Origin of the sequence: Sediminicoccus rosea (genome assembly GCF_033547095.1) — a bacterium.
Taxonomy (GTDB): Bacteria; Pseudomonadota; Alphaproteobacteria; order Acetobacterales; family Acetobacteraceae; genus Roseococcus; species Roseococcus rosea.
Window position 1 is genome coordinate 662,174 of the sequence record NZ_CP137852.1, and the last position, 54,059, is coordinate 716,232.

The following is a 54,059-nucleotide window of genomic DNA, read 5'->3' on the forward strand; positions in this document are numbered from 1 at the left end:
AGCTCCGCCGCTCGGGCGCCACGCTCTGGCCGCCCTTGGAGGCGATCTCCTGCCGCTTCTTCTCATCCATCGCCGCGAAGCCACGCGCGCTGCGGCCCTGCTTCGGCTTGTCCGACATGTGCCCGGTTCCCTGATGATTGGGTCGCTCGCCCCACCATGATGGTCGCGAGCCCATGGAACCGCGCCGCAAAGCCAAGGTTACTTGGATGGACTGCTTAATTCGAAGTCACGGGCCACGGCCATTCTTGCCGCATGTAACCTTTCCCTGGCCTGGGGGTTGTTTTCCCGCATCAGGCAGGAGAGCGATGATGGCGAAATCCCCCAGGCAGCCCCCGGGCCCGGCGCCGGACGCGCCCGCCGCGCCACCGGGCCCGCACCCCTTGCACCGGCCCGACGAGCGCAAGGAGGGCGGCCCCGATTTCGGGAAGGCGGAAGGCCAGGCCGAGGCGCAGGAGCGTGCCGCGCGGGATGCGGCCCGCGGCGCCCATCCGAGGCTGCGCCGCAAGCCGGCGCGCGCGCCGTGACGCCGCCCGGCCGCTACTCCTCGAGCATGTGCCCGAAGCGCTCGGCCTTGGTGGCGAGGTAGCGGTCATTCACGCCATTGCCGGCGAAGGCGTGCTGCTCGCGCGTCACCACCTCGATCCCGCAGGCGGCGAGGCCGGCGAGCTTGTCCGGGTTGTTCGTCAGCAGCCGCACGCGCGGTGCGTCGAGCAGGCGCAGCATGGTGGCGGCGACCAGGAAGTTGCGCTCATCCGCGCCATAGCCCAGGGCGCGATTGGCATCGAGCGTGTCGAGCCCCTGGTCCTGCAGCGTATAGGCGCGCAGCTTGTTGACGAGGCCGATGCCCCGCCCCTCCTGCGCCAGGTAGAGCAGGATGCCCGCGCCATCGGCGGCCATGCGGCGCAGCGCGCCCTTGAGCTGCGGCCCGCAATCGCAGCGCAGCGAACCCAGCAGGTCCCCCGTGAAGCATTCGGAATGCAGCCGGACCAGCGGCGCGCCGCCTTGCGCCAGCACCGCCTCCGGCTCGCCCACCAGCATGGCCAGGTGCTCGATGCCGCCATCGGCGGCGCGGAAGGCGATGATGCGGGTCTCGGGCGCATCCTCCAGCGGCACCCGCGCCTCGCCCACACGGCGCAGCGAGGTCGCGACGGAGGCCGGATAGGCCTGCACCTCGGCGGCGGAGACGCGCAGCAGCCCGGGCGCCTCGGCGGCGGCCGGCGCCGGGCTGGCCACCAGCGCGGGCAGGAGGCGGCCGAGCTTGGCCAGCGCCAGCGCCGGCGCGGCCAGCGCGGGCAGGGTGGCGCGCTCCAGCGCCTGGCCATCGCCCAGCAACAGCTCGGCCGTCGGGTCGGCGAAGGCGCGCAGGCGCTCGGGCGCGGTCAGCCCGGCCGGCAGGCGCAGCGCCACCGCGCCCTCATCCGGGGCGTTGAGCGGCACCGGCCGCTGCAGCACGGCCGAGGCCCGGACCGGGGAGAGCAGCAGCACCGGGGCGGCGCCGGAGAGCGCGGCCATCTCGGTCAGGCCCTGGGCGCCGACGGTTTCCGCCGCGGCCACCAGCAGCGCGGCCCCGTCGCCCTCGATGAGGACGGGCGTGCCGCGCCGCAGCTCGGACACCGCGCGGTGCACGGCGCGCAGCGCGAGCGTCTCGGCCGAGGGCGGCCGCGGGGCCGCAAGGCCGGAAGGGAGAAAGGCGGTGTTTCGCATTCAGCGGATATCCTGCATCGCGCAAAGTCTACGCTGGAATGTGGCGATTGGATGCCGGCTGGCAGGGGGGCGCCACGAAACTTTCTTAACCCTCCCACCCGGCCTAAGGTTGCGTGGAGCATTTCCCCCACCGGACCGGAGGTGCTACTCTGTTCAGGAACCGTTCAAGTGATGGCCCCGCCATGCCTGGCAACCGCCGGATCCTTCTGCTGACCGAGGACGCCACGCTGGCCGCCTTGCTGCCGCAGCGGCTCGAGCAGGAATCCGCCGCCGGCCGCCGTTTCGAGGTGGAAGCCAGCGCGCCGGAGCCGGGCCTCGCCCAGCTGGCCGAGGCCGCGGGCCGCATTGACGCCACCCTCCTGGACGCCGCGGCCAGCCCCGGCCCCGCCCATTGGGGGCGCCTGCTGCGCGAGGCCGGGGGCGGCCGCCCCGTGCTTCTGCTGGGCGGCGAGGCCGAGCCCCTGCCCGAGGGCATCACCGAGCGCATCGCCAAGCCGGTCCGTACGCCCGAGCTTCTGGCCCGGCTGCACGCCGTGCTCGCGGTCTTCGAGGCCTCGCCCGAGGCGGCCATCCCGCTCGCCGGCTATGCCTTCCACCCCGCCTCGAAGCTGCTGGAGGGCAAGGGCGGCGCCCGCATCCGGCTGACCGAGAAGGAGGCCGCGATCCTGCTCTACCTGCACCGGGCGGGCGGCCGGCCGGTGCCGCGCGCCGAATTGCTGGGCGAGGTCTGGGGCTATTCCAGCGCCGTCACCACCCACACGCTGGAGACGCATGTCTATCGCCTGCGCCGCAAGATCGAGCCCGACCCCCAGCAGGCCCGCCTGCTGCTGACCGATGAGGGCGGCTACCGGCTCGGCACGTGAGGCGCCCGCTCAATCCGGCCCGCGATAGGATTCCGTCGCAAGCCGCCCCGGCAGTTCGAGGCGCGCCGCCAGCCCACCCAGCCGGGCGGAACGGTCCAGGGTGATGTGCCCGTCATAGAGCGCGGCGAGGTCCGCGACGATGGCGAGGCCGAGGCCCGAGCCGGGCTTCGCCTCGTCCAGCCGCACCCCGCGCAGCAGCGCCGCCCCGTCCTCGCCTTCCGGCAGGCCGGGCCCGTCATCCGCCACCTCGATCGCGATGCGGCCAGGGCTGGCGGGCGCCACCCGCACCGTCACCTGGCTGTTCCCGTATTTGCAGGCATTCTCCATCAGGTTGCCCAGCATCTCGGTCAGGTCCTGGCTGTCGGCGCGGATCCGGGCATCGGCGTCGCCCGTCACGCGGATGACGATGCCGCGCGCCGCCGTCAGCCGGCGCAGCGCCGTCGCCAGCGCCTCGGCCAGGGCCAGCGGCATGCATTCGGCACCCGCACTGCCGGCGAGCGCCCCCGCGCGGGCGCGGCGCAGGTGATGCTGCACGAGGCGCTCCAGCGTGGCCGACTGCGCCCGCGCCCCCGGAAGATCTCCGGATTCCAACGCATTTCGCAGCACCGCGATCGGCGTCTTCAGCGCATGGGCCAGGTTGCCGACATGGTTCCGGGCGCGGTCCACCGTCGCGCGGTTCTGCTCGATCAGCGCCTCGATCTCGGCCACCAGCGGCGCGATCTCGGCGGGTGCCACCACGTCCATGTGCTGGCGCCGCCCCTCGCGCACCTCGGCCAGTTCCTGTTGCGTGCGGCGCAGCGGGCGCAGGCCCCAGAGCACCAGCAGCGCCACCACCGCGACCAGGCCGGTGCCGAGCAGCGCGAAGGCGAGGATCACGTTCTGCCGGAGCGAGGCGATCTCCTCATCCGTGCCCTCGCGCGCGACGGCGACCTGCACGGTGATGGGCACCAGGCCGAAGCGGCCCTCCAGCTGCACATCCCGCTCCAGCAGCCGCAGCCGTTCGGAGCGCGGGCCCTCCACGTCGCGCGCGCGCACGCCCTCCGGCTCGCGCAGCGGTGGCAGCAGGCGGGAATCCCAGAGCGAGCGGGAGGTGGCCTGGCTGCCGCCCGGGCCGGTGATCTGCCAGTAATGGCCCGAGAGCGGGCGTTCGAACTCGGGATCGGCCAGGGGGCGGGTCAGGATCGGGCCGGCCGAGGGGTCGAAGGCGGTGGCGGCCACCACCGCGTCGAGCAGGCTGCCCAGCCGCGCATCGGCCGCCGTCTCGATCTGGCGTTCATCGGTGCGGATCACGAACCAGCCCATCAGGCCGAGGCCCAGCGCGACCCAGAGGGTGGTGAGCAGCAGCAGCCTTTGGGTGAGGGACTTCAACCTGCGCCGGCACCGGCGGTCGAGGCCGGGATCAGCCGATAGCCCTGGCCGCGCACCGTCTCGATCAGCTGGTCCCCGAGCTTGCGCCGCAGGCGGGCCACGATGACTTCCAGCGTGTTGGAATCGCGGTCGAAATCCTGGGCGTAGAGGTGCTCGGTCAGCTCGGTCTTGGAGATCGGCCGGCCGGCATGCAGCGCGAGATAGGCCAGCATGCCGTATTCCAGCGCCGTCAGCCGCACCGCCTGCCCATTGCGCGAGACGGCGCGGGCGGCGGTGTCGAGCCGCACCTCGCCGAAGACCAGCTCGGTCTTGGCGACGCCGTTGGAGCGGCGGATCAGCGCGTTCAGCCGCGCCACCAGCTCGGCCATGGCGAAGGGTTTGGCAAGATAGTCGTCGGCGCCGGCATTCAGCCCCTCGACCTTCTCGGTCCAGGAATCGCGGGCGGTGAGGATGAGGACGGGCATGGCGCGCTCGGCCGCGCGCCAGCGGCGCAGCACGGTGAGCCCATCCACCCGCGGCAGGCCGAGATCGAGCACCACGGCGTCATAGGGCTCAGTCTCGCCGAGGTAGAGGGCTTCCTCGCCATCCATCGCCCCATCCACCGCGAAGCCGGCCTCGGTGAGGCCCGTGCGCAGTTGCTGGTGCAGTTCGGGGCTGTCTTCGACGATCAGGAGGCGCATGGGGCGGAAGATGCGCGGCGGTGAGGCCGGCGTCCAGCCTTGTTCCGGCAGCGTGTCAGCGCAGGGGCTGGCGGGGCTGGGCCTCGCCCGGCACGCGCTCCTGCACCGGCCCGCGGGAGCGCACGAGCGCGCCGGTGGAGGCGTCCAGCTCGACGACGAAGATCCGCCCGTTCGGCGGCAGGATCTTCAGCTCATAAAGCCATTGCGTGTCGTCCCGCTCCAGGTCGGCCTCGATCACGCGGCCGCGGAAGCGGCGCTCCACCTCGGCCAGGAGATCAGAGAGCGGGCGGATCTGGCCCGCCTCAAGCGCCGCGCGGGCGCGGTCATGATCGCGCCGCTCCTGCGCCGCCGACTGGACCGGGACCGCGAGGAGCAACGGTGCCAGGGCACACAGAAAGACAGGAAGGCGAAGCCGCATGCCCACCCTTGGAATGCAGTGGCTGAACGATGGCTGAATCATGGCATCAGGAGAGGTTCAGGATGAGGGCGGTATAGAATCTCTACCTTGGGTTGTCGCGGCACCCCGCAAAGCCACCGGAAGACGGTCAGTCTGGCGTTGTCCCGGTCGGCGTGGCCCCGACGGCATTCGCGGGGCGGACGGGACGGGATTGGAGTCGGTCATGATGTTCAGCAGCTTCGCACATGTCTCGCCGCACCTGCTGGGCCTCTTCATGCTCGCCCTGGCCTGCGTGCCCCTGGTCTTCGTGGTGCAGGATCGCAAGCGGCGGGCGGCGGAGCAGAAGCGGATGACGCAGCTGCGGCGCGAGGCCCGCGTGGCGGCCGAGCTGCAGGGCCGTGGGCCGCAGCAGCCTCTGGTGGATGGCTGGGTGAGCCAGGCGCCGCGCTGAGGCGCCCGGCTCCGCAGTCAGGCGTCAGAGAATCCGGCAGGCCTCGTCGAATTCCAGGCGCGGGCCGCGCTCAAAGATCCCGGCCGGGTCGCCATGGCCAAGATTGACCAGGAAGTTCGACTTCCATCCGGTATCGGCGAAGAACAGGTCATCCACCTTCATGTTGTCGAAGCCGCTCATCGGCCCGACATCGAGGCCGAGCGAGCGCGCCGCCAGCATCAGGTAGGCGCCCTGCAGCGTGCCGTTGCGCATCGCCGTCGTATCCGCCAGCGACCAGTTGCCGGCGAACCAGCTCCGCGCATCCGCATGCGGAAAGAGCTTGGGCAGCTGGTCGTAGAATTTCGGGTCATGCGCGACGATGACCGTGACCGGCGCCGTCATCGTCTTCTCGATGTTGCCGGGGGAGAGCGCCTCCTTGAGCTTCGCCTTCGCCGCATCGCTCGTCAGGAAGGCGAAGCGCGCGGGTGAGGCGTTGGCGCTGGTCGGCCCCCATTTCAGCAGGTCATACAGCGCGCGGAGCGTCTCCTCCGCCACCGGCTTGTCCTGCCACTTGTTCTGCGTGCGGGCCGTGCGGAAGAGCTGGTCCAGCGCGGCGGCGTCGAGGGCGCCCGTCATTTACGCCTCGACCTGCTCGACGCCCATCACCTCGGGCACGTAGTGGCGCAGCATGTTCTCCACGCCATGCTTCAGCGTGGCGCGCGAGGAGGGGCAGCCCGAGCAGGCGCCTTGCATCTTCAGCTTCACGATGCCGTCGCGGAAGCCGCGGAACACGATGTCCCCGCCATCGCCGGCCACGGCCGGGCGGACGCGCTGGTCCAGCAGCTCCTTGATCTGAGCGACCGCCTCGGCATCGGCCGGGTCGAAATCCTCGGCCGCATCCTCGCCCACGCCCTCGATCACCGGCAGCTCGGCCAGGAAATGCTCCATCACCGCGCCCAGCACCTGCGGCCGCAGCGCCTGCCACTCCGTCGTGTCGAACTTCGTGACCGTGATGAAATCGGCGCCGAAGAACACGCGCGCCACACCCTCCAGCGCCAGCAGACGCGTCGCCAGCGGCGAGCGGGAGGCGTCGTCGCCCACCACGAAATCGGCGGTGCCGGCCTGGCCCATCACGTCGCGGCCGGGCAGGAATTTCAGCGTGGCGGGGTTGGGCGTGCTTTCGGTCTCGATGAACATGGCGTGTTCCTGGCGGGGAAATTTTTGACAGGACCTATGTGGTCCTGTTTGCAGGCCCGTGCAAGCTGGAGCGTGTGGCACGCGCCTTGCGCTGCCTGCCGGGCCGACCGGCAGAGCCGCCCTGGGAGCCCGCGATGCAAGACCCGATCCGCCTGGCCTTCCGCCCCACCGGAAGCCTCAGCGTCCCGCCCCCGCCCGACCGCGGGCCCGAACTCGGCCCTGAGGAGGCCATCCCGATCCCGGGGGAGATGACCTTCGACGAAATCGTGGAAGGCCTGAACCCCCTGCACCATCTGCCGGGGGTGGGCATGATCTACCGGGCCGTGACCGGCACCGAGATCCATCCCACCATGCGGGCGCTGGGCGCCGGCCTTACCGGCGGCGCCCTCGGCATGGCACTCGCCGGCGTCATGTCCGCCATCGAGATGACCCAGCCGTTCGAACGCATCCGCGCCGCCTGGAACAACGAACCCGATCCGCTCAACCTGGCCCGCCAGCCGGCCAACCCCATGGACGTCGCTCAGGCCTACCAACGCTGGAGCACCCTCGCGAACCCCACCCAACTCGCCGCCGCCACCGCCGCCGCCACCGCCGCCGCGCGCGCGACGGGGTGAGGCGCCGCCCCTACCCGCGTGCGCCGAAGATGGCGGAGCCGACGCGGACATGGGTGGCGCCGTGGCGGATGGCGATCTCGAAATCGCCGCTCATGCCCATCGAGAGGGTCTTGAGGCCGTGGCGGGCGGCGATCTGCGCGAGAAGATCGAAATGGGGGGCGGGGTCCTCCGCCGCCGGGGGGATGCACATGAGCCCGAGGATGGGCAGGGCGTGAGTGGCGCGGCAGAGGGTGATGAACGCATCGGCCTCGTCCGGCAGGATGCCGGCCTTCTGCGGCTCGGCGCCGGTATTGACCTGGATGAGCAGGTCCGGCCGGCGGCCTTCCTTCTGCATGGCCTCGGCGAGGGCGAGGGCGAGCTTCGGGCGGTCCAGGGTTTCGATGACGTCGGCCAGGCGCACGGCGTCGCGCGCCTTGTTGGTCTGCAGCGGGCCGATGATGTGCAGGCGCAGGTCCGGGTGGGCGGCACGCAGCTGCGGGAATTTCGCGGCGGCCTCCTGCACGCGGTTCTCACCGAAGACACGTTGCCCGGCGGCGAGCGCGGCCTCGACCGCCTCCACCGGATTGGTCTTGGAGACGGCGACGAGCTGCGCGGCGCCCGGCGGGCGCCCCGCGGCGGCGGCGGCGGCCTCGATTCGGGCGCGGATTCGGGTCAGGTTGGCGGCGATGTCATCGAACATGCGTCTTAGAATAAGGAGAGGCGGCGCCAGCGCCATCCTGTCCCCTTGCCAGCGCCCTTCTTGCCCGGCGGTCTGGCTGTTGAGCGACCCGGGGCGCCTGGCGGACCCCTCGCCTCTGCTGCGCGGCTTGCCGCGGGGCGCGGCGGTGCTGCTGCGCGGGGCGCCGCCGGAGGTGGCGGAGCGGGTGGCCCGGCTGTGCCGGCGCCGGGGGCTCGTGCCGCTGGTCTCGGGTGAGGGGCGGCTTGCGCTGCGAATCGGCGCAGGGCTGCACGTGCCCGACCGGGCGCCGACGCGCGGCCTGCTGCCCTTCCTGCTGAATCGGCGCGGCGCCTTGCTTTCGGCGGCGGTGCATGGCCGGGCGGGGCTGGCGCGGGCGCGGCGGCTCGGGGCCGATGCGGTGCTGGTTTCGCCGGTCTTTCCGACGGCGAGCCATCCGGGCGCGCCCGCCTTGGGTCCCTTGCGCTGGGCGGCGCTGGCGCGTGCGGCCGGCCGGCCGGCGGTGGCGCTGGGGGGCATGTCGGCGCGGGCGATGCGACGGCTGCCAAGGGGGCTGGCGGCCGGCTGGGCCGGAATTGGCGTCTGGAAGGATTGTGTCCTGCGGGACACAGTGTCTCAGGGAAGTCGCGTTCCGGCGTCAAAGCCGGTTGCCCGGCCGCAATCCACCAACGCATAGTCCGCCCCGGACCCAGTGATCATTGGGTTGTGGAGTGTTTCCGGCTTGGCCCGGTTCCTTTGCAACCCGGAGGGTTACGGCCTCTTCCAGAGATGGAGGGGGAGGGTCAGGGGAACCAGCCGGCTCCGGCCGGCACGTGAGGAGAGTATAACATGCGCAAGATTTTGCTGGGCACGACGGCAGTCGTCTCGGCGGTCGTGGGCGCTGCCGTTATGGCACCCCAGGCCTCCGCTCAGGAAGCGCCGACCGTTCGTCTCGGTGGCTTCTTCCGGGCCTACTATGGCTATGTGAACCAGACCAGCCAGCAGTCGCAGGTCACGACCGGCCAGCTGAACAACGGTTCGTCCTCGGGCCTGCCGACCAACGTCGGCTCCGGCACGCAGAACGTTCCGCCCGATGGCGTGAACAACGCCCGCATCGGCAAGAACGACATCTCGACCGACGCCGGCATCGACGTGATCGTGAACGGCAAGCTGGCCAACGGCCTGACCTACGGCGCGCAGATCTCGCTGAACAGCAGCGGTCTCGAGGGTCGTCAGGTGCTCGGTGGCCGTTCGTCCGCCGGCAAGACGACCGTCCAGGTCGACGAGATGTACGCCTTCATCGCCCACCCGCGCTTCGGTCAGGTTCGCTTCGGTGACGAAGACGGCGTCATGGGCGGCCTGATGAACTCGGGCTGGGTGCAGGGCTTCGGCACGGGTGGCGTGCACGGTTCCTGGGAGTCCTTCGTGACCCGCCAGGCCGGTGGCCGCACGACGACCGCCCCGGGTGGTCTGGGTGACAACTCCAAGATCATCTACATGACGCCGCAGTGGGCCGGTTTCGACTTCGGTGCGTCGTACGCCCCGAACGCGAACATCGGTGAGGACGTCGGCTGCCCGAACAACGCCAACTCCGGCTACTGCGACCGCGCCTATGCCTTCACCGGCGCCCGCAACTTCGGCATCTACGCCGCCGGCCCCGAGCAGGCTGCCCGCCGCAACGAGTTCCAGGTTGCCGCCCGTTGGCGTGGTAACGTGGGTGGCGTCGGCATCGCCGGCACCGTTGGCTACATCAACGCCAGCGCCGCTCGCGACATGACCACGATGGGTCAGCAGTACCGCGTGTTCAACAACATGAACATCTGGCAGGCGGGCCTCCAGGCCAGCTACGCCGGCTTCACGGTTGGTGCGAACTACACCTACGGTGACTACAACTTCTTCTGGGGCAACACCCTGCGTGGTGACCGTCCCGCGGAGCAGCTGGTCATCGGTGGTCAGTACGTGGTCGGCCCCGTCACCGTGGGTGCGAACTTCGTGACCGGCCTCTTCGAGGGTGGCACGCGCAACACGATCACGGAAGTGAACGGCGGCACGGCCTTCGCGTTCGGCACGAACGCCAACCCGGCGAACGTGAACACCAGCACCAACGCCGCGACCATGCGTCGCTGGGGTCTGGGCGCCGGTGCGAACTATCGCCTGGCCCCCGGCATGGATCTGATCGCCGAGTACGTCTACTACTCGGTGCGTGAGCAGGGCCGTGACCTCGACCCGAACCGCCAGGGCATCCAGAGCCGCGCGTTCAGCAATGTGTTCCTGACGGGCGTGCGCCTGGCCTTCTGAGCCAGACTCACCGCGTCACAGAACGTGACCTGGGAGGGGGCGACGGGACATCCCGTCGCCCCTTTTCTTTTGGGTTCCGCTCCAGTAAGTCATCCGGCCATGATCCAGATCGCACGCCCGATTCTCCCGCTCTGCCTCGGTCTCGCGCTGCTGGCCGGCTGTTCCGGCGGACGCCAGGTTGGCAATGAGGAATATGGCACGGACAACCGGCGCGAACTCGCGCTGCGCCAGACCGGCGCCGCGACCGATTCCGGCCTCGTCGTCTTCGGCGTGGATCGCTCGCGTCAGGCGCGGGAAGCCGCGGCCGGCGCCGGTGCCGGCATGACGGTGAACGCCTTCCTCTGGCGTGCCACGCTCGACACGCTGTCCTTCATGCCGCTCGCCAGCGCCGACCCCTTCGGCGGCGTGATCATCACCGACTGGTATTCGCCGCCCCAGGCCGAGGGCGAGCGTTTCAAGGCGACGGCCTATGTGATCGGCCGCCAGCTCCGTTCGGACGGCGTGCGCGTGCAGGTGTTCCGCCAGGTGCAGCGCGGCAACCAGTGGGTGGACGCCCCGGCCTCGACGGCCACGAATTCGGAAATGGAAGACCGGGTGCTGGCCCGTGCGCGTGAGCTGCGCAGCCAGTCGGCCGGGCGCTAGACCCTCGCCGGGCCCTGACCGGGCTCGACTGCTGCCGCCTGGGCGGCTCCGGCCCCTTAGCCGGAATGGGAAGCGAAAACCGCCGCGGTGGGCCCACCGCGGCGGTTCGCATTTGCGGCTGCTGCGCTCAGAGCGCGGCCAGGACCGTCTCGGCCTTGCTCACCTCGAAGGCGCCCGGCTCTTCGACCGCGACATGCGTCACCACGCCGTTCTTCGCGACCAGCACGAAGCGCTGGCAGCGGATGCCGAGGCCGCGGGCGCTCAGGTCGAACTCGAGGCCCAGCGCCTGGGTGAAGGCGGCGCTGCCATCGGCCAGCATGGCGACGGTGCCGATCGCGTTCTGGTCCTTGCCCCAGGCGCCCATCACGAAGACGTCGTTCACCGCCATGCAGGCGATCGCGTCCACGCCCTTCGCCTTGAAATCGGCCGCGTGGTTCACGAAGCCGGGCAGGTGCTTGGCCGAGCAGGTCGGCGTGAAGGCGCCGGGCACGCCGAAGAGAACGACGGTCTTGCCGCCGAAGAACTCCTCGGTCGTCACCTCCTGCGGGCCATCGGCCGTGGCCTGCATGAGCTTGGCCGAGGGAATCTTGTCACCGACCTTGATCGTCATAGGGGGTTGCCTCCAAAGGGGTTTTGCGCGGGAAGGTTTAGGCGGTTCCGGCGGGGGTGTCACGCTTGCGATGGCGGAGGCCTGGCCCCACATCCACACCATGTCCCCACGTGAAACCACATCGGGGCGGCCGGGGGGCGCGCAAGGTGGCGCACCGAAGGCCAGCCCTCTCGCCGGGCAGCTGCTCATCGCGATGCCCCATATGCAGGATCCGAATTTCGCCGGAAGCCTGGTCCTGCTCTGTGCCCATTCGCCGGATGGCGCGATGGGCCTGATCCTCAACCAGCCCATCCCCAAGCTCAGCTTCGAGGGGCTGCTGCGCCAGATCGGCGTGGAGCCCTTGCCGCCCGCGCGCAGCATCCGCCTGGTGAATGGCGGCCCGGTGGAGGAGGGGCGCGGCTTCGTGCTGCACAGCGCCGATTGGCGCGCCCAGGGCTCGATGGAAGTCACCGGCGAGGTGGCGCTGACCGCGAGCCTCGACGTGCTGCAGGCCATCGCGAGTGGCGGCGGGCCGCGCCAGGGCCTGCTCGCGCTCGGCTATGCCGGCTGGGGCGCCGGGCAGCTCGAGCGCGAGATCGCCCGCAATGACTGGCTCCATGTGGACCCTGACGAGGACCTGATCTTCGCCGGCCCGGATGAGACGCGTTGGCGCCGGGCGCTGGCCAAGCTGAAGGTGGACCCGCTGCTGCTCTCGGGCGCGGCCGGCCGGGCCTGACGCCTCACCGGTAGAAGCGCGCCAGCCGCTCCGGCGAGACGCCGGCGAAGTAGAGACCGAGCGTCGTCAGGTTGCGGGCCGAGCGCCGCCACCAGCCATCCCGCTGCCAGCGCGCGGCGGAGGTGATGGCGCAAACCGGCAGATCCGCGAGCCGGGCGCGGCCGAGGCGGCGGACCAGCTCCACATCCTCCATCAGGGGGATCGGCTGGTAGCCGCCCACGGCGTCGTACAGGGTGCGGGAGATCAGCAGCCCCTGGTCGCCATAGGGCAGGGCAAGCCACCGGCAGCGCCAGGCGACCGCCGCCTCCAGCCGCCGCGCCTGGGGCGAGGCATCGTCCAGCGCGAAGCGGAAGTGGTGCGCGGCGCCGGGCTGGTCCGAGGCGGCTGCCACCGCCGCCTCCCATCCTGACTCCAGCCGCGTATCGGCATGCAGGAAGAGCAGCCATTCACCTTGCGCGGCGGCCGCCCCGGCGGCGAGCTGCGAACCCCTGCCGCGCGGCGCCGTGACGAGGCGCACCCCCGGCAGTTCCGCCACGCCATCCGTGCTGCCGCCATCGGCCAGGATCACCTCGCCCAGCGCGCCGAGCTGGCCGAGCAGGGGGGGCAGGAGGTGCGCCGCGTTCAGCGTGGGGATGACCGCCGAAATCCTCACGAGTTTCCCTTTTTGTTCTTGACACCTCTCCGGCATTTCCGCACCTTCCGCCGTGAACATTAGGGGAACTTGGCCATGCCCGATGGTGGCGGACATTCCTTGATCCATAAAGGCCTGGCCCCGCAGCGCGGCCGGGCGGCGCTGTCCAACCACACCCCGCGCTTCGAGCGCCAGGTGGTGGAGGCCTTCGACGATGGCTGGGGCAGCCTCACCGAGGACATGCCGAGCCTGCGGACCAGCCTGACGCGGGAGGCCGCGAAATCGGCGCTGACCTACAATGACAGCCCCGATCTCGGCTTCGACCGCTCGATCAACCCCTATCGCGGCTGCGAGCATGGCTGCGTCTATTGCTACGCCCGGCCGAGCCACGCCTATCTCGGCCTCTCGCCCGGCCTGGATTTCGAGACGCGGCTCCTCTTCAAGCCCGACCTGCCGGAGATCCTGGAGCGCGAGCTTTCCCGCCCCGGCTATGTGCCGCGCCCCGTGGCGCTCGGCGCCAACACGGACCCCTACCAGCCGGTGGAGCGCGAGCAGGGCCTGACGCGCCGTGTGCTGGAGGTGCTGGAGCGCTTCGGCCATCCGGTGACGATCGTCACCAAATCGGCCGGCGTGCTGCGCGATGCCGACATCCTGGCGCGCATGGCGAAGCGCAACCTGGCGCAGGTCTGCATCTCCATCACCACGCTGGACGCCAAGCTGGCCCGCGCCATGGAACCGCGCGCGGCCAGCCCGCTGCGCCGGCTGGAGGCGGTGCGCGCGCTGGCGGCGCAGGGCATTCCGGTGGCGGTGCTGGCGGCCCCCATGATTCCCGGCATCAACGATGCCGAGCTGGAGCGCATCCTGGAGGCCAGCGCCCGCGCCGGCGCCACCAGCGCCGGCTATGTGCTGCTGCGCCTGCCGTTGGAGCTGCGCCAGATCTTCGAGGAATGGCTGAACGCCCATTATCCCGAGCGCGCGGCCCGTGTGCTGGCCCTGGTGCGCCAGACCCGCGGCGGCAAGCTCTATGACGCCCGCTTCGGCCAGCGCCAGACCGGCGAGGGCGCCTATGCCGAGCTGCTGGCCCGCCGCTTCGACGTGGCGCTCCGCCGCCTGGGCCTGGACCGGCGGGAGGGCGGAACGGGCCGGCTCGATTGCACGCAGTTCAACCCGCATGCGGCGTCACGGCAGCTGGCGCTGCTGTGAGCGCGATGCGCGGCCCGGCACCCGTCTGCGGCCGGGCGGCGGGCCGGTTGCCGGGGAGGGGCGCACCCTCCCCAGCCTCGCCCGTGGCAGGGCGTGTCGCGGTCAGCCCTGGGGGCTGGCGGGCATCACCCAGGTCACGGTGCGGTCATCCTCACCGCCGAGCATGACCGGCACGCGCCCATCCTTGCGGGTCTGGGCGAAGCCGGCATTGTCATGCGTGACCGAGAGGCGGCCCTCCTCCTCGACGGTGATCCGCACCCCGCCGCCACCCAGCACATTGTTGACCGGGCCCGAGCCGTAATCCACGCGGTAGTCATCCGCGCTGCCGACGATCCGGGGGTAGCTGTCCTGGGCGAAGGCGGGGGTCGCCAGGGCGGCCAGCAGGACGGCGGACAGGATGGCGTTGAGCGAAGTCTTCACGGTTTCTTCTCTTTCGATGACTGGCGTAGGCCCCTATGGCCTCCGCTTGCCGGACGCAGATGTGTGCGGGTGGGGCCCGGGAGGATTCCGGAAGCTTGTTCAGGGGGCATGCATCCATGCATGTCTTGAACATCGGATCTGGCCACCCAAGCATGGACGCATGCCCGAAACCGACCGCCAGCCCGACTGGGCCCAGCTGCGCGCGCTTGTCGCGGTGATGCGCCATGGCAGCCTGTCCGCCGCCGCCCGCCAGCTCGGCCAGACCCAACCCACGCTGGGTCGCCAGATCCGCGCCCTGGAACGCCGTGTGGGCGAGGCGCTGTTCGACCGGCTGCCGAGTGGCCTGCGCCCCAACCAGCGCGCCCTCGCCCTCTATGAGCCCGCCGCCGCGCTGGATGACGCGGCGGCACAGCTCGCCGTCGCCCTGGCCCGGCCGACCGATTCCGCTGCCGGCACGGTGCGCATCACCGCCTCGGAAGGCTTCGCCGCCCGGGTTCTGGCCCCCATCCTCACTGGCTTGGCCGAGGCCCATCCCGGCATCGAGATCGAGCTCTCCGCCACCAATGAGGTCGAGAACCTCGTCCGGCGGGATGCCGACATCGCGGTGCGGCACACCCGGCCGGACCAGGAGGAGCTGATCGCGCAGCGGCTCGGCATGGTGGAGGTGGGGCTCTTCGACGCACGCGGCTATGTCGTCCGGCACGGCCTGCCGCGCGACGTGCGGGCCCTGGCCGGGCACCGGCTGATCGGCCCCGACAAGGACCCGGTGGGACTGCGCCTGGCCGAGCGCTGGGGCCTGCCGATGGACTCCCTCCGCTTCGCCCTCCGTACCGACAGCCGCACCGCGCAGGAGGCGGCGGTGCGCGCGGGCTTCGGCATCGGCGTGATGAGCATGGCCGAGGTCGAGCCCGGCGGGGATCTGCTGCGCGTCTTCCCCGAGACCGCCACGGCGGCCTTTCCCCTCTGGCTGGCCGCGCATGCGGATATGCGGCAATCGCCCCGGCTCAGGATCGTCTATGACGCCCTTGCCGGCGCGCTGCGGGCGCGTTTCGGCTGACCGCCCCGCCCCGTGTGGGGCGCGGGTGCTTCCGCGTCTGGGCGATTCCGCCCCGGCGCATCATGCTCTAGGATGTGCCGATGTCCGCCACCCCCCAGGAAGAAGCCCGCGCCGCGCTCGACGCCGCCGGCCAATTGCCCGATGCCGAGCTCGACCTCGCATCCGTCGCGCTGCAATTCGCGCGGATTGACGCGCCCGCGGCCGATTGGCGGGCGGCGCAGGCGCTGCTGACGCAGATCGCCCGCCGCGCGGTGGAACTGGCCGCCGCCGACCCCGCGGCCGATGGGGGCGATTCCGAGCGCCGCCGCGCCCTGCTGGCCGGGCTGATCCATGGGGAATTCGGCTTCGCCGGTGACGCCGAGACCTATGACGACATGGCGAATGCCAACCTCATCCAGGTGCTGGACCGCCGGCGCGGCCTGCCGGTGGCGCTGGGCGTGCTCTGGCTGCACGCGGCCGAGGCGGCGGGCTGGAGCGCGCATGGGCTGAACGCGCCCGGCCATTTCCTGCTGGCGCTGCCGCATGCGCGCGGGCAGATCGTGCTCGACGTCTTCGCCGGCGGGGACCAGCTGCTGGCGCCCGAGCTGCGCGCGCTCATCAAGCGCGTGGCGGGCGAGAATGCCGAGCTGAAGCCCGGCATGCTGGCACCGATGACCAAGCGCGACGTGCTGCTGCGCCTGCAGAACAACATCAAGCTGCGCCGCCTCCAGGCCAATGACCTGGAGGGGGGCCTGGCCGCCACGCGCGACATGCTGCGCCTCGCCCCCGACCATGCCGGGCTCTGGCGCGAGATGGGGTTGATCGAGCATCGGCTGGAGCGCATCGGCGCGGCCCTGGCGAGCCTGGACCGCGCGCTGGAGATCGAGCCGCGCGGCGAGGCGGCGGCGCGCATCCGCGGCCTGGTGGAAGAGCTGCGCAACCGGCTGAACTGAGCGGGATCACCCCGCCAGCGCGCGCCTGGCGGTCATTTTCCCAACGCGCGTCCCGCGCGATGCCGCCCCATCAGCCAGACCCCCAGCCCGACGCTGAGCGCCAGCAGCACGCCCGAAAGCCCGAGCTGCCAGAACCCATCCACGCGCACGCCCTTGCCGAGCAGTGCGAAGACCACCGTCTGCGGCAGGTAGCCGAGCGCGGAGGCCAGGAAGAAGGCGCCCGCCGGCAGCGCCGACATGCCAGCCAGGAAGTTCAGCGCCAGGTTGTTGCCCACGGGAAACAGCCGCAGCGCCAGCGCCGCGCCGAAGGGGTTCTCGCGCAGCGTCTCCACCACCGGGCGCAGCCGTGGGCCGAAGCGCCCGGCCAGCCGCCGCTCCGCCCAGTCCCGCGCGATGGCGCGCGCCCAGCCATAGGCCAGCACGCAGCCCAGCATCTGCGCGGCGAGCGCCACCGCCACGCCGATCACCGTGCCGAAGGCATAGCCCGCCAGGAAGGCCACCACCTGTCGTGGCACGCCCACCGCGGTGGCCAGCCCGCCGGCCAGCAGGAAGAGGCTTTCGCCCAGCAGCCCCTGGTCGCGGATGTAGAGGTCCACCCATTCGGTACCGGGTGCGGCGCCCAGCGCCTTCAGCAGCACGCCGCCCAGCGCCAGCCCCGCCACCATGAGCAGCAGCTTGCCAAGGCCGAGCGAGCGCGAGGACCGGGCCGGCGCGTCCTGCCCGGGCGGGACCGCGCCCAGGCCACCGCCGGCCGTCACGGCGCCTCGATCTCGGGCCGCTTGCCGCGCCGTTGCAGCCAGGCGACGCCGAAGAGGTCGAAGATGCTCACCGCCAGCCGGTCCAGCGTGCCGTAGTTGGAGGCGCCGCGCAGGCGCGGGCGGTGGTTCACCGGCTCGCTCAGCACCCGCGCCCCGGCGCGCAGCGCCAGCGCCGGCAGGAAGCGGTGCATGTGGTCGAAATGCGGCATGGCCTGGAAGAGCGTGCGCGGAAACAGCTTCAGCCCGCAGCCCGTATCGGGCGTCGCATCGCGCAGCAGCGCGGCGCGGATGCCGTTGGCGAGGCGCGAGGAGCGCCGCTTCACCCAGCTGTCCTTCCGGTTCACCCGGTGCCCGGCCACCATCACCCAGCCGCCCGCCGCGGCGGTCTCGGCCTCGGCGCGGGCCAGCATGTGCGGGATGTCCGCCGGGTCGTTCTGCCCGTCGCCGTCCAGCGTCGCGATCCAGGTGCCGGTCGCCGCCGCCACGCCGGTCATGATGGCGGCCGATTGCCCGCAGCTTTCGCGGTGGCGCAGCCGGCGCACCGGCAGCCCGGCCAGGACCTCGGGCGTCGCGTCGGTCGAGCCATCATCCACATAGATGATCTCGTGCGGGGTCGCGGCCAGGGCTGCCTGGATCTCGGCGACCAGGGGGGCGATGTTCGGGGCCTCGTTCCGCACGGGAATGACGACCGAAACCAGCGGTGCGGCGGACATGCGCGGGCGTTACCAGCGCGCCTTGCGGGCCACAAGCCCGAGATCGCTGCAATTCTTGCCGGGGCCATGGGCTGGCGGCATGGTTCTCGGCTATTATGTGGGCGTCATGCCATTCGATGCCCACAGCTTTCCCGCCCATGCCGCCGCCGCCCCGCGTGGGGGCCGCGCCAATCCCCGCGCCATCGCCTATTGGCTGCTCACCGTCGCCGGGCTGATCTGGCTCATGGTTGCGCTGGGCGGCGCCACGCGCCTGACCGGCTCGGGCCTCTCGATCATGGAATGGGCGCCGCTCGCCGGCACGCTGCCGCCCCTCAGCCAGGCCGAGTGGCAGCGCCTCTACGACCTCTACCGTACCATCCCGCAATACCAGCTGCAGAACGCCGGCTTCGGGATGGAGGGCTTCCAGCGGATCTTCTGGCTGGAATGGGCGCATCGCTTCTGGGGGCGGCTGATCGGCCTCGCCTATCTCGTCCCGCTGCTCTGGTTCTGGGCGCGCGGCGCCATCCCGCGCGGCCTCGGGCCCCGGCTCGCGCTGCTCTTCGTGCTGGGCGGCCTGCAGGGGGCGATCGGCTGGTTCATGGTGGCCTCGGGCTTCGATGCGGACCGCACGGCCGTCTCGCCCTATCGCCTCGTGCTGCACCTCTCCATGGCCTTCATCCTCTTCGGCCTGATCCTCTGGACCGCGCTCGGCCTGCTGCGGCCCGCGCCGATGGAGATCGTGCCGCAGCAGGGCAAGATCCGGCGGCAGGTGGTGGCGGCCTTCTGGCTGGCGGCGCTGACCATGCTGGCGGGCGGCTTCGTGGCCGGCATCCGCGCCGGCTTCAGCTACAACACCTTCCCGCTGATGGACGGCCAGCTCGTCCCCGCCGGCTATCTCGACCTCGAGCCCGTCTGGCGCAACCTGACCGCCAACATCGCCGCCGTGCAGTTCAACCACCGCCTGCTGGCGACGCTGACGCTGCTGGCCGCCATCGGCGCGGCCGTCGCCGCGCGCCGCCTGCCCGACGGCTTCGCCCGCCGCGCCGTCTGGACCATGGCGGCCGCGATCGGCGCGCAATACGCGCTCGGCATCGTCACGCTGCTGCATGTGGTGCCGGTCTCGCTCGGCACGCTGCACCAGGCGCTGGCGGTCGGCGTGCTCGCCGCCGGGCTCTGCGCCTGGCACGCGCTGCGCAAACCACCCGCCTCGGCGCCCTGAGGATGGACGCCGCCGCCCCCCGACCGCCCGAGATCCTCGCGGCCCTGCCGCTGGCGGTGATGGGCTTTTCCGGGGCGGGCGGGCTGGTCTTCGCCAATACCGCCATGCATGCGCTGCTGCGGGTGGATCAGGCGGCGCTGAAGCCCGGTGCGGCCCTGGCCGATGTGCTGCGCCTGCTGGCCTTCCGTGGCGCGCTTGGCCCCGGCGACCCGGCCGAGCGCCTGCGCGAGGTGCTCGCGCTCGACCTCACCCTGCCGCATCGCCGCCTGCTGCGGGATGTCGAGGGCCGCGGCCTCGAATGGCGCATCGTGCCGCTGGCCGATGGCGGCCACCTGCTGACGCTGGCCGATGTGAGCGAATTCCTCCAGGCGCGCGAGGTGGCGGAGCGCGAGGCCGGCGCGTTGTCCGGCGTGCTGGCCCGGCTCAACAACGGTGTCGCGCAGTATGACGCGGCGCGTCGCCTCGCGCGCAGCAACCCCGCCTATGCGCGCCTGCTCGGCCTGCCTCAGCATGCGCTCCAGCCCGGCATGCCGCTCACCGAGATCGTCGCGCGCCAGCAGGAGGCTGGCGAGTTCGATGCCGCCCGTGCCGCCGCCGTGGTGGCCGACCTCACGACGCGCTCCGTCGCCCAGCCCTGGCGGCATGAGCGGACGCGCCCGGATGGCCGAACCGTCCGCTTCGAGAACCAGCCCATGCCCGATGGCGGCTGGCTGGTCGAGATCATGGACATCACCGACGCGCATCAGGCCGCGCAGGATGTCCGCCGCCGGGTGGCCCTGCAGGACGCGCTGATGGAGGCGCTGCCGGTGGGCGTCGCGGTCTATGGCCCCGACCGCGTGCTGACGCAGGTGAACCCGGCCTATAACCGCATCATGGCGCACAGCCCCGTGCGCCTCGGCGAGAACCTGCGCGACATCCTGATGCGGCGCGCCATCGCCGGCGAGTTCGGCCCCTGCGACCCGGAAGTGGAAGTCGCCCGCCGCCTCGCCGCCACCAGCACCTCGCACGGGTTCGAGCGCCGCACGCCGGAGGGCATCGCCACCAGCCATCGCAGCGTGCCGCTGCCCGATGGCGGGCATGCCATGGTGGTGGCCGACGTCACCGCGCTGCACGCCGCCCAGGCCGAGGCGCGCGAGCGGGCCGAGGTGCTGGCCCACATGCTGGAGAGCACGCGCCACGGCATGGCGATGTTCGACGGCGAGGGCACCGTCATCGCCGCCAACCGGCTGGCCGCGCATTTCTGCGGCCTGCCACCCGAGGCCTTCCGCCGCGGCGCCAATATCCGCGAGCTGCGCGCCCTGCAGATCCAGCTCGGCGTGCATGGCGACAAGCTCTCGACCGACCGCTTCCTGGCCGAGCGGATGAACGAGCCGCTGCGGGGCCCCGATCGCTACCGCCGCACCAACCCGGACGGCACGGTGGTGGAGATCATCACCGACCAGCTGCCCGAGGGCGGCTATGTCCGCTCCTTCACCGACGTGACGGCGCAGGTCCAGGCCGAGGCGGAAGCGACGAGCCGCGCCGCCTCGCTGCAGGCCGTGCTCGACAACATGCGGCACGGCATCATCCTCTATGATGCCGAGGGCTACGTCCGCACCGGGAATGCGCTGGGCGCCCGCCTGGCGGGCCTGCCGCCCGACATGCTGCGCCCCGGCGTGCATTTCGACGACCTGCGCGATGTCCAGGCCGAGCGCGGCGAGCATGGCGTGGGCGAGGCCGGGCAGCGCTGGCGCCAGAACCGCGTGCGGGAGCCCTGGAAGGGCGAGAGCACCTACACCCGCAAGCGCCCCGACGGCACCATCATCGAGGTCCGCACCGATCTCATCCCCGGCGGCGGCTGCGTCCGCTCCTTCACCGACATCACGGCGCTGACCGAGGCGCAGGCGGCGGCCACGCAGCGCGCCGCCATGGTGCAGGCGATGCTGGACAACATGCGCCACGGCATCGCGCTGTTCGACGCGCAGGACCGGCTGCTCACCTTCAACCCGCTCTGCGCCGCGCTGATGGGCCTCGAGGGCTGGCTGCGCCCCGGCGTGGAATATGCCGAGCTGCTGGCGCACCAGCTCGAAGCCGGCGAATTCGGCGAGGGCCCGGCGGCGCGCGATCGGGTCGCCGCCTTCCTCGTGCGGGACAAGGGCACGCCCAACACCATCCGCCGCCGCCGCCCGACCGGCGAGGAGCTGGAGGTGACGTCGAGCCCGGTGCCGCAGGGCGGCTTCGTGCTGACGCTGACCGACATCACCGCCCGCGTGGTGGCCGAACGCGAGGTGGAGCGCCGGGCCGAGGTGCTGGCCGCCACGCTGAACGCGGCGCGCCAGGGCATCATCCTGTTCGACGCCGAGGGCCGCGCGGTGGCCGCGAACGACATCGCCGCGCAGCTCACCACCCGGGCCGGCCCGGCGACGCTCGTCGGCCTCAGCCATTCCGAGATCGTGGGCAACCAGCACCGCTTCGAGGGCGCGAGCGAGGCGGAGGTGGAGCAGGTGATGCGGCAGGTGGCGACGGTGGACCGCCGCCAGCACCACCGCTACCAGCGCCGCCGCCGCGATGGCCTGGTGCTCGACATCAGCTCCGACCCGATGCCCGAGGGCGGCTACGTCGTCTGCTTCTCGGACGTGACGGAGCTGGTGCGCGCGCGCGAGCAGGCGCAGGCCCGCGCGGCGCTGCTCTCCGCCACCCTGAACGCGGCGCGCCAGGGCATCACGCTGTTCGACCGCAACGGCATCGTCCTCGCCGCCAACGACATCGCCGCGCAATTCGCGGGCCTGCCCGATGCGGCGGCGCTGATCGGCCGCCGCCATGCCGATGTCGTCGCCGCCCAGCGCCAGCACGAGGGCGCGACGCCCGAGCAGCAGGCCGAACTGGCGCGCCGCTTCGCCGAGACGGACCGCACACGGCCGCACCGCTACCAGCGCCGCCGGCCGGATGGCCGCGTCTTCGACCTCACCTCCGACCCGATGCGCGAGGGCGGCTACGTCGTCTGCATCTCCGACGTGACGGACCTGGTGCGCGCGCGCGAACAGGCCCAGGCCCAGGCGGCCGCGCTCTCGGCCACGCTCGACGCCTCGCGCCACGGCATCACCCTCTACGGGCCCGACCACCGGGTGATCGCCACCAACCGGATCAGCATGGCGATCGCGGGCTATGCCTCGCCCGAGGAGATGGTGGGCCAGAGCTTCGCGGAGGTGATGCAGCACCAGGCACCGCTGGAACAGCTGGCCGACCCGGAGGCCGAGGCCGCCTTCCTGCGCCAGGCCATGGCGCTCGATCGCACCAAGCCGATCCGCTACCAGCGGCGCCGCGCCTCGGGCGAGGTCTTCGACGTCGCCTCCGACCCGACGCCCGAGGGCGGCTTCGTCGTCTCCGTCTCCGACGTGACGCCGCTGGTGGACGCGCAGGAGGAGGCGCAGCGCCGCGCCGGCATCCTGCAGGCGATGCTGGAGAACAGCCGCCAGGGCATCGTGCTCTATGACGCGCAGCACCGCCTCGTCGCCGCCAATGCGCTGGCCGGCGAGATGATGGGCGTGCCCGACCTGCTGGCGAAGCCGGGCACAACCCAGGCCGAGATCCTGGCGGCGCAGCGCGCGCGCGGCCTTTATGCCGGCGAGGATGGCGGCGCCGAGCAGGAGCGCTACTTCCTCGCGCTCGACCGCAGCAGATCGCACCGCTCGCAGCGAACCCTGCCCGATGGCCGGCGCTATGACGTGGCCTCCGACCCGACGCCCGATGGCGGCTTCGTCATCTCGGTCTCGGACATCACGCCGCTGGTCCGCGCCGAGGCGGCCGCCGAGCAGCGCGCCGGCCTGCTGCGGACCATGCTGGAGAACAACACCTCCGGCGTGCTGCTCTACGACCATGAGCGGCGGCTGCGCGGCTACAACAGCCTGGCCGTGACGCTCACCGCCATGCCCGACCTGCCGCAATGCCTCGGCATGCGCATCGAGGACCTGCTGGAGCGGCAGCAGCGCACCGGCAATCTCGGCACCCCCGAGGCGGCCGAGCGCGAACGCCAGCAGCTCCTCGCGCTCGACCGCAGCAAGCCCTCCCGCTCGCAGCGGGTGACGGCGGATGGCCGGGTCCTGAACTTCGCCTCCGACCCGACGCCCGATGGCGGCTTCGTCGTCTCGCTCACCGATGTGACGCCGCTCGCCCGCGCCGAGGCCGAGGCCAAGCGGCGCGCCGAGATCCTGGGCGTGATGCTGGGCAATATCCGCCACGGCATCGTGCTCTTCGACAAGGAGGGCCGCCTGGTCGCCTCCAACGCCAAGCTGAAGGAGATGCTGGGCGTGCCGGAAGCGGCGCTGACGCCCGGCGCCCATATGCACGAGATGGTGGATGCGCTGCTGGTGCAGGGCGAATACGGCGAGGGCGAGGCCGGGCGGCGCGTGGCCGAGGCGATCAAGACCCGCCCGCGCTTCGCGCCCATCCGCTCCCTCCGCCCGCGGCCGGACGGCACCATCCTCGAGGTGGTCTCCGACCCCACGCCCGATGGCGGCTGGGTCGTCACCTATACCGACGTCACCGAGGACCGGCAGATCCGCGCCGAGCTGGAGGCCGCGCGCGAGGCGGCCGAAGCGGCGAGCCGCGCCAAGTCCCGCTTCCTCGCCACCATGAGCCATGAGCTGCGCACGCCGCTCAATGCCGTGATCGGCTTCGCCGACGTGCTCTGCAGCGGCGCGGCGCCGATGCAGACCGAGGAATTCGCCAAGGCGATCCGTGAGGCAGGGCAGCACCTGCTCTCCCTGATCGACGACATCCTCGACATCACCCGCACCGAGACCAGCAACCCGCCCATCGCGCTGGAGGAGGTGGAGCTGACCGAGGTGCTGGAGGGCGCCGCGCGCATGATCGGCCCGGCCGTCGCCGAGGGCGGGCTGCAGCTGGTGCGCGAGATCGCGCCCGGCCTGCCGCGCCTGCGCGGCGATACGCGCCGGCTGCGCCAGGTGCTGTTGAACCTGCTCAACAACGCCACCAAGTTCACCGAAGCGGGCGGCACCGTCACGCTGCGCGCCTTCCGCACCACGGACGGCCTGACGATGGAGGTGCAGGACACCGGCATCGGCATCGAGGCGAAGGACCTGGAGCGCGTCTTCGAGCCCTTCACCCAGCTCGACAGCGCGCTCTCCCGCCGCTTCCCGGGCTCGGGCCTCGGCCTGCATCTCTGCCGCTCGCTGACCCAGGCGCAGGGCGGCGCCCTCATCCTCGAAAGCACGCCGGGGGTGGGCACCATCGCCCGTGTCACCTTCCCGGCCTCCAGCCTGATTTCCTGAAGGGAAACCTCCCCATGCCGCTCGACACGCCGCTCGCCGTCACGGACCGGCTTTTCTACACCGGCCTCGACCCGGAGGCCGCCGCGCGCCGCCTGCGCGAGGCGACCGACGGCGCCGAGGATGGCGAGCTTTTCTTCGAATACCGCGAGAGCGAGGCGATCAGCCTGGAGGATGGCCGCATCCGTTCGGCCAGCTACGACACGCAGCGCGGCTTCGGCCTGCGTGCCATCCAGGGCGAGGCGGCGGGCTATGCCCATTCGGGCGAGATCAGCGATGCGGCACTGGCGCGCGCGGTGGCGACGGTGGGCGCGGTGCGGCAGGGGCGCAGCGGCACGCTCGATGTCGGCCCGCGCGCGACCAACACGCAGCTTTACGAGGCGGCGAACCCGCTGACGGCCATGGGTTTCGCCGAGAAGACCGAGCTGCTGATGGAGATCGACGCCCATGCCCGCGCGCTCGACCCGCGCGTGACGCAGGTCATGGCCTCGCTCAGCGGCGAATGGCAGGCGGTGCAGATCCTGCGGCCCGACGGGCTGCGCGTGGCGGACCTCCGCCCGCTGGTGCGCTTCAACGTCTCCGTCGTGGTGGAGGAGAACGGGCGCCGCGAGACGGGCAGCTTCGGCACGGGCGGGCGCTTCGCCTATGCGCGCGTGATCGGCGATGGCGGCTGGCAGGCGGGCGTCGCGGAGGCGCTGCGCCAGGCGCTGGTGAACCTCCAGAGCATCCCCGCGCCCGCCGGCGAGACCGAGGTGGTGCTGGGCCCGGGCTGGCCCGGCATCCTGCTGCATGAGGCGATCGGCCACGGGCTGGAGGGCGACTTCAACCGCAAGAAGACCAGCGCCTTCGCGGGTCTCGTCGGCACGCGCATCGCCGCCCCCGGCGTTACCGTGGTGGATGACGGCACCATCGCCGACCGTCGCGGTTCGCTCACCGTGGACGACGAGGGCACGCCCTCGGGCCGCACCGTGATGATCGAGGATGGCTATCTGCGCGGCTTCATCCAGGACCGGCAGAATGCGCGCCTCATGGGCGTGGCGCCCACCGGCAATGGCCGCCGTCAGAGCTTCGCCCACATCCCGATGCCGCGCATGACCAACACCATCATGCTGGGCGGCGCGCACAGCCCGGCCGAGATCATCGGCAGCGTGAAGAAGGGCATCTATGCCGTGAATTTCGGTGGCGGGCAGGTGGACATCACCTCGGGCAAGTTCGTCTTCTCGATGAGCGAGGCCTACATCATCGAGAATGGCCGCATCGGCGCGCCGGTGAAGGGCGCGACCCTGATCGGCAACGGGCCGGATGCGCTGACCAAGGTCAGCATGATCGGCAATGACAGCGCGATGGACCCGGGCATCGGCACCTGCGGCAAGAATGGCCAGGGCGTGCCGGTGGGCGTGGGCCAGCCCACGCTGAAGATGACCGGGCTGACCGTGGGCGGCACCGCCATCTGAGGCGGAGGGCATCCAGGGCGAAGCGGCGGCCGGGCCCGGCGATGGCGGGCGCGACGCACCATCGCCCCTGGCGATGCGCTTGCATGCCGCGCCCGGGTGGGGCTTAACCTCCGGTCAGAAAAACCGGAGGACCGCCATGATTCGCCGCTTCGCGCTCGCCGCGTTGGGATTGCTCGCCGCCACGCCTTTCGCCGTGAGCGCCCAGAGCTTCCCGCAACGCCCCATCACGCTCGCGGTGGGCTTCGCGCCCGGCGGCAGCACGGACATCGCCTCCCGCCTCATCTCCGAGCGCTTCGCGGCCAATATCGGCCCCGAGGCGCGGGTGGTGGTGGAGAACCGCCCCGGTGCCTCAGGCGTGGTGGCGGGCGACTGGCTGCGTCGCCAGGCGCCGGACGGCCATACACTGATGCTGATCGAGGTCAGCTCCCACGCGATCGCGCCCGCGGCGCTGGAGGGCGGCACGCCGTTCAACCCGGTGGCCGATTCCACGCAGATCGCGATGATCGGCACCGCGCCGATGGTGCTGATCGCCGCCCCCAATTTCCCCGCGACCACGGCGCAGCAGGCGATTTCCGTGCTGCGCGCCTCGCGCCCCGAGCAATATGCCTATGCGACCTCGGGCGTCGGCTCCATCCCGCATCTGGGCGTGGAAATGCTGGCCTTGCAGCTCGGCGCGCGCTTCACCCATGTGCCCTATCGCAGCGGCGGGTTGATGCTGACGGCGATCCACCAGGGCGAGGGGCAGTTCGGCATCGCGGTGCTGGCCTCCGCCGCCGCGCAGATCCGTGGCGGGCTGGTGCGCGGCCTGGCGGTGACGAGCCGCGAGCGCTTCCCCTCCTTCCCCGACCTGCCGACGCTGAACGAGGGCGCGATGCCGGGCTTCGAGCTCTCGACCTGGAACATGATCATCGGCCCGCCGAACATGCCGCCCGCGGTGGTGCAGCAGCTCAACCGCGCGCTGGTGGCGACCGTGGCGGATGCGACGCTGCGCGAGCGCCTGCTCCAGGCCGGCGTGCTGCCCTGGGCGAGCGAGAACACGCCCGAGAGCACGCGCGCCTTCCTGACGAGCGAGGTGGAAAAGTACCGCCAGGTGGTGGCGCGCACCGGCGTCCGCCTGGAGCGTTGATGCGCGGCCCATTCCGCTGAATACTGCCGGGAACGACGCGCAGGAAAGCCAGACACGATGGACGGTTCGATCAGCCCCAAGCCCGCACGCCCCATGGCGCGCGGCCGCCTGTTCTTTGCCAATCCCGGGCCGACGAACATCCCGGATTCGGTGCTGGCCGCCACCGCGCGCGCCAGCATCGACTTCAACGACCCGGCCTTCCTCGCCGTCTATGACGCCTGCTTCGAGGGGTTGAAGAAGGTGCTGAAGACGAAGCACCACCTCTTCATGTACACCGCCTCGGGCCACGGCGCCTGGGAGGCCTCGCTGGTCAACACCCTCTCGCCCGGCGATCTCGTGCTGATCCCGGAGACGGGGCATTTCTCCGATAGCTGGGCCAAGATGTGCGGCACCTTGGGCTTCGAGGTGCAGCAGGTCCCCGCCGATTGGCGCCGCGGCGTGGAGATCTCGGCCATCGAGGCGGCGCTCGCCGCCGATACCGGCCACAAGATCAAGGCCGTCTGCTGCGTGCACAACGAGACGGCGGCCGGCACGCGCATGCCGCTCGACCAGGTGCGCGCCGCGATGGACCGCGTGAAGCACCCGGCGCTGCTGATGAGCGACACCATCTCCTCGCTCGGCTGCTATGATTTCCGCATGGATGAATGGGGCGTGGATGTCTGCGTCGGCGGCAGCCAGAAGGGGTTGATGCTGCCCACCGGCTTCAGCTTCACCGGCGCCTCGGAGAAGGCGATGGAGGCGCATCGCAAGAGCACCCATCCGCGCCACTATTTCGACTGGACCGAGATGCTGGCCCGCCGGCAGAAGAGCTTCGTCGGCACCGTGCCGACCACGCTCTTCTACGGCTTGCAGGAAGCGCTGCGCCTGATGCTGGTGGAGGAGGGGCTGGACAATGTCTTCGCCCGCCATGCCCGCCTCGCCAAGGCGGTCCGCGCCTGCGTGCAGCATTGGTCCGGGAACAATGGCCCGCAACTCTTCTGCCAGAACCCCGAGCGCTGGTCGGACAGCGTGACGGCCATCCTGATGCCCGAGGGCTATGACGCCGACGCGGTGCGCAAGATCGCGCTGGAGCGCTTCAACGTCTCGACGGGCGCCGGCCTTTCCAAGCTGGCCGGCAAGGTGTTCCGCATCGGCCACCTGGGCGACCTGAACGAGCCGATGATCATCGGCACGCTGGGCGCGGTCGAGATGGCGCTCGGCATTGCCGGCGTGCCGCATGCCAAGGGTGGCGTGCAGGCCGCGCTGGACAGCCTGGCCGCCTGAATCTCAGGCCAGGGCGATGCGGTGGGTCGCGCGCGCGGTGCGGCCCGCCTCATCCGTCCAGGTGAATTCGAGTTCGCTCGCGCGATCGATGCGCACAAAGAACACATGGAAGGGGTTGGCGGCGGTGCCGTTGCGGAACTCCGCCTCCAGCAGCGCCTCGCCGTTCAGCCGCACGCGCATGCGGGTCAGCATGTCGCGCGGGATGGTGCGGCCTCCCTCCTGGCGCAGCCCGGTCTCCATCGGGTGCTCCATCAGCGTGCGGATTTCCACCACCTCGCCCGCGCGGGCGCTGCGGGGGGCGCGGATGCGCGGGGCTGCGAGTGGCGTGCTCATGTCAGGCAGCCCCCGGTGGCGACGCGGATCTCGGCCGTGGCCCGCTGCACGCTGCCGTCATTCATGCGCGCGAGGACGACGAGGGTCTGGTTCTCCGACATGCGGATGCGCGTCTGGATTTCCGCCCGCGCCAGCGCCGGGCCTAGCTTGAAGGAGGCGATGCCCGGCGTCGGGTTGCGCGTGGCGAACAGGTGGATGGCCGTCACGTGACGCTCGGCGCTTTGCGGGCTGTCCACCAGCACCGTCACCGGCACCTGGCCGCCATTTTCCGCGACGGGCGGGACGCGGAGCGTGATGCCGCCCTCCCGCGGGGCGGCATCGCCGATCTCGGCGCGGATGGCGGCATTGAGCACGTCGTCGCTCGCCGCCGCCGCGAAGGGCAGCAGCGCGAGGCTCAGGATCGCGCGGCGCTTCATGCGAACATGTCCTTGGTGATGCTGTCATACCAGGCATCGGCGTAGAGCGCCTCCAGCTTGCGCTGCTCGGGCAGGTTGCCGCGCGGCGAGACGCCGCCCGAGCCCTGCACCTCGGCGATCGCCGTGCCCTCCGCATTGGGGCGGAACACGCCGACGATCGAGATGCCGTAATCCTCGCCCACATGCGAGTAGCAGGTGTTGAAGTAGACCGCCTCGGGCGGGGTCTCGCCGCGCAGCAGGGCTGCGGCGGATGCGACCGCCTGCTTGGCCGTGCTGTTGGCGATATAGCCCGATTTCGGCATGGGGCCCGGGATGTTCGCATCGCCCACGACATGGATGCCGGGGGCCACGCGCGATTCGAAGGTGCGCGGGTTCACCGGCACCCAGCCGGACTGGTCGGTCAGCCCCGCCTCGCTGGCGATGCGCGCGGCCGATTGCGGCGGGATGACATTGGCGACGGCGACCTTGTGCCGCGTGCCGAATTCCGTCTCCAGCACGCGCTCGCGCGCATCCACCTTCGTCACCTTGCCGTCGCGGTTGCTCGGCACCCATTCGATCATGCCGGGATAGAGCTGCGCCCAGGCATCCTGGAACAGGCCCTGCTTGCTGAAGGCCTCCTTCGCATCGAGGGCGAGGATCTTGGAGCGCGGCTTGTGGCGCTTCAGGTAGCTCGCGATCATGCTGATCCGCTCATAGGGGCCGGGCGGGCAGCGGAAGGGATTGGCCGGGATGGCGAGGCCGACGACGCCGCCATCGGGCATCTCCTCGAGCTGGCGGCGCAGCAGCAGGGTCTGCGCGCCATCGCCTGGCACCCAGCCATGCGGCATGATCTCCGAGGCGGCCTCGTCATAGCCCTCGATGGCGCCCCAGCGCAGCGCGATGCCGGGCGAGAGGATCAGCCGGTCATAGGTCAGCGTCTCGCCACCCGCGAGGCGCACGCGGCGCGCCGCGGCATCAATGCCGGTCGCCCAGTCATGCACCACGCGGACGCCACGCGCGCGCAGCCCGTCATAGCCATGGGTGATCTGGCCGATCTGCCGCGTGCCGGCCAGCACCAGGTTGCCATAGGGGCAGGTGACGAAGTGCCGCTTGGGTTCGACCAGCGTGACATCCAGCCAGGGATAGGTGCGGCGGGCGAAATTGGCCGCGGTCGCGCCGCCGAAGCCGCCGCCGATGACGAGCAGCCGCGCCTGGGTGGCGTTCGGCCCTTGGGCGCGCAAGACGGAAGGGGCCGCGACGAGCGGGGCGGCGGCGAGCAGGGCGCGGCGCGGGAGGGTATGGGTCATGGCGGGTCTCCTCAGCGCGGCTGGCGGGCGAAGTATTCGGCGGTGGCGATGATCTCCGCCTCCGTGTAGCCGCGCGCGACGCGGCCCATGATGGTCGCCGGGCGCTCATTGGCGCGGAAGGCGTTCATCTGCGCGATCAACTCCGCGCGGTCCCGCCCCGCGAGGGCGGGGACGCCGCCCTGGCCCGCGCCATTCGGGCCATGGCAGCCGACGCAGCCCTGCGCGGCGAGCGGCGCCTGGGCCGCGGCGGGCATGGCGAAGGCGAGCGTGAGGCCGGCGAGCAGGGCGGGAAGGGGCCGCATGGGTGTTCCTTTGGCACGTGACGATGCGCCCGGAACATAATGCACGACACGAAAGCGTCAATTGTCGGTTTTTACATTGCACTGCGGCATTAACGCAGGGCTGGTCCCTCCAGCCGGAAGAGCGGCCTCAGCCGGGCACCCAGCGCATTTCCGGCCAGGGCCGGGATGATCCACACCCAGCCATGCAGGCTGCCCGAGAGAATTCCCCCCAGGAAAGCGGAGATATTGCAGCCGAAGGCGATGATGGCCCCATAGCCCAGCAGCAGCCCGCCGATGAGCGAGGCCAGCGCCGGCCCCGGGCGCGGCATGCGCCAATCGCCCCGCCGCCCAGCCAGCGCCGCTGCCAGGAAGGCGCCGGCCATGAGGCCCAGATCCATCACCGTCATCCGGTCGGCCAGCAGGGGCCGCAGCAGCGCCTCGGTGCGGGTCGGGTCTTCCCAATAGGGCCAGAAGGCGGGGTCATCCCAGCCCAGCGCCTCGATGGCGCGGGAGCCCCAGAGCGGAAAGGCGGCGGTGATCGCCCAGGGCCGCCCGGCCAGGAGCAGTGTCGCGAAGCCCAGCAGCGCGAGGCCGATGGCGCCCCAGGCCGCCGGCCAGGGGTGGCGGAACAGCGCGCCGCGCCATGCCAGTGGCTCCACCGCGCCATGCCGCCGCCGCTCCAGCCCGGTGGCGATGGCCCAGGCCAGCGCGAGGGCGAAGAGGCTCGCCACCAGCGCGCCGCCGAGGCCGAGATGGGCCGTGAGCGAGACGGGCGGCAGCGCGGCCCAGCCCGACCAGCGCTCGGAATCGTAAGCCGCGAAGGTGGCGCCCGCGATGAAGGCGGCGAGCGTGATCCACATCCGCGCCCCTTGCCCGCCGGCCGCCGTGTAGAGCGTGCCCGAGGCGCAGCCCCCGCCCAGTTGCATCCCGATGCCGAACAGGAAGGCGCCCAGCAGCAACCCCCAGCCGATCGGGAAGACGAAGCCGCGCACCGGCTGGCCCAGCACGCTCCCTGCCGCGATGGCCGGCAGGCTGAGCAGGCAGGCCAGCGCCAGCAGCAGCAGCATGGCGCGGAAGCCCGCGCTGCGGCGCTCGGCCAGCAGGCGGCGGAAGCCGCCGGCGAAGCTGAAGCTCGACTGGAACAAGACGAGGCCGAGGCCCGCGCCCAGCAGCCAGAGCACCGCCATTTGCGCGCCCTGCGCCTGCGCCAGCCAGGCCGCGCCGCCCCCGGCCAGCAGCAGCCCGGCGAGCCGCATCACCGGGGTGTCACCATCAGCGGCATCCCGCCGCGCGGCCGCAGGGTGAGGCGCGCGCGCGGCACCGGGGCGGCGCCGGGCGGGATGGAGAAATCGAGGCGCGGCAGCAGCACGGCCATGAAGACCAGCATTTCCGCCATGGCGAAGGAGGCGCCGGCGCAGACGCGCGGGCCGATGCTGAAGGGCAGGTAGCCGAATTGCGGCGGCTTCTGCGGCGCGTCGGGCAGGAAGCGCTCGGGCCGGAAGGCGTGCGGCGCCTCCCAGAGATGCTCGTTCCGGTGCAGCAGCCAGGGCAGGGCCATCACCGTCTCGCCGGGCTTCACCTGGATGCCGGCGATGCGCTCGGCCCGCGCGGCCTCACGGGACAGATAGGGCACGGGCGGATAGAGGCGCATCGCCTCCTGGATCACCGCCTTGGTGAAAGGCAGCGCGTTCAGCTCGGACGCCTCGGGCGCGCGGCCGCCCAGCACGGCCCCCAGCTCGGCCAGCACGCGCTCGCGCGTGGGCTGGTGCAGCGCCAGGAGATAGACCGTCCAGGTCAGCACATTGGCCGAGGTCTCGCTGCCGGCCAGCAGCAGCATCGCCACCTCGTTGATGAGCTGCGTGGGGTCGAGCAGGGGGCGGCCATCCTCGGCCAGCGCCGCGCGCAGCTCGCCGAAGAGGCCGCCCACATCGGGGCCGGCGGCTGCGATGCAGGCCGAGCAGAGGCGGCGGATGGCGCGGGCATGGCGGCGCGCCGTGTGGAACTGCCAGCCGGTCAGCTTCTCCGGCAGGCCGAAGACATGGGCGAAATCCACCGCCAGCACCGCCCCCTCATAGGCGGTGAAGCTGCGGGCGAGCTTGGCCGCATCCTCCGGCCGCGCCGCATCGCCGAACAGCGCGCGCATGACGGCGAGCGCGGTCGCCGCCGCGAAGCCGGCCGCCACATCCACCCGCCCGTTCCAGCTCCGCGCCAGCTCCTCGGCGCCCTGCACGAAGAGCGGGTGGAAGCCGGGCGTGCGCGAGGGGTGCAGCAGCTTCGCCATCAGCGCGCGGCGGGTCAGCCAGACCTCGCCGCTGTTGAGGAACATGCTGTCGCCGATCACCGGCTCCAGCGCCTGGCGGAAATGCCGGCTCTTCGCCTCGAACTCGGCGCGGCCGGTGATGAAGACGCGGCGCACCATCTCCGGCTCGTTCACGATGAGCACGCGCTGGGAGATGGCGCTGAAGGGCATCATCCGGTGGCGGAAGGCGGTCTCTGGGAAGAGGCTCAGCAGGTCCGTCGCCGAGGCGTAGAGTGCCCGCATGCCGCGCGGGAAGCGCGCCGGCGCCGCCGGGCGCGGGGGGAGGAAGTCGGTCGAGGTGGTCATCGGGCTGCCTTGGGGGTGCGGCGCCTTGTGGTCAAGCGGCTCGTGCCCCGTCAAGGCAACCCTCAAGCTATCCTGCGGGAGGCTGCACAAGCCCCGGGGGAGTGGCTAGGCTGAAGCTTCGCGCCGCGCGCCAAAGCCTCCGTCCCTCTCCTGGAACCCCGCCATGCGTCACCCGAGCCTTCTCATTGCCCTGCTGGCCGCGGCCTGCGCTGCGCCGCCGCCCGCGCCGCCCGCGCCGCCGGCGCAGCCGCTGCCCACGCCCATCACCACGCCGATCCCGATCGCGCCGCGCCTGCTGCCCGGCCAGCCGCCGCCGCCGCCCGAGGCCATCGCCGAGCGGCAATTGCAGCGCGGCATGCAACTGGACCAGCGGAATGACCGGCTGAACGCCATTGACCCCCGTCGCCCGCAGCAGACCGGCGAGGGCGATGTCACCTCGCCCGATCTGCGGGGCGATCCGTCGCTGCCGATGATGCCGAACTCCGCATCGCCGGTCTGGGGCCGCTTCTGATCGCCGGCCGGCGGCGCGGCTAGAGCGTGAGGCTGCTTCACCGCTTCGGTGATTCCACCTCAGCGGATCACGCTCTAGCGCGCCGCCGCCGGGCTGGCGTTCACGCCGCGCGATTTCTGCCAGGCCAGCAGCGCCAGCGCCGCCACCAGCGGCGGCAGCAGGGTGAGGTTCAGAAGGCTCCAGCCGAAGCGCGCATGCACATAGCCGGACAGGAAGGCGGTGCAGGCGACGGTGCCGAAGACGATGAAGTCGTTGGCCGCTTGCGCCCGCACGCGCTCATGCGGCGCATAGGCGGTGGCGAGCAGCGAGGTCGCCCCCACGAACATGAAGTTCCAGCCGACGCCGAGGATGGCGAGGCCGATGGCGAAGTGCCAGAAGGTCTCGCCCATCAGCGCGACGGCGACGGAGACCGCGGTCAGCACCGCGCCGGCCACGATCACGGGGCGCACGCCGAAGCGGGTGATGAGGTGGCCCGTGGCGAAGCCGGGCGCGTACATCGCGATGGCATGCGCCTGGATGACGGTGGCGGATGCACCCACCGAGAAGCCACAGAACAGCATCTCCAGCGGGGTGGCCGTCATGGCCAGGTTCATCGTGCCATAGGCCACCATGCCGGCGACGACGGCGGTGACGAAGGCCGGGCGGCGCATGATCTCGGTGACCGGCGTGGTGACGGCGGCGCGCGGCGGGGGCGGCGGCAGCGTCAGGCCGGTCAGCAGGACCATGCAGATCACCGGCAGCAGCGCGAGGACCAGATAAGTGCCCAGAAAGATGTAGGGCATGAAGACCTGGTGCGTGTGCTTCACGATCTCCGGCCCGAAGGCCGCGGCCAGCACCGGCCCGGCCATGACGAGGGCGATGGCGCGCGGGCGATAGGCCGGCGTCGCGGCCTCCGCCGCGGCGAAACGGTAATGCTGCGCGATGCCGAAGCCGGCACCGGCCAGCACCGAGCCCAGGCAGTAGATCAGGAAATCCTGCTGCCACACGCCCAGCGCGAAGGTGAGCGAGCCGGCCAGCGAGACGATGGCGCCCAGCATGAAGCCGGCGCGGCGGCCATAGCGGCCGAAGATGATCGAGGCCGGGATGGAGGCCGCCATCACCGCTGTCATCTGCACTGCCATGGGCAGGGTGGCCAGCGCCGGATCCGCCGAGAGGCTGTGGCCGATCAGGGCGCCCATCGCGGCCTGGCCCACCATCGTCGCGTTCATCAGGGCCTGGCAGAAGAAGAGGCGCCAGATGGTCGCCTTCATCTGCTTCTCTTGGGCGTCGTCTTGCGTCACAGGTGGCTCCAGCCGAGTTTTGCCGGCGTGATGTCGCGGCCGGTGGCGTCGCGCAGGCTCACATGCGGCGCGCCCGCCGTGAACCGCCCGAGGCGCGTGACAGGGGTGCGCGCGGCGAGACCCGCCGCCTCCACCGCCGCTCGGTCCTCCGGCGCCGCCGCGAAGAGCAGCTCGTAATCGTCGCCGCCGCTCGCCAGCGCGGCGATGGGCGCCGTGACGTCCGAGACCGGGATGCGCGCGGCCTCGACCGCCACGGCGCAGCCGCCCGCGCGGGCCAGGTGCCCGGCATCCTGGAGCAGCCCGTCCGAGACATCCATGCAGGCCCGTGCCAGCCCGCGCAGCGCGAGGCCGAGGGCGAGGCGCGGCTCGGGCAGGCGGTAGCGGCGGGCGAGCGCGCCATCCGGGTCGGCGATCTCGCCCCGCGCGGCGCGCAGGCCGAGCCAGCCATCGCCGATCCGCCCGCTGACCCAGAGGTCATCCCCCGGCCGCGCCCCCGCGCGGGTCAGCGCGGCGCCGGGCGGCGCATGGCCCAGGATGGTGAGGGACAGGCTGAGCGGGCCGGGTGTGGAGACGGTGTCGCCCCCCAGCACCTGCAACCCGAATTCCGCCTGATCGGCCGCGAGGCCCGCGGTGAAGCCGGCGAGCCAGCCCTCGTCCGTGCCCGGCGTCAGCGCGATGGTCATGAGGTAGCCGAGCGGCGCGGCGCCCATGGCCGCGAGGTCGCTGAGATTCACGCGCAGCAGCTTGCGGCCGATTGTCTCCGGTGGGTCGTCGGCCAGGAAATGCACGCCCGCCACCATGGCATCGGCGGCGAGGACGAGCTGTTGCCCCGGCGGCGGCGTCAGCAGTGCCGCGTCATCCAGCAGGCCGAGCGCGCCTGGCCCGGCCAGCGGGCGGAAATGCCGGGCGATCAGGCTGAATTCCGGGGCGGGTTCGGTCATGGCGGCAGGGTAGAGGAGGAAGCGCCGAGCCTGAACCCCGGCCCAGCCCCCAGCGCTCAGCCCTCGGCGCGCAGCGCCGCGATCTCGCGCGCCAGGGCCTCGGGGTCCGGATCGGCGGGGAAGATGGCGGGCACCTCCACGGCGGTGGCGAGCTGCTGCTTGTAGAGGGCGCGCGGCACCTCCTGCGTACCGAACTGCGCGAGATGCGCGGTCTGGAACTGGGCGTCCAGCAGGGTGAAGCCGCCCAGGCGCAGCCGCGCCACCAGATGCACCAGCGCGATCTTGGAGGCGTCATCGGCGTGGCTGAACATGCTCTCGCCGAAGAAGGCGCCGCCGAGCGAGACGCCATAGAGCCCGCCCACCAGCACCTCGCCCTGCCAAGCCTCGATGGAATGGGCGTGGCCCTGGCGGTGCAATGCGGTGAAGAGCGCCTGGATCTCGGCATTGATCCAGCTGTCGGCAGAGCTGGCCCGCGGCGCGGCGCAGGCGGCGATGACCTGGGCGAAGGCCTCGTTCGCGCTGATGCGATAGGGCGCCTGCCGCACCCGGCGCGCGAGGCGGCGCGGCAGGTGGAAGCCCGTGAGCGGGATCACGCCGCGCATCTCGGGATCGAGCCAGTAGAGGGTGCGCGCGTCGCGGCTCTCGGCCATGGGAAACAGGCCGATGCGATAGGCCCGGAGCATCAGCTCCGGCGTGATTTCCATCTGCCGGCGGGACATCAGCGCCCCTCCGCCGGGGCGGGCGCGGTGAAGGCTCGGGCGGGGCCAGGGGTGTCCACGCCCGCATCCTAGCGCGGATCGGGGCGGGATCGAAGCCGTCTCATCCTCTTGCCGGCCTCGGGTGGTCATATGCCGCGAATTCGGCGAACGTCCGCGAAGCCGAAGGAGTTGCCCGATGGAATTCGACCTGCTGCTGCGCCGCGCCCGCCTCGCCGATGCCGAGACGCTGACTGATATCGGCGTGACGGGCGGCGTCATCACCGCCATCGCGCCCGACCTCGGCAGTGCGGCGGGCGAGGTGGTGGATGCGGGCGGCTGCCTGGTCGCCCCCGGCTTCATCGAGACGCATATCCATCTCGACAAGAGCGGCATCATCGACCGCTGCGGCTGCGCGCCCGGCCGCAACCCGCACCGCGCGATGGAGCGCGTCTCGGCCGTGAAGCACAGCTTCACGGTGGAGGATGTGAACGCCCGCGCCCGCGCGACCATCGAGAAGGCGATCAGCCACGGCACCATGACCATGCGCACCCATGCCGAGGTGGACCCGCTGGTCGGGCTGCGCGGCTTCCAGGGCGTGAAGTCGCTGGTGGACGCCTACAGATGGGCCATCGACCTCGAGATCTGCGTGATGCCGCAGGAGGGCCTGCTGGACAGCCCCGGCACCGAGGAGCTGATGGTGGAGGCGCTGAAATCCGGCGCCACGGTGATTGGCGCCGCACCCAATTACGACCGCGACCGCGCGGGACAGATCCGCCGCATCTTCGAACTCGCGCAGGAGTTCGACGTGGATGTGGACATGCACCTGGACAGCGGGTTCGACCCCAATGACCTCGATCTGCGCCTGGTCTGCGAGATCACCGACCGGATCGGCTGGGGCGGCCGCGTCGCCTTCGGCCATGGCACGAAGATCGCGAGTGCGACGCCCGAGCACCAGGACCGCATCGGCAAGATGATGGCTGATTCCGGGGTGGCGCTGGCTGTGCTGCCGGCGACCGACCTCTTCCTGATGGGGCGTGACCAGGACCACAATATCCGCCGCGGCGTGGTGGATGCGCACCGGCTGATGGCGCAGGGCGCGCTGTGCAACCTCTCCACCAACAATGTGCAGAACCCCTTCACGCCCTTCGGCGACGCGCAGCTGATCCGCATGGCCAATCTCTACGCGAATGTCGTGCAGCGCGGCGATGCGCATGAGCTGCGGCAGACCTGGGACATGTTCACCGCCAATTCCGCGAAGGTGCTGCGGCTGAAGCAATACGGCATCGCAGTGGGCAACCCGGCCGACCTGGTTGTGGTGGACGCGCCCGATCCGGTGGCCGCGCTGCGCGGGATTTCGCCGGTGCTGATGGGCTTCAAGCGCGGCCGGCGCAGCTTCTCCCGCGCGCGGGCCGAACTGCACCCGCCGTCCTGATTCAGGGCTTTTCGGGAGTATCCATCCGGCTGCCCTCGAGCAGGGCGTCGCGCTGGGCGGCTTCCGTGGCCGCGCGCTGCTTCTCGGCCTTGGTGCGGCCGAAGGCGGCGCGGTTGGCGGCGGCCTGCGCCTCGGCCTCCGCCTTCTCCCGCGCGCGGCGCCACTTCCGAAGATTCACGACCTCGCCCATGCTGGGAATCTAGCATCACCCCCGGGAGATTCGTCCATGCAGATCACGCTCACCGCCGCCGATGGCCACAGCCTGGCCGCCTATCGCGCCGGGCCGGCCGATGCCAAGGCCGGACTTGTCATCGTCCAGGAGATCTTCGGCGTGAACCGCCATATGCGCCGCGTGGCCGACAGCTTCGCCGCCGCCGGCTATGCCGTGATCTGCCCCGCCCTGTTCGACCGCACGGAGCGTGGCGTGGAGCTGGGCTACACGGGCGATGACGTGACGCGGGGCCGCACGCTGCGGAGCCAGATCGATGAGCAGCTGACGCTGCTGGACATCCTGGCCGCCGCCGGGGCGCTGCCGGCCGGGCTGCCGCGCGGCATCGTCGGCTATTGCTGGGGCGGCACCGTCTCCTGGCATGGCGCGGTCCGCAGCTCGGCCTTCAAGGCGGCCGTCGGCTGGTATGGCGGCGGCATCGTGGCGGCGAAGGACGAGGCGCCGCGCTGCCCCGTGCAACTGCATTTCGGCGAAGTGGACGGGTCCATCCCGCTCACCGATGTCAGCGCCATCCAGGCGGCGCGGCCGGAAGTGGAGGTCTTCGTCTACCAGGGTGCGGGCCATGGCTTCGGCTGCGAGGAGCGGGGCAGCTACGTGCCCAAGGACGCCGAGGTGGCGCAGGAGCGCACGCTTTCCTTCTTCGCGAAGCACCTCTGAGGTTCAGCCATCCCGCGCCCGCGGCAGCGTGGCGAGGATGGCGGCCCCCACGCCCAGCAGCAGCAGCACGACGGCCATCCCGGCGCGCTGGCTGTTCGTGACATCCGTCACCAGCGCCAGCGCGGCGGGGCCGAGGAAGCCCGTGGCGCGGCCGGAGAGGGCGAAGAGGCCGAAATAGGCGGCGATCTCGCCCGGTGGCGCCACCTGGGCCATCAGGCTGCGGCTCGCCGCCTGGGCAGGGCCGAAGAAGAGGCCGAGCAGCACGCCGAGCACCCAGAAGGCGGCCTTGCTCTCCACCAGCAGCATCCCGCCGCCGATCGCCATCAGCGCGACCAGAGCGGTGAGGATGGTGGCGCGGGCACCCAGCCGCTCCTCCACCCAGCCGCCCAGCGCCGCGCCGATGCCGCCCGTCACGTTCAGCGCGATGCCGAAGAGCAGGATCTCCTCGAACCCCATGCCGAAGACGCCCGCCGCGTAGATCGCGCCGAAGGCGAAGAGCACGTTCAGGCCATCCGTGTAGAACAGCCGCGCCAGCAGGAAGCGGCCGATCAGCTTCTGCTTCGGCAGGCCGCGCAGCAGGCGCAGCAGGTCGGCGATGCCCTCCGTCGCCGCCTGCCGCAGCGGCGTGCGCGGGCCCTGGGTGGAGGGCAGGAAGACCAGCACGGGCCAGGCGAAAAGCAGCAGCCAGGCCGCCACCAGCAGCGCCGTGGCCCGCACATGCTCGGCCGCGTCACGATCCAGCCCGAAGGGCGAGGGGTTGGGCTGCACCAGCAGCGCGAGGCAGAGCACGAGGCAGGCGAGGCCCCCCGCATAGCCCAACGCCCAGCCGATGCCCGACACGCGGCCCAGACGCTCGCGCGTCGTCGCATCGGGCAGCATGGCGTTGTAGAAGACGGTGCCCAGCTCGAAGCAGAGCGTGCCCAGCGCCACGCAGAGCAGCGCCCAGGCGGCGTAGCCGGGCTCGGGCTTCGCGAACCAGATCCCGGCGGTGAAGAAGGCCGTCAGCAGCGTGCAGAGCAGCAGCATCAGCCGCCGCCGCCCGCCCGCATCCGCGATGGCGCCGAGCAAGGGCGAGAGCAGCCCGATGGCAAGCCCCACCAGCGCCTGCATCCAGCCCCACATCACCTGCCCGGTCACCGGATCGGGCGCGATGCCCCGGGTGAAATAGGCGGCGATGACGAAGGTGGAGACCACCGTCGGGAAGGCGCTGTTGGCCCAGTCATAGCTCGCCCAGGCCCATTCGCGGCGCGTCACGCGCCCGCTGCCAGGGCACGCACCGCGACAGTGACGGCGGCGAGGTCGCCCTGCATCGCCGCATCCGCCAGCACGGGGCGCAGTGCCTCGGGCAGGGTGGCGCTGGCGCCGGCCAGGCGCTGCGCGGCGAGCCGGAACTGCGTGGCGCGGAGATCGGCCAGCAGCGCGGCCCGCGCGCGGTCGCCATAGGCGCCGGGGGCGGACATGCGTCGCGCCGCCTCGGCCAGCGCATCGAGCTGGCAGGCCGCGCCCACCTCGGCCCAGGCGCGCGCGGCGGCGGCGGCGCCGGCACCGCTCTGCGCCGCCAGCCGCACGATGGCAGGTGCCGCGGCGAGGCGCGGTGCGGCGGCCACGAAACGGCCCAGGCCCGCGGGCAGGGCCGGGTCCTCGGCCGCCTCGGCCATGGCCGCCTCGCTCAGCGCGGTGACGCCGATGGCGAGGTTCGCCATGGCAGGCTCCAGACCGGCGCGGGTGGCGGGCAGGAGTTCCACCGCCGCCGCCTCCAGCAGCTCGCGCAGCACGGCCTGCGCGGTGAGGCGCGGGCCGGGTGCTGCGGCCTCGGCCGCCTCGAAGCGCGCCTCCAGCCCGAAGAGCTCGGCCGCGAGCCAGGTCGCCGCCACCACCTCGGCCGGCTCGGCGCCGGCGACGAGCCGCGCGAGGCCCGCGCAGCCCAGGCGGTTCACCACCATGTTGGCGAGAGCGGTGGCGATCAGGTCCCGCCGCAGGCGGTGCCGCGCCATGAAGTCGGCGAAGCCCGGCGCCTGCAGGGCGGTCGGGAAATAGGCGGTGAGCAGCGGCGCGAAGACCGGCTCATCCGGCAGGGGCGAGGCGAGGATCACCTCGCCCAGCCAGAGCTTGGCGAAGGGCAGCAGCGCCACGATCTCGGGCCGCGTCAGCGCATCGCCCGACTTGGCGCGGGCCGCCATGGTGGCGGCGTCGGGCAGGCCGGCCTGGGCACGATCGAGCAGGCCTTCCGCCTCCAGCCGCGCCATCAGCGCGGCCTGGGCGGGCATCGCGGCGGCCCCCATCCGCGTCTCGAGCGTGACGGCGACGGATTGCAGGTGGTTGTCGCGCAGCACCAGGGCCGCGACCTCATCCGTCATGCTCTCCAGCAATTCGTCGCGCTGGCGGCGCGTCATGACGCCCGAGGCCTCGGCATCGGCGAGCAGGATCTTGATGTTCACCTCATGGTCGGAGGTGCTGACGCCGGCTGAATTGTCCAGCGCATCGGTGTTGATGCGCGCACCCGCGCGGGAGGCCTCGATGCGGCCCGCCTGCGTCACGCCGAGATTGGCGCCCTCGCCCACCACGCGGGCGCGGATGTCGCGGCCATCCACGCGGATCGCGTCATTGGCGCGGTCCCCCGCCTCGGCCTGGGTCTCGGTGCTGGCCTTCACATAGGTGCCGATGCCGCCGAAATAGAGCAGGTCCGTGTCGAGCTTCAGGATGGCCTGGAGCACGACCGCCGGTTCCGCGCGCTCGGCGGTGATGCCGAGCAGCGTGCGTGCTTGCGCGCTCAGCGGGATGGTCTTGAGGTTGCGCGCAAAGACGCCGCCACCTGCCGAGATGAGCGAGGCGTCGTAATCCGCCCAGGAGGAACGCGGCAGCGCGAAGAGGCGCGCGCGCTCGGCATGGCTGCGCGCCGGATCGGGATCGGGGTCGAGGAAGATGTGCCGGTGGTCGAAGGCGGCGACGAGCTTCGCCTGCTTCGAGATCAGCAGCCCGTTCCCGAACACGTCGCCCGACATGTCGCCCACGCCCGCGACCGTGAAGGGCGCGTCATGGATGGAGCGGCCCAGCGTCTCCACGAAATGCCGCTCGATCATCACCCAGGCGCCGCGCGCGGTGATGCCCATGGCCTTGTGGTCATAGCCGGCCGAGCCGCCGGAGGCGAAGGCATCGCCCAGCCAGAAGCCGTATTCGGCGGAGAGCCCGTTCGCGATGTCGCTGAAGGTGGCCGTGCCCTTGTCGGCCGCTGCCACGATATAGGGGTCGTCGCCGTCACGGCGGCGGATGCCGGGCGCGGTGACCACCTCCGTGCCGTGCAGATTGTCGGTCAGGTCGAGCATGCCGCGCACCAGCGTGCGATAGGCGGCGATGCCGGTGGCCTGGAAGCCCTCGCGATCCGTCGGCACATGGCCCTTCAGCACGAAGCCGCCCTTGGCGCCGGTCGGCACGATGACGACGTTCTTGAGGCGCTGCGCCTTCATCAGCCCCAGGATCTCGGTGCGGAAATCCTCCCGCCGGTCGGACCACCGAATGCCGCCGCGCGCCACGGGACCGGCGCGCAGGTGGCAGCCCTCCATGCTGGCGCTATGGACGAAGATCTCGCGCCAGGGGCGCGGATTGGGCATCTCGCCCGCCAGCGCGGAATCCAGCTTGAAGGCGAGGTAGGGCTTGCCCTGGTAGAAATTGGTGCGGAGCATGCCGTCCAGCAGCGCGCGCAGCCGCTGCAGGATGCGGTCCGTGTCGGGATCGGCCACCTGGTCGAGCAGGGTGGTCCAGGCGGCGTCCAGGGCGGCCTCATCGCCCGGCGAATCGGGGCGGAAGCGGGCGTGGAACAGATCCACCAGCAGGCGTGCCGCCTCGGGCTGGGCGGCCAGCGCGGCCGTCACGCTTTCCTGCGCGAAGGGGAAGCCCACCTGCTTCAGCCAGCGATACATGGCGCGCAGCAGCCAGCATTCCCGCCAGTCGAGGCCGGCGCGCAGCACCAGCCGGTTGAAGCCATCCGCCTCCACCTCGCCGGCGAGCAGGGCCTCGAGCGCGGCGAGCAGCGCCGCCGCGCGCTCGGCGCGGAAAGGGGTGCCGGCATCCAGCGTGAAGACATGCAGCGAGACGCTGGCCGCCCCCTGCGGCGAGAGGCGGTGCGGCACCTCCTCCAGCGCGCGCAGGTCGAGGCTCTCGAAGAGCGGCAGCGCATCGGCCAGGGCCAGCGCATGGCCGGGCACGGCGAGACGCAGGATGATGCGCTGCGGCGGGCAGCCGGGCGGCTGCTGCACCGCCGCCTCGATCCTCCCGCTGGCCAGGGCTTCCTCCGCCAGCGAGAGGTCCGCCACGGCCTGGCCGGGCGTCTCGGTCTCGCGGTAGCTGGGCGGGAAGGCATCGCGCCATTGCGCGAGGGCGGCGCCGGCCGCGGCCTCGCCGCGCTCCTCCACCAGCACGTCGGTCAGCCGGTCGCCGAAGCTGCGCGCGGCCTGGGCGACGGCGGCCTCCAGCGCGGCGTGGTCGGGGACCAGGGCGGTGCCGGGATCGGTGCCGATGATGTAGTGCACCCGCGCGAGCGGCGCATCGCCGAGCGCGATGTAGAAGGCCGAAAGCCGCCCGCCATGCGCGCGCGCCAGCATCTCGCCCACGCGCGAGCGCAGCCGCGTGTCGAAGCCCTCGCGCGGCAGCCAGGCGATGACGGAGACGAAGCGGCCGAACGGGTCGGGCCGGAAGAACAGCGCGGGCCGCGGGCGGATGGAGAGGTCGAGCGCGATGCGCGCCCCTTCCAGGATTTCCGCCTCGCTCGCCTGGAAGAGTTCGTCGCGCGGCCAGGTGTCGAGGATGTTGCGCAGCGCGCGGCCGTCATGGCTGTAGGGCGAGACGCCGGCGGTGGCGAGGATGCGCTCCACCTTGCCGCGCAGCAGCGGGATGGAGCGCGGGTTGCGGTTGTAGGCGGCGGCGGCGAAGAGGCCGAGGAAGAGGCGCACGCCGGTCACGCGGCCGGCCGGATCCTGAATGCGCGTCGCGATCACGTCGGCATGCTGCGGCCGGTGGACCGTGCTGCGCATGTTGGCCTTGGCGACGGTGACGGCATGCGGCGCCGCGAAGGCGGCGCGCGCGCGCTCGGGCAGGGCGGGGAGGGCGGCCAGCGCGTCGAAGACGGGCAGGGCAGGGTCCGCCAGCAGGCCGAGATTCTCGGCCTCCAGGACCCGGACCTCGCCGCCCTCGACCACCAGGTGGCGATGGCCGAGCAGGACGAAATTGTCCTCGCGCAGCCAGGCCAGGAACTCGCCGTCCTCCGCCTCGCCTTGCATCTCCGAATCGGCCTGGTTCAGCAGGGCCATCATGGCCGGGAAGTCGCGGACGGCGACGCCCACGTCATGCAGCGCGCGGGCGAGGGCGGCCTCCACCTCCGGCCAGCCGTGATGCGGCCCCTGGGGCTCCATCCCCGGCAGGAGATGCCCCGCGCTGGCGCCGATGGTGACGCGCATCATGCTCTCGCGCGCCTCGCCCTCGCCCAGGGCCAGCAGCGCGCCCGTGGCATCGCGCGTGACCGGCAGGACGGGGTGGAGGAACTCGCGCACCACGCGGCCCTGGCGCGTGAGGGCGGCGAGGACGGAATCCACCAGGAAGGGCATGTCCCCCACGATGATCTCGGCCACGCCATGCGCGCCCCGGCCCGAGCCGGGGGGCGTCAGGCGCAGCTTCGCCTCGCCGGGGGCGCGCCGGGCGGCCAGGGCGGCGAGGGAGGCGGCGGCCTCGCGCAGCGATTCGGGCGGGCGGGCGGCGAGTTCCGCGGTCGGGATGGCGGCGTGCAGCGCCGGCAGCAGGGCGGCGGCGGCGGGTGGCAGACCCTCGCGGGCGGCGCGCAGCACCTCCTCCCGCACGGAATCCGGCGACTGGCTCATCGGGGCTTCTGGCATGGCGTCCTTCCTTGAGGGGGCAGCTTCCGGCTTTCCGCCCCCCGGGCGCAAGCATGGCGTGCGGGGATCGGCCGCACGGGCGTGGCATGCCGCATCCGGTTGGGTTAGGTTTTCGCCCATGACAATGACGCTCGCCCAATTGCTCGCGCCCATGCCGGTCGAGCAGTTCTTCGCCGAATACCATGACCGGCAGCCCCTCCACCTGAAGGGCGACCCGGCGAAATTCGCCGCCGTCTTCTCCTGGCGGCAGATCAACCGGCTGCTGGACATGACGCATGCCTGGTCCAGCCACTCGCTCCAGCTCGTGCTGGACGGCAAGCCCATACCGGCCGAGCAATACTGCACCCGCGCCACGGGCCGCGATTCGAACACCCAGCTCATGCAGCCGGTGACCGAGCGCGTGCGCGAATGGGTGCAGAAGGGCGCCAGCATCGTGATGAACGATGTGGACAGCCTGACGCCCGGCCTCGCCTCCGTCAGCCACGCGATCGAGAGCGCGGGCCTGGGGAAGGCACAGGCCAATGTCTACATCTCCTGGCAGAGCCACAAGGCCTTCCCCGCCCATTACGACACGCATGACGTCTGGGCCGTGCAGGTGGAGGGCGAGAAATACTGGAACATCTGGGAGGGCCGGGCGGAATGGCCGATCAGCCATCCGCTCTGGCGCAGCCAGGACCAGGCGCATCACGAGCAGCACAAGGGCAAGCTGCGCGCGAAGATCCTGATGAAGCCGGGCGACCTGCTCTACCTGCCGCGGGGCTGGTATCACGACGCCTTGGCCGAGGCGCCGGCCAGCGTGCACGTGGCCTATGGCGCGCATGCGCCGAACGGGATGGATGTGATGAACATCCTGCTGGAGCGCGTGCTGTATGAGGCCGTCTTCCGCCAGCCCCTGCCGCGGCAGGATGGCAGCGCGGCCGCGAAATTCGCCCTGACGCAGCGCGCCGGGCAGTTGGGCGCGCGCGTCGCCGAACTCGCAAAGGACCCCAAGGTGATGGCGGTGCTGGAGCAATATGTGGCCGACTTCCGCTTCCACCGCGGCGGCAATGACCTGCTCGCCTGGCGCGGCATGGCCGCCCCCGCCGCGGGTGGCGAGGATGCGGGCGATGGCGGCGCCTTCCGCGTCATCCCGGGCGGCGCGCGCCCCGTGCGGCGTGGCGCCGAATGGGTGCTGAAGGCCGCGGCCGGAACGATGCCGCTGAACCCGGCCGAGGCCGAGGCGGCGCAATGGCTGCTCGCCCGCCCCGACATCACCGAGGCTGAGCTGAAGCGCGCCCATCCGGCGGTGGAGGCGGCCGCGCTGCTCGGCCGCCTGCGCGAGGCCGGGCTGCTGGCCGCCACATGATCCGCCTCCTCGCCATCCTCATGCTGGTTTCCTCCCCCGCGCTGGCCCAGCTGCGCGACTTCTCCTGCGTCGGCGCCGAGCAGCTGCAGGACGGCGCCCTCTCGGTGGATTTTGCCCGCGGGGCCGACCGGCTGACGCCGGAGGCCAGTGCCGCCCTCGTGCCGCTGGCCGAGGAAGCGAAGACGATGCTGGACCGCAACATCTGCGTGCTGGGCTTCGCCGCCTCGCCCGAAGGTGGCGCGCAGACGGCGAGCCGCCTGGCCGCCCGGCGGGCCCGCGCGGTGGCACAGCAGCTCTCGCAGCTCGGCATCGAGCGCGACCGCATCCGGGCCGAGGCACGCACGCGCGGCTTCACGACGGAGCGCGAGCGGCGGGGCGTGGACCGCCGCGCCGGGGCGCGCGTCATCCTGTTGCCGCCCGCATGAAGATCTGGCCCCTCCTGCTGCTCCTGGCCTTTCCCGCCGCAGCGCAATTCGCCCCTCCGGCGCCGCTCGCCCCGCCGTTCTACGACCTTGGCACGGTGACGCTCCGCAACGCGACGACCCTGCCCATCAGTCAGTTCTTTCTCTGGAATCAGGGCTTTACGGCGGAGGGCGAGGAACGGCTCGGTGGCCAGGCGTTGCCCGCTGGCGGCGGGCGCCAATTGACGCTGGGCATGGGGCAGTGCGGCGTCTCCCTGCGCGCCGTCTTTGCCGACGGCAGCGAGCAGAGGATCCGGCTGGTCCAGCTTTGCGGCGCGGGCGAGCTTGTGATCGAGGCAGGCACGCCCGTGACCGCCCGGGTCATTCCGCGATGACGCTTCCCCTGCGCCGCATGCTGCTGGTCTTCCTCCTGGCCGGCTCTCCCGTCTTCGCGCAGCCAGCCGACAAGCCCGCGCGGCCGCAGGCGCCTGCGGCGCAGGACAGGAACATCCTGCTGCGCAACAACTCGGAGAGCGTGCTGCGCGAGCTCTATCTCTGGAACGGCCCGCCGCGCGAAACCGGGCCGGACCGCCTGGGTGCCGATGTGGTCCGCCCCGGCGCCAGCTTCGCGCTGCGCCTCGGCCGTGGCCCCTGCCAGATGGAGATGCGCGCCGTCTTCGAGGATGGCAGCGCCGAGATGCGCAGCGGCGTGGAGGTCTGCACCCAGCGGGAACTGGTGCTGGATGACCGCAACACCCGCGCGGTCGAGGTGGTGAACAACACGGATGTGGAGCTGATGCAGCTCTTCCTCGCGCGCCCCGGCGTGGTGGGGCCGGACCGGCTGGGTGCCGCGACCGTGCCGGGCAGCGACAGCTTCAACCTCCGCCTGCGCGGCGAGACGGAATGCCGCTTCGAGGCGCGCGCCGTCTTCCGCGGCGCCCCGGCCGAGACGCGGCAGCAGGTGGACCTCTGCGCCAGCCCGCGCATCGTCTTCGGCGATGCCTCGGTGCCGCTGCGCGAGGTGACCGTGGCCAACCGCACGCGCCGCGTGCTGCGCGAACTCTACGCCACCACGGGCGAGGCCTGGGGCGCCGACCGGCTGGGTGCGACGGTGCTCAATCCCGGCCAGAGCTTCCTGCTGCGTATCCGGAACCCCGCTTGCCGCATGCGGCTGCGCGCCGTCTTCGCCGACAACCCGGTGGAGGAGCGCACGGAGGTGGATATCTGCGGGGGCGAGCCCATCGCTTTCGCCCCGGCGCGGCGCGTCACGCTGGTGCACGCGCATGGCCGCGCGGTGCGCGAGGTCTATCTCTCCGCCGTGCAGGACAGCGACTGGGGCGAGAACCAGCTGGGCGAGCGGCCCATGGCGTCCGGCGAGCGGCGCGAACTGATGAGCGACATCCCCTGCGAGGCCGACCTGCGGATCGTCTTCGACAATGGCAATGCGGAGGAGGCGCGGAACATCAATATCTGCACCCGCGCCGAGATCACGCTGCGGCCGGGCTGGGTGCTGGAATGACGGCCCGGGGAGAGGCTTGCGGGCGGCGGGGCTCGAACCCGCACGGCCTTGCGGCCGAGGGTTTTTAAGACCCTTCCGTCTACCATTCCGGCACGCCCGCGCGGCCCTTCTATGCCACGCGTTGCAACCTCGCTCCAGCCCGGTTCAGCGGGCGCCGATCAGCCGCCGGCGGAGCCGGCCCGAGAGCCAGTCGATGGCGGCCACCATCAGCACCATCAGGATGATGATGAAGGCCACCTCGTCCCAATGGCGGACGCGGATCCGCTCGGCGATCTGCAGCCCGATGCCGCCCGCGCCGACGACGCCGAGGATGGTGGCCGAGCGGGTGTTGCTCTCGAAGAAATAAAGCGCATGGCCCAGCATGACGGGCGCCACCTGCGGCAGCAGGCCGAAGCGCATGATCAGCGTGGGCGAGCCGCCGGCCGCGGCGATCCCCTCGGCCTGCTTCTTCTCGGCATTCTCGATCGCCTCGGCATAGAGCTTGGCCAGCACGGCGATGTCGGCCGTCGCGATGGCCAGCACGCCGGCGAGCGGGCCCAGCCCCACCGCGCGCACATAGGCCAGCGCCCAGATCAGCTGGTCCACCCCGCGGAAGCCGTCGAAGACGCGGCGCAGCGAGAAGCGGAACAGCGTGTTCGTGACGACGTTGTTGGCGCCGAGGAAACCGAGCGGGACGGCGATCAGGGCCGCGATGAAGGTGCCAAGGAAGGCCATGGCCAGGCTCTCGGCCAGGCCCTGCAGGATCTCCACCCATTGCTCGCCGGGCGAGGGCGGGATCATCAGCCGGGTGATGACGAGCAGCCCCTCCAGCCCGTTCCACATGCGCCGGGGCGAGACGTCGAACCACCAGAGCGTGCCGATCAGCCAGGCGAGGAAGGCAAGGCCACCCAGCCAGCGCAGCGCGCGGCCCTGGGGCGTGGGGCCGAAGGCGCGCGGCATGCGGGCCTGCCAGGCGGCGACCTCGGCGGGGGGCATGCGTGCGCTCATGCCACGGCCTCGATGACACGGCGGCGGAGACGTTCGGAGAGCATGTCGATCACCATCACCGAGAGGATGATGAGGAGCAGGATGGCGCTGATCTCCTCGTAGTAGTTGAAGGAGATCACCTTGTAGAGCTCCTCGCCGATGCCGCCCGCGCCGACGAAGCCGATGACGCTGGCGGAGCGCAGATTGATCTCGAAGCGCAGCATCGCGTAGCTGAGCAGGTCGGGCAGGGCGGCGGGCAGGAGGGCGAAGCGGCAGGCCTCGCTCCAGGTGCCGCCCGCGGCGCGCACGCCATCCCAGGGGCGCATCTCCACATTCTCCATTGCATCCGCGAAGAGCTTGCCGAGCGCGCCCGCCGTGTGGAGCGCGATGGCGAGGATGCCGGCCAGGGCGCCCACGCCGAAGGCCCAGACGAAGATGAGCGCGAAGACGATCTCCGGCACGGTGCGCGTCGCTTCCAGGAAGCGGCGGGACAGCTGGTAGGCCCAGGCCGGCGCCCCGCTGTTCTTGGCCGCCGGGAAGGCCAGCAGCAGTGCGACGACGGCGCCGGCCAGCGTGGCGAGTGCCGCCATCTGCGCCGTCTCGAAGAGCAGCAGCGCCCAGGCGTCCAGGCGGTAGAACCAGAAGGCGAGGCTGCCTTCGGTGTCCACGCCGGCGAAGAGCTTGTCCCACTCCAGCGCCGGCGTGATGCGGGCGAAGTATTCGCCGATGCGCGGCACGCCGGCGGCCAGCGAGGCGGGGTAGAACTCGCTGGTCCAGGCGGCGAGCAACAGGCAGGCGGCCAGGATCAGCAGGCCGAGCAGCGTGGCCTGGCGGCGCTGGCGGCGCAGGTCACGGAAGGCGGCCTCCTGCGCCGCGACGGCGGGCGAGGGCATCAGGAGCGCCGCCGCCGCGCGGCGGCTTCCTCGCGCCGCATCTCGACGAAGACCTCGTAGTCGGCATGGCGCACCTCGCGGAAGCCGGCGCCGGTGCCGCGGCCGATCTGTTCGAAGACGGCGGGATTGGCCTGGGGCAGGGCGAGGTAGAAGCGGATGATGTCCTCGCGGAATTCCGCAGGGAGGTCGGTGCGCATGGTGATGGGCCCGTTCTGGATGGGGCGCGATTGCCAGATGATCCGCACGTCGGACATGCGGAGCATGCCCTTCTCGACCATGGCGCGCGTGTTGCCGCGGCTGAATCCCTCGTTGATCTCGCCCACGCCGGAGGCCCAGGTCATCGCCGCGTCGTATTGCCGCTGCAGCATCGCGACCACCGCCTGCTCATGCCCGCCGCCGAAGCCGGTGCGGCCGAAGAACTGCCCCGGCTCCACGCCCACGCCGGCGCGCCGCAGCTCGAAGCGCGGGATGAGGTAGCCGGAGGCGGAGTTGGGATCCGCCCAGGCCAGGCTGCGGCCGCGCATCTGCTCGAGATTCGTGATGCCGCTGTCGGCGCGGACCAGCATGACGGAGACATAGCTGGTGGAGCCGTCGATCTGCTCGATGGTGAGGATCGGCTCCACGCCGCCATTCGTGTCGATCCAGGCGGCGGCGTAGATGGAGGGGCCGAGCGCGGCGAACTCGATCTGCCGGGCGGAGAGCGCCTGCATCACGCCCGCATAATCGCTGGCCGGCATGAGGCGGACGGGGACGCGGAAGGTCTCCTCCAGCAGACGGCGCAGGCCGTCGAAGCGGCCGAGGCGATCCGCCTCGTTCTCGCCGCCCATCAGGCCAACCCGGATGGCCGGCACCTGCTCGGCCCAGGCGCGGCGGCCTGGCTCGGGCATGGGGTGCGGACCCTCGGCCGAGCGGCGCGGGCGCCATGCGGGCCCGGGCTGGGCCTGCGCGGCGAGGGGCAGAAGGGCCGCGCCGCCGAGCAGGGCGCGACGATGCAGAGTACCACTGGTCATCACACACTCCATCGCGGAATCCGGCCGCACGGCGGCCGGCGCGCCCAGCGTCTGAGGGCGAGACTTAGGACCTTCTTCTCCGCTCGGCGGCTTCCTCGCGGCGCATGTCCACCAGGAACTGGAACTGCGCATGCGTCACCTCGCGATAGCCCGTGCCGCCGCCGCGCTCGATCTGCTGGTAGATCGTGGGGTGCGTCTTCGGCAGCGCGAGATGGAAGTTCACGATGTCGTCGCGGAAGGCGCGCGGCAGGTTGGTCCGCATGGTGATCGGGCCGTTGATGATGGGCTCGCTCTGCCAGATGATCCGCAGGTCGCGCATGTTCAGCATGCCCTTGTCCACCATCGCGCGCAGGTTGCCGCGGGTGAAGCCTTCATTCACGTCGCCCTGGCCCGAGGCCCAGGTCACGGCAGCGTCATACTGCCGCTGCAGCACGGCGACGACCGCCTGCTCATGCCCACCGCCGAAGCCGGTGCGCGCGAAATACTGCCCGCTCTCCACGCCGATGCCCTGCCGGCGCAGCGCGAAGCGCGGCACCAGGTAGCCCGAGGTGGAATTGGCATCGGCTCAGGCCAGGCTGCGGCCGCGCATCTGCTCGAGGTTGGTGATGCCGCTGTCGGCACGCGTCACCATGACCGCGATGTAGCTGATGGAGCCATCGCGCTCCTCCGCCACCAGCAGGGGCTCGACGCCGCCATTGGTGTCGATCCAGGTGCCGGCATAGACGGAGGGGCCCATGCTCGCGAACTCGATCTGCCCGGCGGAGAAGGCCTGGAGCACGCCGGCGTAGTCGCTGGCGGCGAAGAGGCGGACGGGGAGCTGGAAGGTCTCCTGCAGCAGGTTCTGGTAGGCGCCGAAGCGGCCCATGCGGTCGGCCTCGTTCTCGCCGCCCAGGAGGCCGATGCGGATCTGCGGCACCTGCGCGGCCCAGGCGCGGCGGCCGGGCTCGGGCATGGTCACGTCGGTGTCGAGCGTGCGGCGCATGCGCTGGCCTGCGGAGGCCTCGGGCGCCATGGTCGCGGGGGCGGCGCGCTGCGCGGCGGCCAGCTGCGGCGCGACGCTGGCGCCCAGCGCCAGCGCGCCGAGGTAGCGGCGGTTGATCATCGGTGGATCTCTCCTTGGGTGTGGGTCAGGCCAGCGCCACCTGCGGCACGAAGCCGGGGGCGGGCGTGGCGTTCACGGCGGCGGCGGCCTCGGCCTGGAACTCGGCCTCGGTGATGCCGTAGATCTGCGTGATGCGCGCGGCATCCAGTTCGGCGGGTGCGCCGTCGAAGACGACGCGGCCCTGCTGCATGGCGATAACGCGCGTGCAGTATTCGCGGGCGGTGTCGAGGTGATGCAGGTTCACCATCACCGTCAGCCCGTCGCGCCGGTTCACCTCGGCGAGCGCATCCATCACGGTGCGCGCATTGCGCGGATCCAGGCTTGCGATCGGCTCATCGGCCAGGATCAGGCGCGGCTGCTGCATCAGCGCCCGGCAGATGGCGACGCGCTGCTGCTGCCCGCCCGAGAGCGTGTCGGCGCGTTGCAGCGCGGTGGAGAGCAGGTCGAAGCGTTCGAGCGCGGCCAGCGCCATGGCGCGCTCCTCGGCCGAGAACTGACAGAAAAGCGAGCCCAGCCGCGCCATCACACCGTGGCGGTGGTTCAGCCGCCCGATCAGCACGTTGGTGAGCACGTCGAGGCGTTGCACCAGGTTGAACTGCTGGAAGATCATCGCGCAGCCGGTGCGCCAGTCGCGCAGGGCGCGGCCCTGCAGCGCCGTCACGTCGCGCCCCTCGAAGCGGATGCGGCCCTCGCTGGGCTCGGCCAGGCGGTTGATCAGGCGCAGCAGGGTGGACTTGCCCGCGCCGGAGCGGCCGATCACGCCCACCATCTGGCCCGCGGGCACGGTGAGGCTGACGCCGTCCACCGCCTTCACACGCCCGAAGCGCCGTGTCAGACCCTCGATCTCAAGCATGGCCTCATCCCATCTGCCGGGGCGCGGCTTAGTCGGTCTATGTTGCATCCAGATGACGCCTGGGCAAAGCAAATGTGACGCTCGCCCGAACCAAGAAGAACGGAGGATTTCCCCATGCCATCACGCCGCGCCGTGCTCGCCGCGCCCGCCCTCGTCACCGGCCTTGTCCCCCTCGCCGCCGCCGCGCAGGACGCCTTCCCGAGCCGTGCGCTCGCCGTCGCCTCCGGCTATGCGCCGGGCGGCGTCACGGATGTGACCAGCCGCGCCGTAGCCGAGCGCATGGCGCGCGAGCTGGGCGTGCCGGTGGTGATCGAGAATCGCGTGGGTGCGGCGACCGCGGTCGCCAACACGCATGTCGCGCAGGCGCGGCCCGATGGCTACACGCTGCTGATGGGCACCTCCACCCTCGCCATCAACCCGGCACTTCAGCCCAACCTCACGCCCCGCGAGCCGATGCGCGAACTGGTGCCCGTCGGCATGGTGTTCCGCACCGCCTTCGCGCTGCATGTGAACCCTGCCGTGCCGGCGCGCACGACGGAGGAGTTCATCGCCTATTGCCGTGCCAATCCCGGCCGCGTGAATTTCGGATCGAGCGGTACGGGGGCGGTGAACCACCTGGCCCAGGCGCTGCTGGTGGCGCGCACCGGCATCGACGTGGTGCATGTGCCCTTCCGCGGCGGTGCCCCCGCCCTGCTGGAGCTGCGCGCCGGCCGCATCCAGGCGATGTTCCAGGCCCTGCTGGAGGCCCTGCCCACCATGCGCGAGGGCAGCACGCGCGGCCTCGGCATCTCCTCGCGCGAGCGCAATGCCCTGGTGCCCGACCTGCCGCCGGTGGCCGATGCCGTACCGGGCTTCGAGGCGGTGTTCTGGCAGGCCCTGTTTGCGCCCGCCGGCACGCCGGCGCCGGTGCTGGCGCGGCTCGGCGCCGCTTTGCGCGCGGCCACCGAAGATGCGACCCTGAGGTCCCGCATGGCCGAGCAGGGGGTGGACATCGTCACCGGCGATGCGGCATCCGTGCGCGACCTGCTGGCGCGGGAGACCACCATGTGGGGCGAACTGATCCGCAGCGCCAATATTCGACCGGAGTGATGATGATGCGCGTTCTCCCGCTCGGCCTGCTGCTTCTGCTCGGCGCCTGCGGCTCGGTGGACACCTCGCCCGGTTCGTCCGGCGTGCCGGACATGCCCTTCGGCCCGCCGAGCTTCCAGCGCGGCTACCAGACCA

At 71.7% G+C, this 54,059-nt stretch carries 54 protein-coding genes, 1 tRNA gene and 1 pseudogene (2 of these 56 running past the window's edge); 25 read left to right on the forward strand and 31 right to left on the reverse strand.

Going from position 1 to position 54,059, the window contains the following annotated elements:
* Nucleotides 1–118, reverse strand: partial view of a con-10 family general stress protein gene (locus tag R9Z33_RS03215; protein WP_318649868.1) — the beginning only. 188 nt of this gene lie to the left of the window's left edge; only the first 118 of its 306 coding nucleotides appear in the window; its start codon is at nt 116–118; its stop codon lies off the left edge, out of view.
* A gap of 190 nt (nt 119–308) precedes the next feature.
* On the opposite strand from R9Z33_RS03215, the gene R9Z33_RS03220 reads away from it, so the two are divergent.
* Complete coding sequence (locus R9Z33_RS03220) at nt 309–524, forward strand: hypothetical protein (protein ID WP_318649869.1); 216 nt, start codon at nt 309–311, stop codon at nt 522–524.
* Between the two features lie 13 nt (nt 525–537).
* On the opposite strand, the gene R9Z33_RS03225 is transcribed toward R9Z33_RS03220, so the two are convergent.
* Entirely contained in the window at nt 538–1,704 is a 1,167-nt protein-coding gene (locus R9Z33_RS03225; RefSeq protein ID WP_318649870.1) for a GTP cyclohydrolase II, read from the reverse strand.
* Nucleotides 1,705–1,886: 182 nt separating this feature from the next.
* On the opposite strand from R9Z33_RS03225, the gene R9Z33_RS03230 reads away from it, so the two are divergent.
* Complete coding sequence (locus tag R9Z33_RS03230) at nt 1,887–2,567, forward strand: response regulator transcription factor (RefSeq protein ID WP_318649871.1); 681 nt, start codon at nt 1,887–1,889, stop codon at nt 2,565–2,567.
* Between the two features lie 9 nt (nt 2,568–2,576).
* Here R9Z33_RS03230 and R9Z33_RS03235 read toward each other — a convergent pair whose 3' ends face one another.
* From R9Z33_RS03235 to R9Z33_RS03245, 3 genes are read right to left on the reverse strand one after another with little or no spacing between them, the layout of a single operon-like run.
* Nucleotides 2,577–3,935, reverse strand: coding sequence for a HAMP domain-containing sensor histidine kinase (locus R9Z33_RS03235; RefSeq protein ID WP_318649872.1), 1,359 nt, complete (start codon nt 3,933–3,935; stop codon nt 2,577–2,579).
* Nucleotides 3,932–4,615, reverse strand: a complete 684-nt coding sequence (locus R9Z33_RS03240) for a response regulator transcription factor (protein ID WP_318649873.1) — start codon at nt 4,613–4,615, stop codon at nt 3,932–3,934. The genes R9Z33_RS03235 and R9Z33_RS03240 overlap by 4 nt, the downstream gene beginning before the upstream one ends.
* 55 nt (nt 4,616–4,670) lie before the next feature.
* Nucleotides 4,671–4,991, reverse strand: coding sequence for a PepSY domain-containing protein (locus R9Z33_RS03245; protein WP_318649874.1), 321 nt, complete (start codon nt 4,989–4,991; stop codon nt 4,671–4,673).
* Nucleotides 4,992–5,238: 247 nt separating this feature from the next.
* On the opposite strand from R9Z33_RS03245, the gene R9Z33_RS03250 reads away from it, so the two are divergent.
* Complete coding sequence (locus R9Z33_RS03250; protein ID WP_318649875.1) at nt 5,239–5,463, forward strand: hypothetical protein; 225 nt, start codon at nt 5,239–5,241, stop codon at nt 5,461–5,463.
* A 24-nt stretch (nt 5,464–5,487) separates the two neighbouring features.
* On the opposite strand, the gene R9Z33_RS03255 is transcribed toward R9Z33_RS03250, so the two are convergent.
* Nucleotides 5,488–6,078 carry a malonic semialdehyde reductase gene (locus R9Z33_RS03255; RefSeq protein WP_318649876.1) on the reverse strand — a complete coding sequence of 197 codons (591 nt, stop codon included), beginning with the start codon at nt 6,076–6,078 and terminating at the stop codon, nt 5,488–5,490.
* A complete protein-coding gene (locus R9Z33_RS03260; protein ID WP_318649877.1) occupies nt 6,079–6,639 on the reverse strand; it encodes a NifU family protein in 561 nt (186 codons plus the stop codon). It lies immediately after the preceding gene.
* A gap of 134 nt (nt 6,640–6,773) precedes the next feature.
* Here R9Z33_RS03260 and R9Z33_RS03265 point away from each other — a divergent pair, with 134 nt between their 5' ends.
* Nucleotides 6,774–7,253 (forward strand): hypothetical protein, encoded by a 480-nt coding sequence (locus R9Z33_RS03265; RefSeq protein ID WP_318649878.1) that lies wholly within the window; start codon nt 6,774–6,776, stop codon nt 7,251–7,253.
* Between the two features lie 10 nt (nt 7,254–7,263).
* On the opposite strand, the gene R9Z33_RS03270 is transcribed toward R9Z33_RS03265, so the two are convergent.
* Nucleotides 7,264–7,932 (reverse strand): YggS family pyridoxal phosphate-dependent enzyme, encoded by a 669-nt coding sequence (locus R9Z33_RS03270; protein WP_318649879.1) that lies wholly within the window; start codon nt 7,930–7,932, stop codon nt 7,264–7,266.
* 79 nt (nt 7,933–8,011) lie between these two features.
* On the opposite strand from R9Z33_RS03270, the gene R9Z33_RS03275 reads away from it, so the two are divergent.
* From R9Z33_RS03275 to R9Z33_RS03285, 3 genes are all read left to right on the forward strand, one after another.
* Nucleotides 8,012–8,605 carry a thiamine phosphate synthase gene (locus tag R9Z33_RS03275; protein WP_318649880.1) on the forward strand — a complete coding sequence of 198 codons (594 nt, stop codon included), beginning with the start codon at nt 8,012–8,014 and terminating at the stop codon, nt 8,603–8,605.
* Nucleotides 8,606–8,757: 152 nt separating this feature from the next.
* Nucleotides 8,758–10,206: a porin gene (locus tag R9Z33_RS03280; protein ID WP_318649881.1), complete on the forward strand. Its 1,449-nt coding sequence runs from the start codon at nt 8,758–8,760 to the stop codon at nt 10,204–10,206.
* Nucleotides 10,207–10,305: 99 nt separating this feature from the next.
* Nucleotides 10,306–10,848 (forward strand): DUF3576 domain-containing protein, encoded by a 543-nt coding sequence (locus R9Z33_RS03285; RefSeq protein WP_318649882.1) that lies wholly within the window; start codon nt 10,306–10,308, stop codon nt 10,846–10,848.
* Nucleotides 10,849–10,975: 127 nt separating this feature from the next.
* Here the strand turns inward: R9Z33_RS03285 and R9Z33_RS03290 are convergent, their stop codons facing one another.
* A complete protein-coding gene (locus R9Z33_RS03290) occupies nt 10,976–11,458 on the reverse strand; it encodes a peroxiredoxin (RefSeq protein ID WP_318649883.1) in 483 nt (160 codons plus the stop codon).
* Nucleotides 11,459–11,558: 100 nt separating this feature from the next.
* On the opposite strand from R9Z33_RS03290, the gene R9Z33_RS03295 reads away from it, so the two are divergent.
* Nucleotides 11,559–12,173: a YqgE/AlgH family protein gene (locus R9Z33_RS03295; RefSeq protein WP_318649884.1), complete on the forward strand. Its 615-nt coding sequence runs from the start codon at nt 11,559–11,561 to the stop codon at nt 12,171–12,173.
* A gap of 4 nt (nt 12,174–12,177) precedes the next feature.
* Here the strand turns inward: R9Z33_RS03295 and R9Z33_RS03300 are convergent, their stop codons facing one another.
* Nucleotides 12,178–12,825 carry a TIGR04283 family arsenosugar biosynthesis glycosyltransferase gene (locus tag R9Z33_RS03300; RefSeq protein ID WP_318649885.1) on the reverse strand — a complete coding sequence of 216 codons (648 nt, stop codon included), beginning with the start codon at nt 12,823–12,825 and terminating at the stop codon, nt 12,178–12,180.
* A 75-nt stretch (nt 12,826–12,900) separates the two neighbouring features.
* Between R9Z33_RS03300 and R9Z33_RS03305 the strand changes: the two genes are divergently transcribed.
* Entirely contained in the window at nt 12,901–14,007 is a 1,107-nt protein-coding gene (locus tag R9Z33_RS03305; protein WP_318649886.1) for a PA0069 family radical SAM protein, read from the forward strand.
* Nucleotides 14,008–14,109: 102 nt separating this feature from the next.
* Here R9Z33_RS03305 and R9Z33_RS03310 read toward each other — a convergent pair whose 3' ends face one another.
* Nucleotides 14,110–14,427, reverse strand: coding sequence for a hypothetical protein (locus tag R9Z33_RS03310; protein ID WP_318649887.1), 318 nt, complete (start codon nt 14,425–14,427; stop codon nt 14,110–14,112).
* Between the two features lie 160 nt (nt 14,428–14,587).
* On the opposite strand from R9Z33_RS03310, the gene R9Z33_RS03315 reads away from it, so the two are divergent.
* Entirely contained in the window at nt 14,588–15,484 is an 897-nt protein-coding gene (locus tag R9Z33_RS03315) for a LysR family transcriptional regulator (protein ID WP_318649888.1), read from the forward strand.
* A gap of 80 nt (nt 15,485–15,564) precedes the next feature.
* Entirely contained in the window at nt 15,565–16,416 is an 852-nt protein-coding gene (locus R9Z33_RS03320) for a SirB1 family protein (RefSeq protein WP_318649889.1), read from the forward strand.
* Nucleotides 16,417–16,448: 32 nt separating this feature from the next.
* Here the strand turns inward: R9Z33_RS03320 and R9Z33_RS03325 are convergent, their stop codons facing one another.
* Together R9Z33_RS03325 and R9Z33_RS03330 are read right to left on the reverse strand one after the other, a co-directional pair.
* Nucleotides 16,449–17,174, reverse strand: coding sequence for a TVP38/TMEM64 family protein (locus R9Z33_RS03325; RefSeq protein ID WP_318649890.1), 726 nt, complete (start codon nt 17,172–17,174; stop codon nt 16,449–16,451).
* Nucleotides 17,171–17,887 (reverse strand): glycosyltransferase family 2 protein, encoded by a 717-nt coding sequence (locus tag R9Z33_RS03330; RefSeq protein WP_318649891.1) that lies wholly within the window; start codon nt 17,885–17,887, stop codon nt 17,171–17,173. The genes R9Z33_RS03325 and R9Z33_RS03330 overlap by 4 nt, the downstream gene beginning before the upstream one ends.
* Before the next feature lie 106 nt (nt 17,888–17,993).
* Here R9Z33_RS03330 and R9Z33_RS03335 point away from each other — a divergent pair, with 106 nt between their 5' ends.
* The 5 genes from R9Z33_RS03335 to R9Z33_RS03355 all read left to right on the forward strand — a co-directional run bounded on the left by R9Z33_RS03335 (nt 17,994) and on the right by R9Z33_RS03355 (nt 28,195).
* On the forward strand, nt 17,994–19,085 hold the full coding sequence (locus R9Z33_RS03335; protein ID WP_404830677.1) for a COX15/CtaA family protein: 1,092 nt from the start codon (nt 17,994–17,996) through the stop codon (nt 19,083–19,085).
* 2 nt (nt 19,086–19,087) lie between these two features.
* Nucleotides 19,088–24,355, forward strand: coding sequence for a PAS-domain containing protein (locus R9Z33_RS03340; protein WP_318649893.1), 5,268 nt, complete (start codon nt 19,088–19,090; stop codon nt 24,353–24,355).
* Nucleotides 24,356–24,369: 14 nt separating this feature from the next.
* Nucleotides 24,370–25,806 (forward strand): metalloprotease TldD, encoded by a 1,437-nt coding sequence (gene tldD, locus R9Z33_RS03345; protein WP_318649894.1) that lies wholly within the window; start codon nt 24,370–24,372, stop codon nt 25,804–25,806.
* 136 nt (nt 25,807–25,942) lie between these two features.
* Nucleotides 25,943–26,932, forward strand: a complete 990-nt coding sequence (locus tag R9Z33_RS03350; protein WP_318649895.1) for a Bug family tripartite tricarboxylate transporter substrate binding protein — start codon at nt 25,943–25,945, stop codon at nt 26,930–26,932.
* Between the two features lie 57 nt (nt 26,933–26,989).
* Complete coding sequence (locus tag R9Z33_RS03355) at nt 26,990–28,195, forward strand: pyridoxal-phosphate-dependent aminotransferase family protein (protein WP_318649896.1); 1,206 nt, start codon at nt 26,990–26,992, stop codon at nt 28,193–28,195.
* Between the two features lie 3 nt (nt 28,196–28,198).
* Here the strand turns inward: R9Z33_RS03355 and soxZ are convergent, their stop codons facing one another.
* From soxZ to R9Z33_RS03385, 6 genes are all read right to left on the reverse strand, one after another.
* Nucleotides 28,199–28,528, reverse strand: coding sequence for a thiosulfate oxidation carrier complex protein SoxZ (soxZ, locus tag R9Z33_RS03360; protein ID WP_318649897.1), 330 nt, complete (start codon nt 28,526–28,528; stop codon nt 28,199–28,201).
* Entirely contained in the window at nt 28,525–28,944 is a 420-nt protein-coding gene (locus R9Z33_RS03365) for a thiosulfate oxidation carrier protein SoxY (protein ID WP_318649898.1), read from the reverse strand. The genes soxZ and R9Z33_RS03365 overlap by 4 nt, the downstream gene beginning before the upstream one ends.
* Complete coding sequence (locus R9Z33_RS03370) at nt 28,941–30,230, reverse strand: FCSD flavin-binding domain-containing protein (RefSeq protein WP_318649899.1); 1,290 nt, start codon at nt 30,228–30,230, stop codon at nt 28,941–28,943. Before R9Z33_RS03370 ends, R9Z33_RS03365 begins: the two co-directional genes overlap by 4 nt.
* An 11-nt stretch (nt 30,231–30,241) precedes the next feature.
* Nucleotides 30,242–30,532 carry a c-type cytochrome gene (locus R9Z33_RS03375; RefSeq protein WP_318649900.1) on the reverse strand — a complete coding sequence of 97 codons (291 nt, stop codon included), beginning with the start codon at nt 30,530–30,532 and terminating at the stop codon, nt 30,242–30,244.
* Nucleotides 30,533–30,621: 89 nt separating this feature from the next.
* Complete coding sequence (locus R9Z33_RS03380; protein ID WP_318651606.1) at nt 30,622–31,767, reverse strand: YeeE/YedE family protein; 1,146 nt, start codon at nt 31,765–31,767, stop codon at nt 30,622–30,624.
* Nucleotides 31,767–33,116 carry a cytochrome P450 gene (locus R9Z33_RS03385; RefSeq protein WP_318649901.1) on the reverse strand — a complete coding sequence of 450 codons (1,350 nt, stop codon included), beginning with the start codon at nt 33,114–33,116 and terminating at the stop codon, nt 31,767–31,769. The genes R9Z33_RS03380 and R9Z33_RS03385 overlap by 1 nt, the downstream gene beginning before the upstream one ends.
* A 163-nt stretch (nt 33,117–33,279) precedes the next feature.
* Here R9Z33_RS03385 and R9Z33_RS03390 point away from each other — a divergent pair, with 163 nt between their 5' ends.
* On the forward strand, nt 33,280–33,627 hold the full coding sequence (locus R9Z33_RS03390) for a hypothetical protein (RefSeq protein ID WP_318649902.1): 348 nt from the start codon (nt 33,280–33,282) through the stop codon (nt 33,625–33,627).
* Nucleotides 33,628–33,701: 74 nt separating this feature from the next.
* On the opposite strand, the gene R9Z33_RS03395 is transcribed toward R9Z33_RS03390, so the two are convergent.
* Genes R9Z33_RS03395 through aat form a run of 3 tightly spaced genes read right to left on the reverse strand, consistent with a single transcriptional unit; the run spans nt 33,702 to nt 36,567 of the window.
* The gene (locus R9Z33_RS03395) at nt 33,702–34,907 is read right to left on the reverse strand and encodes an MFS transporter (protein ID WP_318649903.1); all 1,206 of its coding nucleotides are present in this window, start codon (nt 34,905–34,907) and stop codon (nt 33,702–33,704) included.
* The gene (gene thiL / locus R9Z33_RS03400; RefSeq protein WP_318649904.1) at nt 34,904–35,848 is read right to left on the reverse strand and encodes a thiamine-phosphate kinase; all 945 of its coding nucleotides are present in this window, start codon (nt 35,846–35,848) and stop codon (nt 34,904–34,906) included. The genes R9Z33_RS03395 and thiL overlap by 4 nt, the downstream gene beginning before the upstream one ends.
* 56 nt (nt 35,849–35,904) lie before the next feature.
* Nucleotides 35,905–36,567: a leucyl/phenylalanyl-tRNA--protein transferase gene (aat, locus tag R9Z33_RS03405; protein WP_318649905.1), complete on the reverse strand. Its 663-nt coding sequence runs from the start codon at nt 36,565–36,567 to the stop codon at nt 35,905–35,907.
* Nucleotides 36,568–36,742: 175 nt separating this feature from the next.
* Here aat and R9Z33_RS03410 point away from each other — a divergent pair, with 175 nt between their 5' ends.
* Nucleotides 36,743–37,978 carry an amidohydrolase family protein gene (locus tag R9Z33_RS03410; RefSeq protein ID WP_318649906.1) on the forward strand — a complete coding sequence of 412 codons (1,236 nt, stop codon included), beginning with the start codon at nt 36,743–36,745 and terminating at the stop codon, nt 37,976–37,978.
* A gap of 1 nt (nt 37,979) precedes the next feature.
* On the opposite strand, the gene R9Z33_RS03415 is transcribed toward R9Z33_RS03410, so the two are convergent.
* Nucleotides 37,980–38,168 carry a DUF4169 family protein gene (locus R9Z33_RS03415; RefSeq protein WP_318649907.1) on the reverse strand — a complete coding sequence of 63 codons (189 nt, stop codon included), beginning with the start codon at nt 38,166–38,168 and terminating at the stop codon, nt 37,980–37,982.
* 36 nt (nt 38,169–38,204) lie between these two features.
* On the opposite strand from R9Z33_RS03415, the gene R9Z33_RS03420 reads away from it, so the two are divergent.
* Nucleotides 38,205–38,864: a dienelactone hydrolase family protein gene (locus R9Z33_RS03420; RefSeq protein WP_318649908.1), complete on the forward strand. Its 660-nt coding sequence runs from the start codon at nt 38,205–38,207 to the stop codon at nt 38,862–38,864.
* 3 nt (nt 38,865–38,867) lie between these two features.
* Here R9Z33_RS03420 and R9Z33_RS03425 read toward each other — a convergent pair whose 3' ends face one another.
* Together R9Z33_RS03425 and R9Z33_RS03430 are read right to left on the reverse strand one after the other, a co-directional pair.
* The gene (locus R9Z33_RS03425) at nt 38,868–40,118 is read right to left on the reverse strand and encodes an MFS transporter (protein ID WP_318649909.1); all 1,251 of its coding nucleotides are present in this window, start codon (nt 40,116–40,118) and stop codon (nt 38,868–38,870) included.
* A complete protein-coding gene (locus R9Z33_RS03430; RefSeq protein ID WP_318649910.1) occupies nt 40,115–44,746 on the reverse strand; it encodes an NAD-glutamate dehydrogenase domain-containing protein in 4,632 nt (1,543 codons plus the stop codon). Before R9Z33_RS03430 ends, R9Z33_RS03425 begins: the two co-directional genes overlap by 4 nt.
* A gap of 118 nt (nt 44,747–44,864) precedes the next feature.
* On the opposite strand from R9Z33_RS03430, the gene R9Z33_RS03435 reads away from it, so the two are divergent.
* Genes R9Z33_RS03435 through R9Z33_RS03450 form a run of 4 tightly spaced genes read left to right on the forward strand, consistent with a single transcriptional unit; the run spans nt 44,865 to nt 48,011 of the window.
* Nucleotides 44,865–46,091, forward strand: coding sequence for a cupin domain-containing protein (locus tag R9Z33_RS03435; protein ID WP_318649911.1), 1,227 nt, complete (start codon nt 44,865–44,867; stop codon nt 46,089–46,091).
* Entirely contained in the window at nt 46,088–46,516 is a 429-nt protein-coding gene (locus R9Z33_RS03440) for an OmpA family protein (RefSeq protein WP_318649912.1), read from the forward strand. The genes R9Z33_RS03435 and R9Z33_RS03440 overlap by 4 nt, the downstream gene beginning before the upstream one ends.
* The gene (locus tag R9Z33_RS03445) at nt 46,513–46,887 is read left to right on the forward strand and encodes a hypothetical protein (RefSeq protein ID WP_318649913.1); all 375 of its coding nucleotides are present in this window, start codon (nt 46,513–46,515) and stop codon (nt 46,885–46,887) included. The genes R9Z33_RS03440 and R9Z33_RS03445 overlap by 4 nt, the downstream gene beginning before the upstream one ends.
* Nucleotides 46,884–48,011 (forward strand): hypothetical protein, encoded by a 1,128-nt coding sequence (locus R9Z33_RS03450; protein WP_318649914.1) that lies wholly within the window; start codon nt 46,884–46,886, stop codon nt 48,009–48,011. Before R9Z33_RS03445 ends, R9Z33_RS03450 begins: the two co-directional genes overlap by 4 nt.
* Before the next feature lie 17 nt (nt 48,012–48,028).
* Here the strand turns inward: R9Z33_RS03450 and R9Z33_RS03455 are convergent.
* The 6 genes and pseudogenes from R9Z33_RS03455 to phnC form a co-directional block, all read right to left on the reverse strand.
* Nucleotides 48,029–48,111: transfer RNA gene (locus R9Z33_RS03455), tRNA-Leu, on the reverse strand.
* A 44-nt stretch (nt 48,112–48,155) separates the two neighbouring features.
* On the reverse strand, nt 48,156–48,998 hold the full coding sequence (gene phnE, locus R9Z33_RS03460; RefSeq protein WP_318649915.1) for a phosphonate ABC transporter, permease protein PhnE: 843 nt from the start codon (nt 48,996–48,998) through the stop codon (nt 48,156–48,158).
* Nucleotides 48,995–49,870: a phosphonate ABC transporter, permease protein PhnE gene (gene phnE, locus R9Z33_RS03465; protein ID WP_318649916.1), complete on the reverse strand. Its 876-nt coding sequence runs from the start codon at nt 49,868–49,870 to the stop codon at nt 48,995–48,997. The genes phnE (R9Z33_RS03460) and phnE (R9Z33_RS03465) overlap by 4 nt, the downstream gene beginning before the upstream one ends.
* The gene (gene phnD / locus R9Z33_RS03470; protein ID WP_318649917.1) at nt 49,870–50,880 is read right to left on the reverse strand and encodes a phosphate/phosphite/phosphonate ABC transporter substrate-binding protein; all 1,011 of its coding nucleotides are present in this window, start codon (nt 50,878–50,880) and stop codon (nt 49,870–49,872) included. The genes phnE (R9Z33_RS03465) and phnD (R9Z33_RS03470) overlap by 1 nt, the downstream gene beginning before the upstream one ends.
* Before the next feature lie 64 nt (nt 50,881–50,944).
* Nucleotides 50,945–51,982 (reverse strand): annotated as a pseudogene (gene phnD / locus R9Z33_RS03475) (phosphate/phosphite/phosphonate ABC transporter substrate-binding protein).
* A gap of 25 nt (nt 51,983–52,007) precedes the next feature.
* On the reverse strand, nt 52,008–52,835 hold the full coding sequence (phnC, locus tag R9Z33_RS03480) for a phosphonate ABC transporter ATP-binding protein (RefSeq protein WP_318649918.1): 828 nt from the start codon (nt 52,833–52,835) through the stop codon (nt 52,008–52,010).
* Between the two features lie 114 nt (nt 52,836–52,949).
* On the opposite strand from phnC, the gene R9Z33_RS03485 reads away from it, so the two are divergent.
* Nucleotides 52,950–53,924: a Bug family tripartite tricarboxylate transporter substrate binding protein gene (locus tag R9Z33_RS03485; protein ID WP_318649919.1), complete on the forward strand. Its 975-nt coding sequence runs from the start codon at nt 52,950–52,952 to the stop codon at nt 53,922–53,924.
* Between the two features lie 2 nt (nt 53,925–53,926).
* On the forward strand, nt 53,927–54,059 hold the 5' portion of the coding sequence (locus R9Z33_RS03490) for a hypothetical protein (protein ID WP_318649920.1). Its footprint extends 131 nt past the window's final position; the window shows 133 of its 264 coding nt (coding positions 1–133); it begins with the start codon at nt 53,927–53,929; the stop codon falls past the right edge of the window.

Excerpts from the sequence above, each read along its gene's own strand:
- R9Z33_RS03330 (WP_318649891.1), bottom strand. The coding sequence starts at position 17,887 with ATGTCCGCCGCACCGCTGGTTTCGGTCGTCATTCCCGTGCGGAACGAG.
- R9Z33_RS03230 (WP_318649871.1), top strand. The coding sequence starts at position 1,887 with ATGCCTGGCAACCGCCGGATCCTTCTGCTGACCGAGGACGCCACGCTG.
- R9Z33_RS03415 (WP_318649907.1), bottom strand. The coding sequence starts at position 38,168 with ATGGGCGAGGTCGTGAATCTTCGGAAGTGGCGCCGCGCGCGGGAGAAG.
- tldD (WP_318649894.1), top strand. The coding sequence starts at position 24,370 with ATGCCGCTCGACACGCCGCTCGCCGTCACGGACCGGCTTTTCTACACC.
- R9Z33_RS03440 (WP_318649912.1), top strand. The coding sequence starts at position 46,088 with ATGATCCGCCTCCTCGCCATCCTCATGCTGGTTTCCTCCCCCGCGCTG.
- R9Z33_RS03355 (WP_318649896.1), top strand. The coding sequence starts at position 26,990 with ATGGACGGTTCGATCAGCCCCAAGCCCGCACGCCCCATGGCGCGCGGC.
- R9Z33_RS03280 (WP_318649881.1), top strand. The coding sequence starts at position 8,758 with ATGCGCAAGATTTTGCTGGGCACGACGGCAGTCGTCTCGGCGGTCGTG.
- R9Z33_RS03285 (WP_318649882.1), top strand. The coding sequence starts at position 10,306 with ATGATCCAGATCGCACGCCCGATTCTCCCGCTCTGCCTCGGTCTCGCG.
- R9Z33_RS03255 (WP_318649876.1), bottom strand. The coding sequence starts at position 6,078 with ATGACGGGCGCCCTCGACGCCGCCGCGCTGGACCAGCTCTTCCGCACG.
- R9Z33_RS03350 (WP_318649895.1), top strand. The coding sequence starts at position 25,943 with ATGATTCGCCGCTTCGCGCTCGCCGCGTTGGGATTGCTCGCCGCCACG.
- phnE (WP_318649915.1), bottom strand. The coding sequence starts at position 48,998 with ATGAGCGCACGCATGCCCCCCGCCGAGGTCGCCGCCTGGCAGGCCCGC.
- R9Z33_RS03220 (WP_318649869.1), top strand. The coding sequence starts at position 309 with ATGGCGAAATCCCCCAGGCAGCCCCCGGGCCCGGCGCCGGACGCGCCC.
- R9Z33_RS03340 (WP_318649893.1), top strand. The coding sequence starts at position 19,088 with ATGGACGCCGCCGCCCCCCGACCGCCCGAGATCCTCGCGGCCCTGCCG.
- R9Z33_RS03295 (WP_318649884.1), top strand. The coding sequence starts at position 11,559 with ATGTCCCCACGTGAAACCACATCGGGGCGGCCGGGGGGCGCGCAAGGT.
- R9Z33_RS03445 (WP_318649913.1), top strand. The coding sequence starts at position 46,513 with ATGAAGATCTGGCCCCTCCTGCTGCTCCTGGCCTTTCCCGCCGCAGCG.
- R9Z33_RS03365 (WP_318649898.1), bottom strand. The coding sequence starts at position 28,944 with ATGAAGCGCCGCGCGATCCTGAGCCTCGCGCTGCTGCCCTTCGCGGCG.
- R9Z33_RS03375 (WP_318649900.1), bottom strand. The coding sequence starts at position 30,532 with ATGCGGCCCCTTCCCGCCCTGCTCGCCGGCCTCACGCTCGCCTTCGCC.
- R9Z33_RS03420 (WP_318649908.1), top strand. The coding sequence starts at position 38,205 with ATGCAGATCACGCTCACCGCCGCCGATGGCCACAGCCTGGCCGCCTAT.
- aat (WP_318649905.1), bottom strand. The coding sequence starts at position 36,567 with ATGTCCCGCCGGCAGATGGAAATCACGCCGGAGCTGATGCTCCGGGCC.
- R9Z33_RS03380 (WP_318651606.1), bottom strand. The coding sequence starts at position 31,767 with ATGCGGCTCGCCGGGCTGCTGCTGGCCGGGGGCGGCGCGGCCTGGCTG.
- R9Z33_RS03435 (WP_318649911.1), top strand. The coding sequence starts at position 44,865 with ATGACAATGACGCTCGCCCAATTGCTCGCGCCCATGCCGGTCGAGCAG.
- thiL (WP_318649904.1), bottom strand. The coding sequence starts at position 35,848 with ATGACCGAACCCGCCCCGGAATTCAGCCTGATCGCCCGGCATTTCCGC.
- R9Z33_RS03225 (WP_318649870.1), bottom strand. The coding sequence starts at position 1,704 with ATGCGAAACACCGCCTTTCTCCCTTCCGGCCTTGCGGCCCCGCGGCCG.
- R9Z33_RS03260 (WP_318649877.1), bottom strand. The coding sequence starts at position 6,639 with ATGTTCATCGAGACCGAAAGCACGCCCAACCCCGCCACGCTGAAATTC.
- R9Z33_RS03250 (WP_318649875.1), top strand. The coding sequence starts at position 5,239 with ATGTTCAGCAGCTTCGCACATGTCTCGCCGCACCTGCTGGGCCTCTTC.
- R9Z33_RS03240 (WP_318649873.1), bottom strand. The coding sequence starts at position 4,615 with ATGCGCCTCCTGATCGTCGAAGACAGCCCCGAACTGCACCAGCAACTG.
- R9Z33_RS03485 (WP_318649919.1), top strand. The coding sequence starts at position 52,950 with ATGCCATCACGCCGCGCCGTGCTCGCCGCGCCCGCCCTCGTCACCGGC.
- R9Z33_RS03270 (WP_318649879.1), bottom strand. The coding sequence starts at position 7,932 with ATGTTCGATGACATCGCCGCCAACCTGACCCGAATCCGCGCCCGAATC.
- R9Z33_RS03315 (WP_318649888.1), top strand. The coding sequence starts at position 14,588 with ATGCCCGAAACCGACCGCCAGCCCGACTGGGCCCAGCTGCGCGCGCTT.
- R9Z33_RS03410 (WP_318649906.1), top strand. The coding sequence starts at position 36,743 with ATGGAATTCGACCTGCTGCTGCGCCGCGCCCGCCTCGCCGATGCCGAG.
- R9Z33_RS03320 (WP_318649889.1), top strand. The coding sequence starts at position 15,565 with ATGTCCGCCACCCCCCAGGAAGAAGCCCGCGCCGCGCTCGACGCCGCC.
- R9Z33_RS03390 (WP_318649902.1), top strand. The coding sequence starts at position 33,280 with ATGCGTCACCCGAGCCTTCTCATTGCCCTGCTGGCCGCGGCCTGCGCT.
- R9Z33_RS03385 (WP_318649901.1), bottom strand. The coding sequence starts at position 33,116 with ATGACCACCTCGACCGACTTCCTCCCCCCGCGCCCGGCGGCGCCGGCG.
- phnD (WP_318649917.1), bottom strand. The coding sequence starts at position 50,880 with ATGACCAGTGGTACTCTGCATCGTCGCGCCCTGCTCGGCGGCGCGGCC.
- R9Z33_RS03305 (WP_318649886.1), top strand. The coding sequence starts at position 12,901 with ATGCCCGATGGTGGCGGACATTCCTTGATCCATAAAGGCCTGGCCCCG.
- phnE (WP_318649916.1), bottom strand. The coding sequence starts at position 49,870 with ATGCCCTCGCCCGCCGTCGCGGCGCAGGAGGCCGCCTTCCGTGACCTG.
- R9Z33_RS03430 (WP_318649910.1), bottom strand. The coding sequence starts at position 44,746 with ATGCCAGAAGCCCCGATGAGCCAGTCGCCGGATTCCGTGCGGGAGGAG.
- phnC (WP_318649918.1), bottom strand. The coding sequence starts at position 52,835 with ATGCTTGAGATCGAGGGTCTGACACGGCGCTTCGGGCGTGTGAAGGCG.
- R9Z33_RS03335 (WP_404830677.1), top strand. The coding sequence starts at position 17,994 with ATGCCATTCGATGCCCACAGCTTTCCCGCCCATGCCGCCGCCGCCCCG.
- R9Z33_RS03450 (WP_318649914.1), top strand. The coding sequence starts at position 46,884 with ATGACGCTTCCCCTGCGCCGCATGCTGCTGGTCTTCCTCCTGGCCGGC.
- soxZ (WP_318649897.1), bottom strand. The coding sequence starts at position 28,528 with ATGAGCACGCCACTCGCAGCCCCGCGCATCCGCGCCCCCCGCAGCGCC.
- R9Z33_RS03290 (WP_318649883.1), bottom strand. The coding sequence starts at position 11,458 with ATGACGATCAAGGTCGGTGACAAGATTCCCTCGGCCAAGCTCATGCAG.
- R9Z33_RS03370 (WP_318649899.1), bottom strand. The coding sequence starts at position 30,230 with ATGACCCATACCCTCCCGCGCCGCGCCCTGCTCGCCGCCGCCCCGCTC.
- R9Z33_RS03265 (WP_318649878.1), top strand. The coding sequence starts at position 6,774 with ATGCAAGACCCGATCCGCCTGGCCTTCCGCCCCACCGGAAGCCTCAGC.